General features: G+C 69.7%; 49 protein-coding genes and 3 pseudogenes (1 of these 52 only partly in view). 22 read left to right on the top strand and 30 right to left on the bottom strand.

Annotated features, from left to right (window positions below):
• The 6 genes and pseudogenes from ACZ7L9_RS27600 to ACZ7L9_RS27575 form a co-directional block, all read right to left on the bottom strand.
• A partial coding sequence (locus ACZ7L9_RS27600) for a type I polyketide synthase (protein ID WP_471419244.1) occupies positions 1–1,739 on the bottom strand: 1,739 nt, incomplete at its 3' end.
• Between the two features lie 71 nt (positions 1,740–1,810).
• Positions 1,811–3,616: an acyl-CoA dehydrogenase gene (locus tag ACZ7L9_RS27595; protein ID WP_471419242.1), complete on the bottom strand. Its 1,806-nt coding sequence runs from the start codon at positions 3,614–3,616 to the stop codon at positions 1,811–1,813.
• 255 nt (positions 3,617–3,871) lie between these two features.
• Positions 3,872–4,570, bottom strand: a pseudogene (locus ACZ7L9_RS27590) (IS3 family transposase); the annotation flags it as partial.
• A 209-nt stretch (positions 4,571–4,779) separates the two neighbouring features.
• Positions 4,780–5,085 (bottom strand): transposase, encoded by a 306-nt coding sequence (locus ACZ7L9_RS27585; RefSeq protein WP_471419240.1) that lies wholly within the window; start codon positions 5,083–5,085, stop codon positions 4,780–4,782.
• A 143-nt stretch (positions 5,086–5,228) separates the two neighbouring features.
• Entirely contained in the window at positions 5,229–6,437 is a 1,209-nt protein-coding gene (locus ACZ7L9_RS27580; protein ID WP_471419238.1) for a cytochrome P450 family protein, read from the bottom strand.
• Positions 6,438–6,534: 97 nt separating this feature from the next.
• On the bottom strand, positions 6,535–7,341 hold the full coding sequence (locus tag ACZ7L9_RS27575) for an AfsR/SARP family transcriptional regulator (protein ID WP_471419236.1): 807 nt from the start codon (positions 7,339–7,341) through the stop codon (positions 6,535–6,537).
• A gap of 311 nt (positions 7,342–7,652) precedes the next feature.
• On the opposite strand from ACZ7L9_RS27575, the gene lpdA reads away from it, so the two are divergent.
• Positions 7,653–9,062 (top strand): dihydrolipoyl dehydrogenase, encoded by a 1,410-nt coding sequence (lpdA, locus tag ACZ7L9_RS27570; protein WP_471419234.1) that lies wholly within the window; start codon positions 7,653–7,655, stop codon positions 9,060–9,062.
• 860 nt (positions 9,063–9,922) lie between these two features.
• Here the strand turns inward: lpdA and ACZ7L9_RS27565 are convergent.
• Positions 9,923–10,033: pseudogene (locus tag ACZ7L9_RS27565) on the bottom strand (HipA family kinase); the annotation flags it as partial.
• 360 nt (positions 10,034–10,393) lie between these two features.
• On the bottom strand, positions 10,394–11,359 hold the full coding sequence (locus tag ACZ7L9_RS27560; protein ID WP_471419232.1) for a pirin family protein: 966 nt from the start codon (positions 11,357–11,359) through the stop codon (positions 10,394–10,396).
• 184 nt (positions 11,360–11,543) lie between these two features.
• On the opposite strand from ACZ7L9_RS27560, the gene ACZ7L9_RS27555 reads away from it, so the two are divergent.
• Positions 11,544–11,882 (top strand): tetratricopeptide repeat protein, encoded by a 339-nt coding sequence (locus tag ACZ7L9_RS27555; protein WP_471419230.1) that lies wholly within the window; start codon positions 11,544–11,546, stop codon positions 11,880–11,882.
• A gap of 220 nt (positions 11,883–12,102) precedes the next feature.
• Positions 12,103–12,609 carry a GNAT family N-acetyltransferase gene (locus tag ACZ7L9_RS27550; RefSeq protein ID WP_471419228.1) on the top strand — a complete coding sequence of 169 codons (507 nt, stop codon included), beginning with the start codon at positions 12,103–12,105 and terminating at the stop codon, positions 12,607–12,609.
• Positions 12,610–12,707: 98 nt separating this feature from the next.
• Here ACZ7L9_RS27550 and ACZ7L9_RS27545 read toward each other — a convergent pair whose 3' ends face one another.
• Positions 12,708–14,150: a dihydrolipoyl dehydrogenase family protein gene (locus tag ACZ7L9_RS27545; protein WP_471419226.1), complete on the bottom strand. Its 1,443-nt coding sequence runs from the start codon at positions 14,148–14,150 to the stop codon at positions 12,708–12,710.
• A gap of 115 nt (positions 14,151–14,265) precedes the next feature.
• Here ACZ7L9_RS27545 and trxA point away from each other — a divergent pair, with 115 nt between their 5' ends.
• Positions 14,266–14,637: a thioredoxin gene (gene trxA, locus ACZ7L9_RS27540; RefSeq protein ID WP_471419224.1), complete on the top strand. Its 372-nt coding sequence runs from the start codon at positions 14,266–14,268 to the stop codon at positions 14,635–14,637.
• 162 nt (positions 14,638–14,799) lie between these two features.
• Here the strand turns inward: trxA and ACZ7L9_RS27535 are convergent, their stop codons facing one another.
• Complete coding sequence (locus ACZ7L9_RS27535; RefSeq protein ID WP_471419223.1) at positions 14,800–15,123, bottom strand: hypothetical protein; 324 nt, start codon at positions 15,121–15,123, stop codon at positions 14,800–14,802.
• Positions 15,124–15,194: 71 nt separating this feature from the next.
• Complete coding sequence (locus ACZ7L9_RS27530) at positions 15,195–16,217, bottom strand: LacI family DNA-binding transcriptional regulator (RefSeq protein ID WP_471419250.1); 1,023 nt, start codon at positions 16,215–16,217, stop codon at positions 15,195–15,197.
• A 49-nt stretch (positions 16,218–16,266) separates the two neighbouring features.
• Here ACZ7L9_RS27530 and ACZ7L9_RS27525 point away from each other — a divergent pair, with 49 nt between their 5' ends.
• Positions 16,267–16,425 (top strand): hypothetical protein, encoded by a 159-nt coding sequence (locus ACZ7L9_RS27525; protein WP_471419252.1) that lies wholly within the window; start codon positions 16,267–16,269, stop codon positions 16,423–16,425.
• Between the two features lie 178 nt (positions 16,426–16,603).
• Complete coding sequence (locus tag ACZ7L9_RS27520; RefSeq protein WP_471419221.1) at positions 16,604–17,071, top strand: type II toxin-antitoxin system PemK/MazF family toxin; 468 nt, start codon at positions 16,604–16,606, stop codon at positions 17,069–17,071.
• Here the strand turns inward: ACZ7L9_RS27520 and ACZ7L9_RS27515 are convergent.
• Positions 17,056–17,892, bottom strand: a complete 837-nt coding sequence (locus ACZ7L9_RS27515; protein ID WP_471419219.1) for a TIGR02452 family protein — start codon at positions 17,890–17,892, stop codon at positions 17,056–17,058. The genes ACZ7L9_RS27520 and ACZ7L9_RS27515 overlap by 16 nt on opposite strands.
• A 150-nt stretch (positions 17,893–18,042) precedes the next feature.
• Here ACZ7L9_RS27515 and egtA point away from each other — a divergent pair, with 150 nt between their 5' ends.
• From egtA to egtD, 4 genes are read left to right on the top strand one after another with little or no spacing between them, the layout of a single operon-like run.
• Positions 18,043–19,362: an ergothioneine biosynthesis glutamate--cysteine ligase EgtA gene (gene egtA, locus ACZ7L9_RS27510; RefSeq protein ID WP_471419217.1), complete on the top strand. Its 1,320-nt coding sequence runs from the start codon at positions 18,043–18,045 to the stop codon at positions 19,360–19,362.
• Positions 19,359–20,720 carry an ergothioneine biosynthesis protein EgtB gene (egtB, locus tag ACZ7L9_RS27505; protein WP_471419215.1) on the top strand — a complete coding sequence of 454 codons (1,362 nt, stop codon included), beginning with the start codon at positions 19,359–19,361 and terminating at the stop codon, positions 20,718–20,720. Before egtA ends, egtB begins: the two co-directional genes overlap by 4 nt.
• A complete protein-coding gene (egtC, locus tag ACZ7L9_RS27500; protein WP_471419213.1) occupies positions 20,720–21,475 on the top strand; it encodes an ergothioneine biosynthesis protein EgtC in 756 nt (251 codons plus the stop codon). Before egtB ends, egtC begins: the two co-directional genes overlap by 1 nt.
• Positions 21,472–22,434: an L-histidine N(alpha)-methyltransferase gene (gene egtD, locus ACZ7L9_RS27495; protein ID WP_471419211.1), complete on the top strand. Its 963-nt coding sequence runs from the start codon at positions 21,472–21,474 to the stop codon at positions 22,432–22,434. The genes egtC and egtD overlap by 4 nt, the downstream gene beginning before the upstream one ends.
• Positions 22,435–22,696: 262 nt before the next feature.
• On the opposite strand, the gene ACZ7L9_RS27490 is transcribed toward egtD, so the two are convergent.
• Complete coding sequence (locus ACZ7L9_RS27490) at positions 22,697–23,506, bottom strand: GNAT family N-acetyltransferase (protein ID WP_471419209.1); 810 nt, start codon at positions 23,504–23,506, stop codon at positions 22,697–22,699.
• Positions 23,507–23,710: 204 nt separating this feature from the next.
• On the bottom strand, positions 23,711–24,967 hold the full coding sequence (locus tag ACZ7L9_RS27485) for an extracellular solute-binding protein (RefSeq protein ID WP_471419207.1): 1,257 nt from the start codon (positions 24,965–24,967) through the stop codon (positions 23,711–23,713).
• A 203-nt stretch (positions 24,968–25,170) separates the two neighbouring features.
• On the opposite strand from ACZ7L9_RS27485, the gene ACZ7L9_RS27480 reads away from it, so the two are divergent.
• On the top strand, positions 25,171–25,386 hold the full coding sequence (locus tag ACZ7L9_RS27480) for a dodecin (protein WP_471419205.1): 216 nt from the start codon (positions 25,171–25,173) through the stop codon (positions 25,384–25,386).
• Positions 25,387–25,435: 49 nt separating this feature from the next.
• Here the strand turns inward: ACZ7L9_RS27480 and ACZ7L9_RS27475 are convergent, their stop codons facing one another.
• Both ACZ7L9_RS27475 and ACZ7L9_RS27470 read right to left on the bottom strand, forming a co-directional pair.
• Entirely contained in the window at positions 25,436–25,924 is a 489-nt protein-coding gene (locus ACZ7L9_RS27475) for a phosphatase domain-containing protein (protein ID WP_471419204.1), read from the bottom strand.
• Positions 25,925–25,936: 12 nt separating this feature from the next.
• Entirely contained in the window at positions 25,937–27,016 is a 1,080-nt protein-coding gene (locus tag ACZ7L9_RS27470) for a hypothetical protein (RefSeq protein WP_471419203.1), read from the bottom strand.
• 249 nt (positions 27,017–27,265) lie between these two features.
• Here ACZ7L9_RS27470 and ACZ7L9_RS27465 point away from each other — a divergent pair, with 249 nt between their 5' ends.
• Positions 27,266–28,657: a polysaccharide pyruvyl transferase family protein gene (locus tag ACZ7L9_RS27465; protein ID WP_471419201.1), complete on the top strand. Its 1,392-nt coding sequence runs from the start codon at positions 27,266–27,268 to the stop codon at positions 28,655–28,657.
• A gap of 125 nt (positions 28,658–28,782) precedes the next feature.
• The gene (uvrA, locus tag ACZ7L9_RS27460) at positions 28,783–31,206 is read left to right on the top strand and encodes an excinuclease ABC subunit UvrA (RefSeq protein WP_471419200.1); all 2,424 of its coding nucleotides are present in this window, start codon (positions 28,783–28,785) and stop codon (positions 31,204–31,206) included.
• An 88-nt stretch (positions 31,207–31,294) separates the two neighbouring features.
• Here uvrA and ACZ7L9_RS27455 read toward each other — a convergent pair whose 3' ends face one another.
• The 3 genes from ACZ7L9_RS27455 to ACZ7L9_RS27445 are packed head-to-tail and all read right to left on the bottom strand — an operon-like array spanning position 31,295 to position 34,696.
• Positions 31,295–32,041: a succinate dehydrogenase/fumarate reductase iron-sulfur subunit gene (locus ACZ7L9_RS27455; RefSeq protein ID WP_383754811.1), complete on the bottom strand. Its 747-nt coding sequence runs from the start codon at positions 32,039–32,041 to the stop codon at positions 31,295–31,297.
• Positions 32,038–33,987 carry a fumarate reductase/succinate dehydrogenase flavoprotein subunit gene (locus tag ACZ7L9_RS27450; RefSeq protein ID WP_471419199.1) on the bottom strand — a complete coding sequence of 650 codons (1,950 nt, stop codon included), beginning with the start codon at positions 33,985–33,987 and terminating at the stop codon, positions 32,038–32,040. The genes ACZ7L9_RS27455 and ACZ7L9_RS27450 overlap by 4 nt, the downstream gene beginning before the upstream one ends.
• 1 nt (position 33,988) lies before the next feature.
• Positions 33,989–34,696, bottom strand: a complete 708-nt coding sequence (locus tag ACZ7L9_RS27445) for a succinate dehydrogenase (protein WP_471419198.1) — start codon at positions 34,694–34,696, stop codon at positions 33,989–33,991.
• Between the two features lie 95 nt (positions 34,697–34,791).
• On the opposite strand from ACZ7L9_RS27445, the gene ACZ7L9_RS27440 reads away from it, so the two are divergent.
• On the top strand, positions 34,792–35,688 hold the full coding sequence (locus tag ACZ7L9_RS27440) for a LysR family transcriptional regulator (protein WP_471419197.1): 897 nt from the start codon (positions 34,792–34,794) through the stop codon (positions 35,686–35,688).
• A gap of 127 nt (positions 35,689–35,815) precedes the next feature.
• Here ACZ7L9_RS27440 and ACZ7L9_RS27435 read toward each other — a convergent pair whose 3' ends face one another.
• Positions 35,816–37,990 (bottom strand): putative bifunctional diguanylate cyclase/phosphodiesterase, encoded by a 2,175-nt coding sequence (locus ACZ7L9_RS27435; RefSeq protein WP_471419196.1) that lies wholly within the window; start codon positions 37,988–37,990, stop codon positions 35,816–35,818.
• Positions 37,987–38,805, bottom strand: coding sequence for an SAM-dependent methyltransferase (locus ACZ7L9_RS27430; RefSeq protein WP_471419194.1), 819 nt, complete (start codon positions 38,803–38,805; stop codon positions 37,987–37,989). The genes ACZ7L9_RS27435 and ACZ7L9_RS27430 overlap by 4 nt, the downstream gene beginning before the upstream one ends.
• An 881-nt stretch (positions 38,806–39,686) precedes the next feature.
• Here ACZ7L9_RS27430 and ACZ7L9_RS27425 point away from each other — a divergent pair.
• The 4 genes from ACZ7L9_RS27425 (at position 39,687) to ACZ7L9_RS27410 (ending at position 41,991) form a co-directional block, all read left to right on the top strand.
• The gene (locus ACZ7L9_RS27425; RefSeq protein ID WP_471419193.1) at positions 39,687–39,818 is read left to right on the top strand and encodes a hypothetical protein; all 132 of its coding nucleotides are present in this window, start codon (positions 39,687–39,689) and stop codon (positions 39,816–39,818) included.
• Between the two features lie 15 nt (positions 39,819–39,833).
• Positions 39,834–40,601: a bestrophin-like domain gene (locus tag ACZ7L9_RS27420; RefSeq protein WP_471419191.1), complete on the top strand. Its 768-nt coding sequence runs from the start codon at positions 39,834–39,836 to the stop codon at positions 40,599–40,601.
• Between the two features lie 178 nt (positions 40,602–40,779).
• On the top strand, positions 40,780–41,313 hold the full coding sequence (locus ACZ7L9_RS27415) for a hypothetical protein (protein WP_471419189.1): 534 nt from the start codon (positions 40,780–40,782) through the stop codon (positions 41,311–41,313).
• A 216-nt stretch (positions 41,314–41,529) separates the two neighbouring features.
• Positions 41,530–41,991: a universal stress protein gene (locus tag ACZ7L9_RS27410; protein ID WP_471419187.1), complete on the top strand. Its 462-nt coding sequence runs from the start codon at positions 41,530–41,532 to the stop codon at positions 41,989–41,991.
• Positions 41,992–42,004: 13 nt separating this feature from the next.
• Here the strand turns inward: ACZ7L9_RS27410 and ACZ7L9_RS27405 are convergent, their stop codons facing one another.
• On the bottom strand, positions 42,005–43,171 hold the full coding sequence (locus ACZ7L9_RS27405; RefSeq protein ID WP_471419185.1) for an RNA-guided endonuclease InsQ/TnpB family protein: 1,167 nt from the start codon (positions 43,169–43,171) through the stop codon (positions 42,005–42,007).
• Positions 43,172–43,213: 42 nt separating this feature from the next.
• On the opposite strand from ACZ7L9_RS27405, the pseudogene ACZ7L9_RS27400 reads away from it, so the two are divergent.
• From ACZ7L9_RS27400 to ACZ7L9_RS27390, 3 genes and pseudogenes are all read left to right on the top strand, one after another.
• A pseudogene (locus ACZ7L9_RS27400) lies at positions 43,214–43,312 on the top strand (transposase); the annotation flags it as partial.
• 185 nt (positions 43,313–43,497) lie between these two features.
• Entirely contained in the window at positions 43,498–44,946 is a 1,449-nt protein-coding gene (locus tag ACZ7L9_RS27395; protein ID WP_471419184.1) for an amino acid permease, read from the top strand.
• A gap of 219 nt (positions 44,947–45,165) precedes the next feature.
• Positions 45,166–45,735: a sigma-70 family RNA polymerase sigma factor gene (locus ACZ7L9_RS27390; protein WP_471419181.1), complete on the top strand. Its 570-nt coding sequence runs from the start codon at positions 45,166–45,168 to the stop codon at positions 45,733–45,735.
• On the opposite strand, the gene ACZ7L9_RS27385 is transcribed toward ACZ7L9_RS27390, so the two are convergent.
• Positions 45,669–45,866: a zf-HC2 domain-containing protein gene (locus ACZ7L9_RS27385; protein ID WP_471419180.1), complete on the bottom strand. Its 198-nt coding sequence runs from the start codon at positions 45,864–45,866 to the stop codon at positions 45,669–45,671. The genes ACZ7L9_RS27390 and ACZ7L9_RS27385 overlap by 67 nt on opposite strands.
• 125 nt (positions 45,867–45,991) lie before the next feature.
• Between ACZ7L9_RS27385 and ACZ7L9_RS27380 the strand changes: the two genes are divergently transcribed.
• Positions 45,992–46,510, top strand: a complete 519-nt coding sequence (locus ACZ7L9_RS27380) for a hypothetical protein (protein ID WP_471419178.1) — start codon at positions 45,992–45,994, stop codon at positions 46,508–46,510.
• Positions 46,511–46,529: 19 nt separating this feature from the next.
• On the opposite strand, the gene ACZ7L9_RS27375 is transcribed toward ACZ7L9_RS27380, so the two are convergent.
• The 7 genes from ACZ7L9_RS27375 to ACZ7L9_RS27345 form a co-directional block, all read right to left on the bottom strand.
• Entirely contained in the window at positions 46,530–47,720 is a 1,191-nt protein-coding gene (locus ACZ7L9_RS27375; RefSeq protein WP_471419177.1) for a sensor histidine kinase, read from the bottom strand.
• Between the two features lie 205 nt (positions 47,721–47,925).
• Positions 47,926–49,389, bottom strand: coding sequence for a sodium/solute symporter (locus ACZ7L9_RS27370; RefSeq protein ID WP_471419175.1), 1,464 nt, complete (start codon positions 49,387–49,389; stop codon positions 47,926–47,928).
• Positions 49,386–49,748 (bottom strand): hypothetical protein, encoded by a 363-nt coding sequence (locus ACZ7L9_RS27365; protein WP_471419172.1) that lies wholly within the window; start codon positions 49,746–49,748, stop codon positions 49,386–49,388. Before ACZ7L9_RS27365 ends, ACZ7L9_RS27370 begins: the two co-directional genes overlap by 4 nt.
• A gap of 64 nt (positions 49,749–49,812) precedes the next feature.
• On the bottom strand, positions 49,813–50,565 hold the full coding sequence (locus tag ACZ7L9_RS27360; protein ID WP_471419170.1) for a LytR/AlgR family response regulator transcription factor: 753 nt from the start codon (positions 50,563–50,565) through the stop codon (positions 49,813–49,815).
• A 59-nt stretch (positions 50,566–50,624) separates the two neighbouring features.
• Entirely contained in the window at positions 50,625–51,485 is an 861-nt protein-coding gene (locus tag ACZ7L9_RS27355; RefSeq protein WP_471419169.1) for an Fpg/Nei family DNA glycosylase, read from the bottom strand.
• A 36-nt stretch (positions 51,486–51,521) separates the two neighbouring features.
• Positions 51,522–52,376, bottom strand: a complete 855-nt coding sequence (locus ACZ7L9_RS27350) for an amidohydrolase family protein (RefSeq protein WP_471419167.1) — start codon at positions 52,374–52,376, stop codon at positions 51,522–51,524.
• 1 nt (position 52,377) lies between these two features.
• Positions 52,378–52,622, bottom strand: partial view of an L-rhamnose mutarotase gene (locus ACZ7L9_RS27345; RefSeq protein ID WP_471419165.1) — the 3' portion only. It continues 67 nt past the right edge of the window; only the last 245 of its 312 coding nucleotides appear in the window; its start codon lies beyond the right edge, outside the window; it ends in the stop codon at positions 52,378–52,380.

Raw genomic sequence — 52,622 nt, 5'->3', positions numbered from 1 at the left:
ACCCCGTCGAAAGCCTCCGCGAACACCGGAAACGACTCATACAACTCACGACCCATGCCCAACCGCTGACTGCCCTGACCCGTGAACACCACCGCCAAACAACCACCCCCAGCAGCACCCCGCACCACACCGGGGGCACGGTGCTCCCCGGCAAGGGCTTCCAGGCCCTCCAGCAACTTCGCGCGGTCTTCCGCGACCACCACAGCCCGGTGCTCGAACGCCGTACGGGTGGTGGAGAGCGACCGGCTGAGCGCGGCCGGGTCGATGCCGGGGTTCCCGGTGAGGTGATCGCGGAGCTTCCGCGCCTGCGCGCGCAACGCCGGGGGCGTGTAGGCGGAGACGGTGAAGGGAAGCGCGCCGAGGAACGGCGCGGCCTCGGCCTGCTGCTCCTCCGTCCGCGTGCTCCCGGGTACCTCGGCGAGAACCACGTGGCAGTTGGTTCCCCCCATGCCGAAGGAGCTCACTCCGGCGATCAGCGGGCGGGCAGGGTCGGCCCACGGGCGGGGTTCGGTTACGACGCTCAGCCCCAGGTCGTCCAGTGGAATGCCGAGGTTCGGTGTCTCGAAGTGCAGGCTGGGCGGCAGCTCGCGGCGGCTGAGGGCGTGCACGGTCTTGATCAGCCCGGTGATACCGGCCGCACCTTCGAGGTGGCCGACGTTAGTCTTCACCGAGCCGACGAGCAGAGGCTGCCCGGGGGCGCGTCCCGCACCGAACACCGCTCCGAGGGCCGCCGCCTCGACGGGGTCGCCGAGGCGCGTTCCGGTGCCGTGCAGTTCCACGTACTGGACCTCCGCCGGGGCGATGCGCGCCCGTTCGTAGGCGAGGCGCAGCACGTCCTCCTGGCCGTCGCGGGTCGGCGCCGTGAGGCCGTCGCCGCCGCCGTCGTTGTTGACGGCGCTGCCGCGGATCACGCACAGCGCCCGGTCGCCGTCGGCGACCGCACGGGAGAGCGGCTTGAGAACCACCACACCGCCGCCCTCCCCGCGCACGAACCCATTGGCGCGCGCGTCGAAGGCGAAGCAGCGGCCGTCCGGGGAAAGGCCGCCGAACTTGGCGTCGGCGATGTTGCTCTCGGGGACGATCGTGAGGTTGACTCCGCCGACGACCGCGACGGTGGACTCGCCGCTGCGCAGGCTCTCGCAGGCCATGTGCACGGCCACCAGCGACGACGACTGGCCGGTGTCGACAGTCAGGCTCGGACCGCGCAGGCCGAGGAGGTAGGACAGGCGGTTGGCGATGATGCTGCGGTGGAGGCCGGTGACGGTGTGCCGGCCGATCGCCTCGGGCCCGTAGCGGTGGGTGAGGGTCTCGTAGTCGTTCCACATGGCGCCGACGAAGACCCCGGTGCGTCCGCCGCGCAGCGCGCCGGGGACGATCCCCGCGTTCTCCAGGGCCTCCCAGCCCAGTTCGAGCAGCAGGCGCTGCTGCGGGTCCATCGCCGCGGCCTCGCGCGGGGAGATCCCGAAGAACTCGGCGTCGAACGTGTCGACGCGCTCCAGGAAGCCGCCCCACCTGCTGTTGGTGCGGCCCGGTGCGGCGGGATCGGGGTCGTAGAAAGAGTCCGTGTCCCAGCGGTCCGCCGGGATGGTGGTGACGGCGTCGACGCCGTCCCGCAGCAGTGTCCAGAAGGCGTCCGGGTCGGGCGCCTGCGGCAGTCGGCAGGACAGGCCGACGACGGCTATGGGGTCGTCGGCGGGCAGCGCTCCGTGCCGTGCGGTGCCTCGGGAGTCGTTCGTCATCGGTTTCTCCACCATTCGGGTTCGCCGGTCTGTCCATGGCTGCCTGTGCCGCACACCGCACCGCGCACAGCTCAGTCCGAAAGCGCGCTCACGTAGTCGTCTGCGGCGAGCGGTCCGCCGATGAGGTCGTAGGGGACGTCCAGCGCGTCCGCGAGCTCCAGGGCGTGCGGCGCCAGGCGCTCGCACAGGGTGTCGAGGAGCGTGGGGATCGCCCGGACCTCTTCCTTGTCCAGGAGTCCCTCGGCGAGGTACCAGCCGTCGTGCACGGCGGCCTCCTCCAGCACGTACAGCGCGCACAGGTCGTCGAGGGCCGACCTGGTCTCCGGATCGGCCACGGTGTCGACGGCCCGGGTCACGGTCTCCAGCACGAGGCGCCCGGCGTGCGTTTCGGCGAGCCGTTCGGAGAGATCGAGGAGCCCGTTCCACGCGTCGAAGTCGCCGAGACCGCTTTCCTTGGCCTTGCGCAGCCCATCCAGGAGCTCCTGGTGGAGGGCGCGTTCCCGCACACGGGTCAACTCCAGCCAGATCCGGTGGTCGAGGAGGTCCCGCCCGCCCGCCGCCGCCGGCGGATCGGCCAACTCCGCTACGACCGGCGGCTCGTAGTCGAGTCCGGCGGCGAGCGCGTAGGCCGCGTCGAGGAGCAGCACCTGGTTGTCGGCGGCAGCCGCGTTGAGCGAGTGAGCGAGGACCTGGTAGTCGAGGAAGCGGCTCTCCGCCAGGAAGCCGAGGGCGCCGCTCGCCCTGCGGCAGCGCGCCGTGACCTGCTCGGCGAGCCGGTCGGTAACCACCTTCATCAGGAAGGTGGTGCGCACCCCTCCCGCGGTGAGGGCGGGCGCCTGGGGGGTCGCGACGGACTTCGCCACCATGGCCGCGACGTACGCGCCGGCCAGCGCACCGAAGACGGTCCTTTGCTGATTGCGGTAGCGGATTACGGGAAGGTCGGTCGCGAACCGGCCGTTCGTGCGGCGCCGGTGGGCGTGCCGTACGGCTACCGCGGCGGAGGCCCGTGCGGTGCCCGCGAGCGCGACCACGGCGGCTTCCCAGGCGCACCGGATCAGGCTGAGGGTGCGCCGCGCACGGATCACCGGGCTGCCGAGCGGATCGGTGAACCCGGTCTCCGTCGTGAGGGTGGCGTTGTCCCGCAGCCAGTGGCGGAACGGGACGCGCACGTGGTCGAAGGAGACCACCGCGCAGTCCAGGGGCAGCATGTCGGTGGGCGGCCGGCCCTCGATGCGGACGCCGTCGCACGGCCCGTGCTCGTCACGGAGCGGCACGAGGAAGCAGAACTCGCCGCAGTCGGCGCCGTCGACCTTCAGCTGCGCCAGGACCACGCCGAGCCGGGCCAGGCCCTCGGCGCCGACGCTCGGTGGGAACTTGACCGCCGCGGGTTCCGGGGTGTGCAGGACGAACTCGTCCCGCGCCCGGTCGTACACCGCCTCGGTGCGGACGGCGGCGTTGCTGTTCCCGTGACCGAGCTCGGTCATCAGCAGGGCGCCGATCCAGCCCGTCCCGGCCAGCTTGTCGAGCACGTCGGTGAGATCCTGCCGTCCGTGTCCGAACTCCGCGATCGCACCGACCGTCATGCAGTGGTGAAGGAACACCGCGTAGAAGAGAGGCGGGTCCGCGATCGCCGACCACTCGATCAGCGGGAACAAGCGCTCGCGATGGTGCAGCAGCGGCCCCTGGACATCGAGGCTGTCGTTGATGTGCCGCAGGCGCCGGTACGTCAACGCGAACCGCTCGGCGGAGTCCTGGCTCTGCTGCGGGGTGAAGGCCTCGCCCGAGAACACGGCGCGCAGGTGCGGGCGGTAGGTCTCGTAGAAGTGGTCGTGGATCAGTGCGGACGCGTGGTCACGCATCCGTGGGTGCTTGGTCAACGCGGTCGTCTCCGGCCCTCGCCTGTCAACTGCCTTGCGCAGCTTTGCAGACGGCCGTATTCGCAAAGTACCTCCCATGCATCGTCCCCGTATCACGGCCGTATGGCCGGCCCGGTGGCCCGAGTCCGTGAGGAAGTGGGGCCGACTTCGGCGTCCGCCCTCCGCGAACGGCGTCGGCTCCCAAGACCACACCCAGTCTTGGGAGCCGATGTCACGCGGGGGTGAAGTTCCTCCCTGATCACGGACAGCGGATGTTTACGCTGCGGGGGCGAGGTCTTGGGTCACCAGAGCTCTGGTTTCGAGCGGGGTGACGTAGCCGTACTCCGGGTGCTTGCGCAGGCGGGTGCGGTTGTACTCGACCTCGATGAAGCGGAAGATGTCGGCGCGGGCGGCCTCGTGGGACTCCCAGACGGTGGTCCCGATCTCCGCTTTCAGCAGGCCGAAAAAGCTTTCGGCCGCGGCGTTATCGTAACAGGAGCCCGTTCTTCCCATGCTCTGCCTCAGCTTCAACTCCCTGATCAGGTTGCGGTATTCACCGGACGTGTATGTACTGCCGCGATCGGAGTGCGCGATGCAGCCCTCTTTCAGCGCGCCGCGGCCGGCAGCCATCTTCAGCGCGTCGACCACGGGCTCGGCCCGGTGGTGGTCGGCCATCGCGTACCCGACCACCTCGCGCGTGGCCAGGTCGATGACCGTGGCCAGGTACCACCAGCCGGCGAGCGTGGGCAGGTAGGTGATGTCGGAGACCAGCTTCGTGCCGGCCTCGGTGGCAGTGAAGTCCCGCCCGATGAGGTCCGATGACGGTGCGGCCTTGGTGTCCGCTTTCGTCAGGCTGCGGCGCTTGCGGCGGGTAACCCCGCGGATGTCTCGCTCCCGCGTGATCCGTTCGATCTTCTTTCGGTTGATCCGCCGTCCCTTGCGCCGCAGTGTGGCCGTCACGCGCGGGGCGCCGTAGGCACCCCGGGATCACGTGTGGATCTTCCGGATCTCGTCGGCCGGCTCGTCCTCCTCCGCCTGCCTCGCCTCAGCCGCAGGCTTCGCCGCGAGATAGGCGTAGTACGCCGAGCGCGTGACCTTCAGCACCCGGCATAAGAACGCGACCGGCCGGCCGCCGGGGTTGGCCTCGGACGCCTTCTCCGCATCGATGAACGCGTAGCGCGCGGCTACTTCGTCTTCCGATTCGCGAAGAAGGCGGTCGCTTTTCCCAGCACCTCGATCGTCTGTTCCTGCTCGCGCACCTTCCGGCGTAGCCGGACCAGTTCCTCGCGCTCGGCCGTGGTCAGCGAGCCGACCGGGCCCTCGCCCCGGTCGATCGCGGCCTGCTTCACCCAGCCCCGCAGGCCCTCGGCGCTGACCCCGAGCTCCCGGGCCACCTCCGTCACCGTCCGCCCGGAGGAACGGACCAGGTCGACGGCATCCTTCTTGAACTCGGCCGTGTACCGCTTGCTCTTGTTGCTCTTCTTACTCACTACCTGGACTGCTTCCTCCGGGACCCGTACGTCCCAGTATCAAGCTGTCCTGACCGCGGGGGGAACTTCAGGGGCCCGGAGGGGCAGGCTGCGTCCGCGAGGGTCGCCGGGCCAGAAACGGGCGGGAGAAACGGAGTTGACCGTCAGACAGCGACCGGCAGGGCGAGCGGGACGCGGAAGATGAAGGACGGCCGCCACTGGACGCTCTCGGGCGCCACGGCGAGCTTGAGATCGGGGAAGCGCCGGACAAGCGCGTCGAGGGCGATCTCGATCTCCATCCGGGACAGTTCGGAGCCCGGGCAGTGGTGCGGTCCGCGGCCGAACGCGACATGGTGGGACAGATTGGTCCGGTCCACGTCCAGGACGTCAGGGTCGGCGAAGTGGCGCACGTCCCGGTTGGCCGCGGCAATGGAGAGCAGCACGGTGTCGCCCTTGGGCACGGTCACCCCGCCCACGGTCAAGTCCTCGGTAGTGAACCGGCGTACGCCAGTGTGGGCCGTCCCGTAGTAGCGCAGCAGTTCCTCCACCACGCGGGGCATCAGCTCGGGATCGGCGCGGACGCGGTCGAGCAGATCGGGGTGGGACAGCAGGGCGAGGGCACCGGCACCGATCATGCCGAATGTCGTGTCGTAGCCGCCGAACAGCAGCACGAACGCCATGCCGATGATCTCCTGGTCGGTCATGCCTCCCTCGGCGGTGCCGTCGCCGTCTTCGGCGCCGGTCGTCCAGTACGAGATGAGGCCGTCGTCCGGCTCTTCGCGCCTGCGCGCGACCAACCGGGTCAGGTACGTGACCATGGCGATCCCAGCGTCCCGGGCGGCCTCGGGCCCGCCGCCGAACAGGCCGTCCACCCAGCCCCGGAAGTCCTCCCGGTCCTCCTCCGGGACCCCGAGAATGGCACCGATCATGGTGATCGGCAGAGGCGCAGCGAGAATGGACATCAGGTCGCCCTTGCCGTTGCGCTCCAGCTCGTCGAGCGAGACTTCGACGACCTCCCGCATCCGCGGGCGCAGCGCCTCGACACGCTTGGGCAGAAAAGCGAAGTTCATGAACTTCCGCAGCCGGGTGTGTTCGGGCTGGTCCTCCGTCATCAGATTGCCCGCCCGCATGGGCCCCGGGATCACGTCCTGCTGATAGTCGGGGCCGGCGTGCGACTGGTTACGCGCCAGACGCTTGTCCTTGAGCCCGTCGCGAACCTCCTCATAGCCGGTCAGCAGCCACACGGCCGCACCGCTCGGGGTCGAGATCCGGTGGATCGGCGCCGCCTTGTTGAGCTCCGCGTAGGCCTGGTAGGGATCCGCGTAGAACTCGTCGTTGAACGGCATCGGCAGGCTTACCGGTATTTCGCTCATGACTGCCTCTTTCCTGTGTCCGCAAGCGTGACGCTCCAAGCACGGACAAGTCTGAGCCCTGTGCCGTATCACCGGAGTATTGGCGCCCGCGCAACGGTCACCTCAGGAGCGCCGGCCGGGGCGAGCCCACGCTCCAGGGGCTCAGTGATTCCAGGCGTTCGTTGTGGGCCAGAATCATGTCGTAGAGCAGAGAGAGCCGGTCGCACGGTTCCAGCCCGAGCTCACGTCTCAGCCGGCCGCGGAGTCTTCGGTACACCTCCAGCGCCTCGGCCTGGCGGTCGGAGCGGTACAGCGCGAGCATCAGCTGCGCACACAGGCGCTCCCCGTACGGCTGCTGCTCGTAGTGCTCAAAGAGTTCACCCAGGATCTTCCGGTGCTGCCCCAACTGCAGCTCCAGGTCGAACAGTTCCTCGTAGGCGGCAGCCCGGTCCTCGTTGACCTTCGCCGCGTACATCTGGACCACCCTGCTCTCCAGCCCCGAGGCGGCGGGTCCGCGCCACAGATCGAGCGCCTCCCGGGTGAGCCGCGCCGCGTCCCTGGGTCGATCCTCGGCCGCCGCGGCCCGGCCGCGCGCGAGCAGGTTCTCGAACTCGCAGAGGTCCGAGCCGTTTTCCGCGACACGCAGCCGGTAGCCCGACGGATGCGTCTCGATCGCGTTCTCCGCACCCAGCCGGGCGAATTCACGGCGGAGTCGCGATATGCATATCCGTATCTGGGCGGAAACGGATTCAGGTGGCGATTCGCCCCAGATCGCTTCCCGTAAGGTGTCGACGGGAACGACTACGTTCGCCCTCAGCACCAGCATCGCCAGGAGGGCTCCCTGGCGCACCCCCGAGAAGGCGACGGCGCCCCCGGAATGCACGACTTCCAACGGACCAAGAATGTGAACCTGCACGTCGGGCATCTTCTAGGTACCCCTTCACGTCAGCATGTTTCGGAAGGCTCCCCCGTGAGCCGTCCGGGCGCTGCGACCCTAGCAGAGCTTTGATCATGAAGGCGCTAAAACGGAATGACATTTGGCTTGAACTAGCTTGTAAAGAAAGGTAAATGGTGTTGCGTATTGGTCCGGCGTCTGCGCGACAAGCCGCTCGCGATGAGGTGTGCGCCACCCTGTCTGCCCGATCCGCAGGGGAGATGAGAGCATGCTGGGGTCTGATTGGATGAACAGAGCACCACAGGCCTGGATTTGACGGATACGCCAGACGGGCCGAAGTCATGGGAGGGGAATCAGTGACGGACAATTCCGCAAGCGGCTCGTACGACGTGGTCATCCTCGGAGGTGGCAGTGGAGGGTACTCCTGCGCCCTGCGCGCGACGCAGCTCGGGCTGAAGGTCGTCTTGATCGAGAAGGGCAAGCTGGGCGGCACCTGCCTGCACAACGGTTGCATTCCGGCCAAGGCGCTGCTGCACTCGGCGGAGATCGCCGACCAGACCCGCCAGAGCGAGCGCTTCGGCGTCAGGACCAGCTTCCAGGGGGTCGACATCGCGGGCGTCAACTCCTACAAGGACAAGGTGATCGCGAGCCTGTACAACGGCCTGCAGGGCATGCTCAAGTCCCGCAAGGACCTCACGCTGGTCCAGGGCGAGGGACGTCTGGTCTCGCCGACCGCCGTCGAGGTGGACGGCGTGCGCTACGAGGGCCGCCACGTGGTGCTGGCCACCGGGTCCCTGCCGAAGTCGCTGCCCGGCCTGACCATCGACGGCAACCGGATCATCTCGTCCGACCAGGCGCTCTTCCTCGACCGGCTCCCCCAGTCGGTGGTCGTACTCGGCGGCGGCGTCATCGGCGTCGAGATCGCCTCGGCCTGGAAGTCCTTCGGGGTGGACGTCACGATCGTCGAGGGGCTGCCGCACCTGGTCGCCGCCGAGGACGAAGAGATCTCCAAGGGTCTGGAACGCGCCTTCCGCAGGCGGAAGATCAAGTTCGAGCTGGGGTCGCGCTTCACCAGGGCCGAGTACACCGACACCGGTGTGCGGGTCACACTCGAGAACGGCAAGCAGCTCGACGCCGAAACCCTGCTCGTCGCCGTCGGCCGCGGCCCGGTCTCCACGGGCCTCGGCTACGAGGAGGCAGGCGTCGCCATGGACCGCGGCCACGTCCTGGTCGACGAGTACCTGCAGACCAACGTCCCGACGATCTCCGCGGTCGGCGACCTTGTCCCCACCCTGCAACTGGCGCACGTCGGCTTCGCCGAGGGCATCCTCGTCGCCGAGCGCCTGGCCGGCGAGCGGGTCACCCCCATCGACTACGACGGCGTGGCCCGGGTCACCTACTGCGAGCCCGAGATCGCCTCGGTCGGCCTCACGGAGGCGAAGGCCAAGGAGCAGTACGGCTCCGACAAGGTGGTGATCAGCAAGTTCAACCTGGGCAGCACCGGCAAGAACAAGATCCTCAAGGCCGTCGGCGAAATCAAGCTGGTGCAGGTGCACGACGGTCCGGTCGTCGGCCTCCACATGATCGGCCCGCGCATGAGCGAGCAGATCGGCGAGGCCCAGCTCATCTACAACTGGCAGGCCCTGCCGGCCGAGGTCGCCCAACTCATCCACGCCCACCCCAGCCAGAGCGAGGCCCTGGGCGAAGCCCACCTGGCCCTGGCGGGCAAGCCGCTGCACGTGCACGACTGACCGTCGCGAACGACGTACCCGGCCTTCGGGCGCGCTCCCTCCGGCACCGCCCGGCCGGGTACGTTCGGCACGGGTGGCGCAGGCACGGGGATGTCCATCGGACCCGTGCTGCTCACCGTCATGGGCGCGGCGTACCACTGGATGGACCGCGACCGCGTCGTGACCTTCGGATCCCCGATGTCCGAGCCATTCGGCCATGTCCGTGACAGGCACACCCCTGGCAGGTGGGCGGGTGCAGTCGCAAATCCGGCACCGCTGAGGAGTCACAGATACACGGACCGCACGGCGCTCCGACCGCATCGTGCGCGCCAGCACGTTCGATCTCACAGAAAGGCCGCACCGGAGTGCTCCGGTGCGGCCTCGTCGTCTTACGGATCCGCTCAGAGGTCGCGTCAGGATGGTTCCCGACGGGGCCTCGCCGTATCACCAGCAGTCACACGGCTATCACGAACTGAGCAGACTCTCCCGGACGGGCAGTCTCTGACCTGCATTTCCATACTCACGCTGGACTGACTTAGACGCCCCTGGATGATCCTTACAACCTGTGCCATGCGGGACCGACAACCGCCAGCGTCTGCCCCGCAAACTCAACTCCGTCAGCCTCTGACGGGGGCGGCCACGGCGCGCCGTGATCACTCAACGTGCTGGTTCTACAGCCACACGAATACCCGCCCTCCCCATGTCACAGTGCTCGCGGCACTGGCACCTCCGGGGAGAATCTGGGGAGTATCGAAGGCTTGGGGAGCGCGTGGGGAGAATCGGCTGCATAACGCAGCACGAATCTGAAAGATACCGAAAGACGCATCCACGCAGGTCAGGGGCCGGTAGAATCGCAAATCCGCAGGTCAGCGCCACCAGGCAGAGAACTTCATGACGTACGTACCGAGATCGTCAGCCTGGATCGTGCCGGAGAGCGAGCCGATCTCATACAGGGGCGTGACGTAGCGGGCGTCGTGATTTCTGCGCGCAATCCGCAATGCACAGGGTGCGCCAAGCCGCGGCAAGGCCGCCAAAAGCAAAGCGACTGTAGCGATGCAGCTATTTCGCCTACCACCCGGATTCGCACCGCGCGAGGAACTCCCGGGAGAGCACTGGCCTGGGCAGGGCCGACACCGACGGTCCGATGACTCACCGATCTGATTACGCATCAGTAAGGTCAGCAAAGGGTCAGCAAGTGTTTGATCAGACCTGGTCACAGGTGCCAACACGTGCAACCGCCGGCCGCCCGAGGAACCGACCCACAGCATGCACAACCGCGTCCCCCCGCCGTACCGGCGAGGGGACGCAGCAAGCGCACGCAGCGGGAAGCATTGGGGGCACATCACCCCAGGTCAGCGCACCCGCCCTCGCGGTTTCAGCGCCACCGGCGGCAGTGCGGGAGCGGGGAGCCGGCCGCCGTCGTAGCCGTGCACCTCGCCGAAGCGGGGGCCCTCCATCCAGTCCAGTCGGGCCGCCTCGATTTCCGCATGGGACCGCCCGATGAAGTTCCACCACATGACGATCTCCTCCTCGAAGGGCTCGCCGCCGAGGAGCATGAGGCCCGCGTCGGTGTTCGCCCGCAAGGGGAGTTCGGTGCGGCCGCAGCCGAGGTAGAGCATGGAGCCCGGCAGCATGGGTACGCCGTCGACCTCGGCCTGGCCGGACATCGAGAGCACCGAGTACTCGAAGTCGGGGTCGAGCGGCAGGCGGGCCTCGGCGTCGGCGGAGAGGGTCAGGTCGGCGCCGACGATCGGGGTGTACGCGGTGCCGGGCGAGGTGGCGCCGTCGAGTTCACCCAGGATCACTGTGGCGGTGAGGCCGGCGGCGGTGACGGTCGGCAGTTCGGTGTGGTGCTGAAAGTGCGGTTCGACGTGCCGGTGGGCATCCGGCAGGGCCACCCAGAGCTGGGCGCCGTGCAGAAACCTCGCGCGGGACTTCGGGCTCTCCTCGGAGTGGCTGATGGCCCGGCCGGAGGTCATCAGTCCCAGCTCGCGCGGGCGGATCGTCCGGAGGCTGCCGAGGCTGTCCCGGTGCAGGACCTCGCCGTCGTGCAGCCAGCTGACCGTCTGTAGGCCCATGTGGGGGTGGGGCGGCACTTGCATCCCGGGTTCGCCGGCGATGTCGTCGGGGCCGTAATGATCGACAAAGGCCCATGCGCCGACCATCCGGCGGCCCAGATTGGGCAGCAGCCTGCGGACCTCGGTGGACCCACCCAGCTGGACACGGCGAGGGGTGAGAAGTTCACGCACGGGCTCGGCGACGACGAAGCCCCTTCCTCCGCAGACGGAGAGTGCGGCCTGGCGATCGAGATTGCTCATGACGCTCAACCTATTCCCGTGTGGGTCCGGGGTGCAGGTACCCACGCCGAATATTTAGTGGAATATTCAACCAGTGTGCCATGTTCCGGTGACTGGAGCGTGGCTGAGCACGCAACTGAGTCAGTAACAGGGCGGGTCCCGGAGCGATCCGGGGCGGTCCGCGAACGAGGAGGTCAGAGGTCAAGTGAGCGACACCTATTTCGAGTTCGGTACGGCCGCCGACCGCTGGGACCGTGCGCAGATGTTCTTCGAGGCGAAGGAGTACATGACCGCGGCCCGGATTCTGGAAGGGCTCGTCGAGGAAGTACCCGAGCAGGTCTCCCCGCGGCTGCTGCTGGCGCGGGCCTACTACCACTCGGCTCGGCTCGGCAGGGCCGAGACGGAACTGCGGGCGGTTCTGGAGCGCGACCCGGTGGAGCCGTATGCCCGGCTGATGCTCGGCCGGACGCTTGAGCGTCAGGGGCGGAGCGCGGAGGCGACAGGTCATCTGCGGATGGCGGCGGCGTTCTCCGGCGACTTCTGACGTGGTGAGGTGTCGGCCGGTTCGGGTGGACTGGTGGGTGAGTGCGGCTTTGGGCGACAGCGACGGCAAGATGTGCCCGTCGAGTTGGGTGGCGCCCCGAGTGGCACCGCCCACTGGCCTGCGAGCCCTGAGCACTGAGCCCTGAGTCCTGGGAGTTTCCGGCCCCGCTCGGGCGAATTCCGATGCCGCCTGGCCGCCCCGCGTGATATTCCACTCGGTCATGACCGTTCTTGGGACTCCCCGCCTCCGCCTCCGCCTGATGAGCTCCGCCGACGCCTTGCACGTGATGGCCGGCAAGCCGGAAGACGGTGCCCGCTGGGCGCCCGGATACCCGTCCCCCGGTGAGATGGCCGCGGCCGAGCGCTTCCTCGAAACGTGCGCGACCACAGGTGACCCCAGTCCATTCGGTTCGTACGAGATACGCCGGCTTGACAACGGAGAGGTGATCGGCGGGCTGGGATTCCATGGTGCTCCGGACGAGAACGGGCATGTCACGATCGGCTACAGCCTCGTTCCCTCGGCGCAGGGCATGGGTTACGCCTCCGAGGCACTGCGCGCACTGCTCCGGTTCGCCCGCGACCAGGGTGTGATCTGCGTGCACGGCGACACCGATCTGGACAACCTCGCGTCCCAGCACGTCATGACAGCGGTCGGCATGCGTCTGGTGAAGGAGGACGCGTTGCTGAAGCACTACCGGATCGACTGGGACCGGTCGGCCGGCAAGTAGCCGACCGGCGGCCGTCGTCCCTCCCTGCACGGGCGGGCAGGTCCGGCAGGACGGTGGTACGTCGGTCAGCCGCCCGCCGGGGACGGGCGGGCCGCACCCTATGCGTCGCGGTATGCCTCCAGCAGGCGCAGCCAGATCTCGCTGATCGTCGGGTAGGCGGGGACGGCGTGCCACAGTCGGCCGATGGGTACCTCGCCCGCCACGGCGACCGTCGCCGAGTGCAGCAGTTCGCCGATGCCCGGTCCGACGAAGGTGACACCGAGCAGAATCTCCCGATCGAGGTCCACAATCATGCGGGCGCGGCCGCGGTAGCCGTCCGCGTACAGGCTGGAGCCCGCGACCGCCGCGAGGTCGTAATCGACGGCTCGTACCCGGTGGCCGGCCTGCTCCGCCTCGGCGAGGGTGAGGCCGACCGAAGCGGCCTCGGGGTCGGTGAAGACGACCTGGGGGACGGCCGCGTGGTCGGCGGTGGCCACGTGGGCGCCCCAGCGGTCGGTCTCCAGGAGCGGCACTCCCGCGGCGCGGGCGGCGATCGCGGCGCCCGCGATGCGCGCCTGGTACTTGCCCTGGTGGGTGAGGAGCGCCCGGTGGTTGACGTCGCCGACGGCGTAGAGCCAGGTGGTGCCTTCGACGAGGCAGCTGTCGTCGACGGTTAGCCAGGAGCCGGGTGTGAGGCCCACCGTCTCCAGGCCCACGTCGTCGGTGCGCGGGGCGCGGCCGGTGGCGAAGAGGATCTCGTCGGCCTCGATTCGCTCGCCGTCGTCCAGTTCCGTGACGACCGGCCCGTCCGGGACCGTACGCTGCACGGAGGTCGCCGAGACTCCGGTTCGGATATCGGCGCCCGCCTCGGTCAGCGCCTGCGCGACCAGTTCGCCGGCGAAGGGTTCCATCTTCGGGAGGAGTCCCTTGCCGCGGATCAGCATCGTCACCCGGGCGCCGAGGGCCTGCCAGACGGTGGCCATCTCCGCCCCGACCACGCCGCCTCCGACGATCACGAGCCGGCCGGGCACCTTCTTGGCGCTCGTCGCCTCCCGGCTGGTCCAGGGACGGGCCCCGTCGACGCCGGGCAGGGCGGGGACGACTGCGCGGCTGCCGGTACAGACGGCGACGGCCTGCCGGGCGGTGAGCCGGTGCACCGTGCCGTCGGGAGCGGTGACGGAGACGGCCTTCTCACCGGTGAGTCGGCCCCGGCCGCGGTAGATGTCCGCTCCGACGCCCTCCAGCCAGGCGACCTGTCCGTCGTCCTTCCAGTGCGAGGCGTACGCGTCACGGCGGGCGAGGACCGCTGCCACGTCGAGCGGTCCCTGGACGGCGTCGCTCAGGCCGGGCAGGCGGCGGGCGTCGGCGCGGGCGACGACCGGCCGCAGCAGGGCCTTGCTGGGCATGCAGGCCCAGTAGGAGCACTCGCCGCCGACGAGTTCCGTCTCGACGACCGCCGTGCTCAGCCCGGCGGCACGCGCCCGGTCGGCGACGTTCTCACCCACCGGACCTGCTCCGATGACCACTACGTCGTATTCGGCGTTCAGGGAAGCTTCAGTCATGGGAACAGTCTGATCGCGGGTGTGCGCGGCGGCCACATGGGCAGGCGGAATAGCGCAGGTCCGGGCACCGTTGTGCCGGACAGGTCCGAGCGGGCACAGGAAGAGGTAGCAGAGTATGAGCACCGTTGAGCTCACCAAGGAAAACTTCGATCAGGTCGTCAGTGACAACGAATTCGTCCTGATCGACTTCTGGGCTTCCTGGTGCGGCCCGTGCCGGCAGTTCGCGCCGGTCTACGACGCGGCTTCGGAGCGCCACGACGACCTGGTCTTCGCCAAGGTCGACACGGAGGCGCAGCAGGAGCTGGCGGCGGCCTTCGAGATCCGTTCCATCCCCACCCTGATGATCGTCCGGGACAACGTGGCCGTGTTCGCACAGCCCGGTGCGCTGCCGGAGGCGGCGCTGGAAGATGTCATCGGACAGGCCAGGAAGCTGGACATGGACCAGATCCGCAAGTCCATCGAGAACGAGCAGCAGGAGCAGAAGTAGGCTCCACGCGCGCATGAGCGGGGTGAGGGGTCCGGCCGGACCGCGGACGCGGACCGGCCGGACCCCTTGCCGTGACATCGGTGGCGTCGGTGGCCTTCTCCGGCATTCCGTGTCCTTCGGCGGCCTCCGCCGGCCTTCCGGTCGGAATCGGGCCGGGCGGGCTCAGCCACCGGCACTGCTGTCGGCGTTGCTGCCGGCACCGTTGTCGGCACTGCTGTCATCGTCGGCGTTCTTCTCCTTGATCCGGACCGAGAGGCCGTAGTCCAGTTCGGATCCGTCGACCAGCAGGGCCTCGACCGCGTGCGTCGCCGGGTCGATGTCCGCCACGAGGCCCTCACCCGAATAGCGGGGGTAACCCGATGCTCCCGTCTCCCCGGTCGCCGCCACGACCGCCGAGCGGATGGCGCCACCGCTCCCGGCAGCTTCGGCGGTGTCCTCGACGTGTTCGGGGACCAGCAGGATCTCGTAGCTCTGCGGATGGCTCATGGTCATGACGCTAGGCAAGCGGCGCGCGGTGCGCACGTTGCCGCGCTGTCGCATTGTGCGGACCCGGCGGCTCAGCTGGACTCGCGGTGGACCGTCCTGGCCCGCAGCAGGTCGTGGTGCTCGGGGGCGCCGCCGGGGTGCCGCACCAGCCGGTGGACGAGATCCGCCGGCGGCTGTGCCGCGGCCATCTCCAGCCGTACGCTGCTGAGCCGGGGCCGCAGCAGCCTGCCGAGCATCAGGTCGTCGGCACCGATCACGGCCGTCTCGCGGGGTACCGCGATGCCCGCGTCCTGCAGGGCCCGCATCAGGAGCATCGCGTATGCGTCGTTGTACGCGAAGACGGCGTCGAGGCCCAGGGCGCGCCAGCGGGCGGCCAGCCGGTCGGCCGACTCCTCCTCGTACCGCAGCGGCAGCGGTTCGATGACGGCCCTGTGGCTCTGCGCGGCCTGCCGGGCCCCGGTCAGCCGGGATTCGGCGAACAGGCCGAGACCGCCTTCCTCGGGCATGATCACGCCGATGCGACGCCGGCCGCGCGCCAGCAGATGCCCGATCGCGACGCTGCCGACCTTCCGCTGGTCCACGAGCAACGCGTGGGCGCCGTCAACCGGTCGCGGGCCGAGGGTGATGACGGCCTTGGCTCCGGCTCGTCTGAGTACGGATATGCCCTGCGGGGTGAGGGCGATCGTGCCGGGTGCGATGACGGCGACGGGACGGAGTTCGGCCCAGGCGCGGGGTGCGTCGTCGGCGTCGAGGCCGGTGCTGCCGTACTGGACCACCGTGTAGTCCAGGCGGCGCAGCCCGGTTTCCAGTTCATGGAAGAAGCGTTGGTGGAGCGGGTCTGCAGGGAAGTGCACGGTGGGCAGCACCACCATGCGGGTGTGCCCGGCGCGCAGGCTGCGGGCCGCCGCGTGCGGTACGTACCCCAGCTCTGCGGCAGCCTCCCTGACCCGGCGGCGGGTGGGCTCGCTGATCCGCACGGTCGCGATGTCGTTCAGCACATAGGACACGGTGGCCCGGGAGACCCCGGCGTGCCGTGCCACGTCGGCACTGGTCGGAACGGGGCCTTCGGTGGGCTGATTCGGTAACTGGCTCATGGCGTCGGGCAGTCTTCCAGAGCTGTGCGGCGTGGGTGCGCTCCGGGTCATGGATGACTCCTCGATGGTGGGACTGCTCGGTCGGGTGACCGGAACGGTGGGGCCGGGGCTGGTCGGCGAGGTGATCGTACGGATCCGGGGCGGCGCCGAGCACTTCCTCGCACATCCTGCTTCGGCGAAGGTCCGCATCGAGGTGGGCACGGTGTGAAGGTGATCGAGTTCGCCGGTCATCTGCGGTCCGGCGTGGGCGGTTTGACGGTCGATGACATGATCCGGGACGTTGGGGTTGGGCAGGCTGGGTACGGTGTGGGTGCGGTGCCCGGCCCTGCGGCCCGTTCACCGGACCCGCTCCACGAAATGGACCGTACAGGTCCTACGGTGTGGGGATGAGCATCCAGCACCGTGACCACAGCACCGACAGCCCGGCCGGTTTCCCCGGCCGCACCGGACCCTGCGCGACCTCCGAGGCCGACCCGCGCGACGTGGGCCCGGTCCGCACCGTGTACGCCCCCGACCGGGACGGTGACCCGGACCCCGGCGAGATCGTCTGGACCTGGGTGCCGTTCGAGGAGAACGACGGGCGTGGCAAGGACCGTCCGGTTCTGGTGGTGGCCCGGGAGGCGGTGGGCACGCTGCTCGCCGTGCAGTTGTCGAGCAAGCAGCACGACGGGGACCACGAGTGGGTGGCGCTCGGGGCCGGTCCGTGGGACAGCTCGGGCCGTCCATCGTGGGTCGATCTGGACCGGGTGCTGCGGGTGCACGAGGACGGGATGCGGCGTGAGGCGTGCGCGCTGGACCGTGACCGGTTCGATTCCGTCGTCGGCCGGCTGCGGGAGCGCTACGGCTGGAGCTGACCGCCGAACGTCCGGTCGAAGGCGGACCGGGTGGCGGAATCGGGGCTGCGGTCGAGGATGCCGAAGACGATCTGCTCGAAGTGGCCGGCGAACCTGCCGCCGTCCAGCAGCAGCGCCCGGAACACGCCGGCCACCTGCGCCGGGTCGTTGCGGAACACACCGCAGCCCCAGGCACCCAGCACCAGCCTGCGGTAGCCGCGTACCGCCGCGACCTCCAGCACCCGCTCGGCACGGGACGTGAGCGCGGCGGGGATGCGGTGGGCCTCCTCGGGGGTGCGGCTGCGGATGACTCCGGCATTGGGTGCCGGGGAGGTGAGGAAGCCCGCGGTGTACGGGGTGTCGAGCAGCCGACCCCGGTCATCCCGGAACACCGGCACCCCGGGTGAGTGAATCACCCGGTCGGTGTAGAAGGCGCTGCGTTCCGCGCGGTGGTGGGCGTAGTAGTCGGAAGCGCGCAGCAGCGTGGCGTACAGCGCCGAGCCCCGGCACAGGGCCTCTTCCTGGGCCTGTGCGCCGTTGAGGTATCCGCCGCCGGGATTGCGGGCGGAGGCGTGGTTCAGGACCGCGACCTTGCCGGGACCCTCACCGGTCATCCGGCGTGCCGCCCGCAGGCTGCTCTCGTCGGTGACCTCGATGACCGGTGTGCGGTCGGAGTCGAGTGCGGCGACGGGCACCGGCTCGGGGCCGTACAGCCTGGTGCCCGAGAGTGCGGCTGCCAGCGCACGTTCGATGCTCACCTCGCGCCCTTCCGGCGTACGGTAGCGGCCGGCCTCGACAATGGCCCCGGTCTCTCGCGCGATGCCGCGCAACCGTGCGCTCATCGGTACTCCCCCGTGTGGTGCATACGGGGCATGCTCGGCCCTCCAGCGGCATGGATGCAATCGGATTTCCGACACGCAGGGGCACTCTTGTGCGATCCACCCCTGCGGGTTTGGGTGGTACGGACGAACCGAGCAGAAGGAGGCCCCGGCATGTCGTGCAACACACCCGGCGACCACGGTCCGCCCGGCGAGGCCCCGCCCCTCGGCGAGGGCGAAGCCGAGGATTTACTGCGCTGCATCTGCTTCAAGACCGGGCCGCCCCGCGCGGTCGGCGTCGAACTCGAATGGCTCATTCACCACCGGGATCAGCCCCGTGTCCCGGTCCCCCACCACCGTCTCGACGCGGCCGCCGCCCTCCTCCGGGCCCTGCCCCTGAGCGCGGCGCTCACCTTCGAACCCGGCGGCCAGCTGGAGCTCAGCTCGCGCCCCGCCGACTCCCTGATGGCGTGCATCGATGCCACCGCCGCCGATCTCACCGCCGTACGTGACGCCCTCGACCGGATGGGGCTCGCACCGGCGGGTCTCGGCGTCGATCCGTGGCATCCGCCGCGCCGTCTGCTGCACGAGCCCCGCTACGACGCCATGGAGGTCTCGCTCGACCGGTCGGGACCGGCGGGCCGCGCCATGATGTGCACCACCGCGTCCGTCCAGGTGTGTCTGGACGCCGGAGAGGAGGAACCCGGTCCGCTCGGCTACGGGCGGCGCTGGCAGCTGTCCCATCTGCTGGGCGCCGTGCTGGTCGCGGTCTTCGCCAACTCGCCCTTCCAGTACGGCCGCCCCACACCGTGGCGGTCCACCAGGCAGTCGCTGTGGGCCGGCCTCGATCCGTGGCGGTCCCTGGCGCCGACCGGCCATCTGCCACCCCGCGACGCCTGGGCCACGCATGTTCTGGACACTCCGGTGATGTGCATCCGGGACGACGACGGGCCGTGGGCGGTGCCGGACGGGCTGACCTTCCGCGACTGGATCCGTACCGGCGCGCCCAGACCACCGGTGCGCGCCGATCTCGACTACCACATCAGCACCCTCTTTCCGCCCGTGCGCCCGCGCGGACACCTTGAGCTGCGCATGATCGACGCGCAGCACGGCGCGAACGGGTGGCTGGTGCCGCTCGCCCTCACTACCGCCCTGTTCGACGACCCGGAGGCCGCCGAGACCGTGTACCGCACCGTCAAACCACTGGCCGAGACGGCCGGGCCGGGCCCGGCGCCGCGCAATCCGCTCTGGGTGGGCGCAGCCCGCGACGGCCTGACCGATCCCGAACTGCGGGCGGCGGCAGCCACCTGTTTCGCTCTCGCGTTGGAGGCGCTGCCCCGGATGGGAGCGACCACGGCCGTGCAGGAAGCGGTGGCGGACTTCAACGACCGCTTCGTCGCCCGGGGCCGATGTCCGGCCGACGATCTTCCCGAACTGCTCGCGCTCGATTCGGCCGGCGGTTCGGACCACCACTTCGAGGGGCACCGCTCATGACCGATTCCCCCGCACCCGACGCATCCGGTCCGGGCGGTCCGACCGGGCCCGACGAGACGGACACCGAGGCGCTCCGTCGGCGCGCCCTCGCCGCGCTGCTCACCGCCCGGAAACGCACGACGCTTCTCACCGAGAGTGTGGACGACCACGAACTCACCGCCCAGCACTCGCCGTTGATGTCTCCGCTGGTCTGGGACCTCGCGCACATCGGTAATCAGGAGGAGCTGTGGCTGCTGCGCGGGGTGGCCGGGCGGGAGGCGATGCGCCCGGAGATCGACGGGCTGTACGACGCCTTCGAGCATCCCCGCGCTGCCCGCCCCTCGCTGCCGCTGCTGGCACCCGCCGAGGCCCGGGTCTACGCCGCGGAGGTACGTGACCGGGCGCTGGACGTGCTCGACAGCACGGCATTGCGCGGTGACCGCAGGCTGGTGCGGGACGGGTTCGCCTTCGGCATGATCGCCCAGCACGAACAGCAGCACGACGAAACCATGCTGATCACGCATCAGCTGCGGGCCGGTCCTGCGGTACTGACCGCGCCCGTGCCGCCCGGCCCCACCGACGCGGCGGGTCTGCCCGCCGAAGTCCTGGTCCCCGGCGGTCCGTTCACCATGGGGACGTCCACCGAGCCGTGGGCCCTGGACAACGAGCGTCCCGCGCACGTGCGCGACGTACCGGGCTTCTTCCTCGATACGACCCCGGTCACCTGCGGCGCGTACCAGCGTTTCATCGAGGACGGCGGCTACACCGAGCGGCGCTGGTGGGCCCCCGAGGGATGGGCGATGGTCCGTGAGCACGAGCTGGCCGCTCCGCTGTTCTGGCACCGGGACGCCGGTCAGTGGCTGCGCCGCCGCTTCGGAGTGACCGAGACGGTGCCCGAGAACGAACCGGTGCTCCATGTCAGCTGGTACGAGGCGGACGCGTACGCGCGCTGGGCCGGGCGTCGGCTCCCCTCGGAGGCGGAGTGGGAGAAGGCGGCGCGCCACGACCCGGCGTCGGGCCGTTCGCTGCGCTATCCGTGGGGCGACGAGGACCCGAGCCCCGAGCGGGCCAACCTGGGCCAGCGCCATCTGCGGCCCGCACCTGCGGGAGCGTACGTCGCGGGCCGGTCACCGCTCGGCGTACGGCAGTTGATCGGGGACGTGTGGGAGTGGACGTCGAGCGACTTCGAACCCTATCCGGGCTTCTCGGCGTTCCCGTACCGCGAGTACTCCGAGGTGTTCTTCGGACCGGCCCACAAGGTGCTGCGCGGCGGTTCCTTCGCCGTGGATCCGGTGGTGTGCAGGGGGACGTTCCGCAACTGGGACCTGCCGGTGCGGCGCCAGATCTTCTCCGGCTTCCGAACCGCGAGGGACCTCTGATGTGCCGCCATATCGCTTATCTGGGACCGTCGGTGGCTCTCGGTGAACTGCTGACGCAACCGCCGCACGGTCTGGTGCGCCAGTCCTGGGCGCCGAGACACCAGCGGCACGGGACCGTCAACGCAGACGGTTTCGGCGTCGGCTGGTACGCGGACGGTGACCCGGTGCCGGGACGCTACCGGCGCGAGGGCCCCGTCTGGGGCGACCAGACGTTCGCCGATCTGGCCCGAGTGGTGCGCAGTACGGCGATGCTCGCGGCGGTACGTGATGCCACCGAGGCGGGGGCGGACGGTGAGGCGGCGGCCGCGCCGTTCGCCGCCGGACGGCTGCTGTTCAGTCACAACGGTGCGGTGCGGGGCTGGCCGGATTCCCTGGCCCCGCTCGCCGCCGCGCTGCCTCCGGCCGAGCTGCTGACCCTCACCGCCCGTTGCGACTCGGCCCTGCTCTGGGCCCTCGTACGCCACCGTCTCGCCGACGGTGACGAACTGCCGCAGGCCGTCGCCGACACCGTGCAGGACGTGGCGGTCGCGGCGCCTCGATCGCGGCTGAATCTGCTGCTCGTCGACGGCGCCACGATCGTGGCGACGGCCTGGGGCGACACCCTGTGGTACCTCGCCGAGCCGGGTCTGCGCACGGTCGTGGCCTCGGAGCCGTACGACGACGATCCGCACTGGCACACGGTCCCCGACCGGACATTGTTGACGGCGACCCGCACCGAAGTTCTGCTGACCCCGCTCAAGGAGCCCACGGAGTGAGTCCCTTTCTGCTGACCCGCACCCTGCCGGTGGACGCGACGGACGCGGCGCTGCGCGCCGATGTGCTGCACGGCCTGACCCGGCGTCCGAAGACGCTGCCGCCCAAGTGGTTCTACGACGCACACGGCAGTGAACTGTTCGAGGAGATCACCCGGCTTCCCGAGTACTACCCGACCCGCGCCGAGCGCGAGATCCTGATCGACCGCGCCGAGGAGATCGCAGCGGCGTCCGGGGCGCGGACCCTGATCGAGCTGGGATCGGGGTCGTCGGAGAAGACCCGGCACCTGTTGGACGCGCTGCCCGCGCTGCACAGTTACGTACCGGTCGATGTCAGCGAGAGCGCCCTGCGCGGCGCCGCCGAGGCCCTGCTCGCGGACCGGCCGGATCTCTCCGTCCACGCGCTGATCGCCGACTTCACCGGCGGTCTCGCGCTGCCGGGCACCCCGGGGCCGCGACTGATCGCGTTCCTCGGGGGCACGATCGGCAATCTGCTGCCGGACGAGCGGTCGGTGTTCCTGAAGTCGGTGCGGTCGTTGCTCTCCCCCGGCGACGGGCTGCTGCTCGGCACGGATCTGGTGAAGGACGAGGAGGCGCTGGTCGCCGCGTACGACGATGCGGCCGGGGTGACGGCGGAGTTCAACAAGAATGTACTACGGGTCGTCGACCGGGAGTTGGGGGCGGACTTCGACCCGGCCGACTTCGATCACGTGGCGCTGTGGGACCCGGAACGGGAGTGGATCGAGATGCGGCTGCGAGCCCGTGCGGCGCTCACGGTGAAGATCCCGGATCTGGATCTGGTGGTGCCCTTCGAGGCCGGCGAGGAGTTGCGTACGGAGGTGTCGGCCAAGTTCCGCAAGGAGGGAGTCCGGGCCGAACTCGCCGTGGCCGGACTGCGGTTGGATCAGTGGTGGACGGATTCCGGAGACCGGTTCGCGCTGTCGCTGGCGACGGCGGCCTGAGCGGCGACCAGGCCCTGTCCTGCCGATCTTCGCGGGCCCGGAACGCCTGGCACGGCACCTCGCCGCGTTGTCGTCAGTCGCCCGAGTACGTCCAGTACGAGGACGATCCTCCGCCTTGCGATGCACCGCACCAGACGCCCCGGGCCGATCCACGAAGATCAACAGGACAGGACCAGGGGCACCCCGCGCCGGACACGGCGTTCCGGCCGTTTGTCTGCCGGGATCGGCACGAGGGTGCCTGTCCGGGCAGCTGCCCAGGGATTCACCGCAGTTCGGTGAGCGCGAGGAAGTGGCGCAGATAGCGGGGGTCGGTGCGGCGCAGCGACAGCAGTACGTACAGGTCGGCGACGTTGAAGTCCGGGTCGTACGCGGGTGCTCCGCAGACCTGGGCGCCCAGTCGCAGATAGCCGCGGAGAAGAGGCGGGAGCGTGGCAAGTCCGGTGGGCACGTCTCCTCGCCCTGCGGCGGTGGGCTGCCAGAGGCGGTGGGGAGTGACCCAGCGGTCCTCGGGCGCCAGGTGCTTCGTCCGTACGGTCTCCCATGCCCCGGCCGCGGCGACGCCGCCATCCGCGAGGGGTATCGAGCAGCAGCCCGCCAGCCAGTTGTGTCCGGTGCGTTGCATGTAGCGGGCGAGTCCGGCCCAGATCAGTGCGATCACGGCGCCGTCCCGGTGGGCCGGGTGGACGCAGGACCGGCCGACCTCGACCAGGTCGTCGCGGATCGGGCCGAGCCGCGTGAGGTCGAACTCGCTCTCCGCGTAGAGGCGTCCGGCGATCCTCGCCCGCTCGGGCGGCAGCACACGGTAGGTGGCGACGACATCTCCGGTGGCCTGCTCCCGTACCAGCAGGTGGTCGCAGTACGCGTCGAACGCATCGCTGTCCAGGCCGGGCTCGGCTCCTTCCAGCCGGGCGCCGAGCTCACCCGCGAAGACCAGATGGCGCAGGCGCTGGGCCGCACGCACTTCGTCCTGGTCGACGGCGAGGGACACCCGGTAGCGCGGTGGGTCGGACGGGACGGGCTGCGCGGGTACAACGGGGGCGGCGGCGAGTGAGGTGACGGGCAGCGCGTTCATGACGGTCTCCGGGGACGGATCGGCAAGGGCGGCCGCCGGGCCGTCGCACTGCCGCGAAAGCCCGGCCCCTTACTTCTTCCGTGACCGGCTGGATTCGACATGACCGCATGGGGGAGCCGGGATGTGCGAAGGCTGAATCCCGGGTGTGCCCCGGCACGGGCCGGAGCTGCCGCCGCGCCTCGGTACCGCTCGGTGCCGCCCGGTTCAGCTGCCCGCGAGCAGTTCGGTGATCTTCTCCGAGGCGGCCTTCGCCTCTTTCTGCGGGTCGCCGCCCTCAAGGACTGCCGTCATGTACGGCTTGATCGGGTTGTCGGCCTCGACACTCGCCCACTGCGGCGAGTTGGGCGTCGCGCGCCCCTTCGTGGCGCCCCGGGCCATCGCGGCCGTGCCCTCCTGGCCCACGACTGCACGCGCGAGGTCGGGCTTGTTGGGCACGTAGCTCATGGCCTTGGCGAGTTCTTCCTGCCACTTCCGGCCGGCCAGTGCCTTGATCACATCGATGCCCGCGGCGCGCTGTCCCGCCTTCTCGGGAACGATCAGATCGGATCCGCCGGTGAAAACGGAGCCGGGGGTCGTCGCGGTCTTTCCGGGGATCGGGAAGTAGCCCAGTTTTCCCTTGAGTTCGGGGTTCAGTTGCTCGATCTGCGCGGCGGTGCCGGGCACCGAAATGATCTGTGCGACATCGCCCCTGGCAAAGACCTTGGCCTGCGGGGGCCTTTCCTCGTCCGCGTTCTTGGGGCCGTCACCGAGCGCCTGGAGTTCCTTGTAGAAGCTCATGCCGCGGAGTGCGCCGGGGCTGCTCAGGGCGCCTTCCCACTCGCCGCCCCTGTCGTCGGCCAGTTGGCCGCCCTCGTCCCAGATGAATCCGGAGAGGACGTACCAGTTCTGGCCCGCGAGGTAGATGCCCTGGTTGCCGTTGCGGTTCAGCTGTTCGCTGTCCGCGATCCATTCGTCCCGGGTCTTCGGCGGGGTCTTGATTCCGGCCTGTTCGAAGAGGTCCTTGTTGTAGATCACCACTCGATTGGCCGCGTACCACGGGATTCCGTACTGAACGCCGTCGACGTTGCCCGGCTCGGCGAGACCGGGCAGCCAGTCCTCGCTACCGAGGTCGCGCACGGACTCCAGGGTGAGGTCGCGCAGCCCGCCGCTCTCCGCGTACTGGGCGACCTGGGTGTTTCCGACCTCGATGACGTCCGGGGTGTCCTTGCCCTGGAGCGCGTCGGTGACTTTCGGCCCGATGCCGGTCCAGCTCTGGATCTTGAAGTCGAGCCGGACGGCCGGGTGCTCGTCCTCGTACGCCTTCGTGAAGCGCTTGAGGAAATCGGCGGACACGCTGTTCCTCATCAGCCAGATCGTGACCGTCCTGCTGTCGGACGCCCCCGAGCCCGGGACGAATCCGCATCCGCCCAGCGCACAGGTGGAAACGAGCGCGACGGCTCCGACAAGTATGCGGTTCTTCACCAGGTTCACCTTCTGCGAAACGGCACAACGAATTCCAGAACCCGGTGTGGGGGGACTGCGGGCGGTGCTCGCACGGGCGTGGCTGGATTTTGGTATGGACCATTGCTCCGGTCAAGACCCCGTTCGCCACACAATCTGCACACCGACCCCTCGCGCACCCGGACCAGGTGGGGCAACGTGGTAGGGACGAGAGGAGTCATAAGATGACAAATCACACCTATCGAGTCACCGAAATCGTGGGGAGCTCCCATGAAGGCGTCGACGACGCCATCCGCAGAGGCATCGCAAGAGCTTCGGAAACGTTGCACAATCTCGACTGGTTCGAGATCACGCAAGTTCGCGGAGAGATCAAGGATGGCCAAATCGAGCACTTCCAGGTGGGCCTGAAAGTGGGCTTCCGGCTCGACGAGCCGAGCTGATCCGGCACGACCCTGCGCACACCGGGTCGCGACCGGGCCCGCGCCGGATTCAGGTACGGCCCTCGCGCCCCTGCGCGTCCCTGAGCGTGGTCGACGCCTGCGCCCAGCGGGCCCGTACCACGGCGAAACCGGCCAGCTCCGCCGCATCGCAGACGAGTTCGTCGTCATCGACCAGCATCCGCACCTCACGCTCTCGGCCCAGCCGCTCCAGGACTTCCAGCTTGGTGTGCCGGGCCGGCCTGCGGTCGTCGTTGCGACGCATGTACAACCGCCCCTCGGGCAGCCCCTGTTCCACCAGCCAGGCCACGGTGTCCCGGCGGCACCGCTCGGGCCGTCCGGTGAGATACCGGACCTCGCACTCCACGGCGCTGCTCAGCACCAGCCGTACGCCTTCGAGGAGCGGCGGGTCGTCGACGGCGGCGGAGAAGAAGCCGTTCCAGTCACGCCGCCGCCCCTCCAGGAAGTGCTGCCGATGGCCGCTGTCCGCGAGCGTGCCGTCCAAGTCGAATACGGCCAGAGGCCGGTGGTCGCTTCTCACACCACCAGCAAATCAGACGAGCGCCACCGCCAGGAGTACCAGTACGACGACCACGGCCACCACCACCGCCACCCGCAGGGAGCGGCGCCGCGACCAGATCGGCAGGACCTCCGGACCCTCGCGCCCGGGAAAGACGTAGAAGACGTGGTCGGGATCGTCGGGGATCGTGACCGCGGCCAAGGGCATCCAACGGATGTCGACGTGCCGGGCCACCTCGCCCTGTCGTGGCGCGAGGGCCGATTCGACGGCCTTGACGTGTGCCGGGTCCAGACCCTCGGGGAGCGGGTCACCGGCCGAGGCCAGGGTGACCCGCTCCCACGCGTCGGCGCGTCCGGTCTGCTGCCGGACACGCAACGGCGGCGCCGGCTCCGGCAGCTTCAACAGGGCCCGGTCGGGCACCTGTCCGACGGATCCCGCGGTCCACAGCGTGATCAGGCCGGTGCCGTCGCACGGGGCGTGCGCCTCCGTCCTCGCGCCCTCGCAGACCGGGCAGGGCCTGAAGCCCGTGTCGTCGCACCGCGGACACTTCTTGGCACCCCATCCATGACATTCCGGACAAGCGGTGCGGGGCTTACGGCACTTCACGCAGGTGGTCCGCCCGGCATCCGGATCCCCCCGAGCCGGCTCGGCCCCCGTACGGTCCTTGCGGCGCTTGCCCGTGCCGTCACACCAGGTGCAGGGATCGACGCCCTTGCAGGCCGGACATATGGGGCCGATGTCGCAGCGCAGCTTGCCTGTGGCCCGGCACCGCGAGCAGGGCTGCCGTCCGCCGTCACAGCCGCAGGGCACCGTTCGCACCGAGCCGCGGAGCACCAGCTCCACCGTTCGTGACACCGCCGGATCCTTCGGCGGCTCGACGGGGTGGTCGCGCAGATCGCCTTCGTACGTGGGCCGCCCCGACGTGTCGTAGGCGCCGGGCCTGGACTCCTCCCGCGTGGTACGGGTCTCCAGGCTCCGGACGATGTGCAGGTCGAGCATCGGGAGCCGTGCGATGTCGGCGCCGGTCCGCCGCAGTCGGGGCCCCTGTCCCGGCCGGCCGATGTGCCGGGCGATCGCTTCGAGGATGTCCTCATCGGACAGAGCGTCAGCCATGACGGCGCTTCCACCTCCCGGTCGGGCGCGCCCGCGCGCCGGACGCAGCGTACGGGCGGAGCCGTCCGCCGCTCAAGAGTGCGTCGCGCGGGCACCTCACGCGACCGCCCGGGGAGGGCCTCACTTCAACGCGCGCGCCCGCCCGCACGCGCGGATGTGTGATCATGTACCTACGTTCCACGCAGATCGCAAAAGCTTGTACAGGATGTGCGTGGAACCAAAAGCATTCGTAAAGCTATATTCAGCTTTGTGGCATCCAACGTTAACCATGTGAAGCGAATACTCCTGCGTTCAGGGAAGAGCCCCTACGACGTCGTCCCGGTCGAGCGCGCTCTCCACGAGGACGTGTTCGCCACCAACTCGGGGAATCTGATCTTCAGTGACGCCGCTCACAAGATCCTTGAGACGCCACGTTCCGAGGTGGTGTCGAACGGCATCGCCACCAGGGTCGCCGACGCCGACCGCATCAACAGCGAGTACGACGTCTTCGTCATCCCGCTCGCCAACGCCTTCCGGCCGTCCTTCGAACGCCAGTTGGCGCGTCTGACCCAGCTCATCTCGAAGCTGAAGATACCCGTCGTCGTCCCGGGTGTGGGTGCCCAGACGGGCGTCGACTACACCGCGGACCGGCTGCGCCCCATGCAGCCCACGGTCTACGCGTTCGTCTCGGCCGTGCTCGACCACAGCGCCTCCATCGGTGTGCGCGGGGAGTTCACCGAGCGGTATCTGCGGGACATGGGTTTTCGCGACGTGGACGTCATCGGCTGCCCCTCGATGTTCCTCAACGGCAGCAAACTGGACATCCGGGAGAGCGGCCGACCCCTCGGACCCGAGTCGCGGATCGCCGTCAACGGATCGCACGACGCCGTGCGGAAGCACAAGCTCGGGCACATCATCCGCCGTACCCACGCGCACTATCCCCACCTCCGGTTCATCGGCCAGAACCTCTCCGACGCCCGTCAGCTGCACTGGCGCGACCTGTCCCACCAGAACGCCTCGGTCACCGACATCCCCACCCACCCCGACCACCCCATGTACCGGGAGGACAAGGTCCGCGTATACATCGACCCGGTCACCTGGATGGACGACCTGCGGGGATTCGACTTCTCCTTCGGCTCCCGCATCCACGGCAACATCGCGGCACTGCTGGCCGGCACGCCCGCCACCGTGCTCTGCGGCGACTCCCGGACACTCGAGCTGTGCCGCTACTTCGACATCCCGCACCGGATGCTCGCCAAGGTCCCCTCCCACCTGGACCCCGCCGAACTCTACGCCGAGGCGGACTTCGGGCCGCTGACGCGCGGTCACCGGGAACGGTTCGACCGGTTCACGAACTTCCTCGACAAGAACGGCCTGGAGAACGCCTTCACCCACGGCGACGGCGGCGCGGCCTTCGAGGCACGGATGAGCAAACTGGCCTTCCCTGCGGGCATCCGCCCCTGGGTCGGCGCCGATGCCGCCACGATGGGTGACCGCCTCAACTGGCTCCAGTCCCAGCTGACGGAGCTCACCACCCAGAACACCCAGCTCCAGCGGAAGCTCTCGAAAGCCTCTGCGCTGCCCTCCCAGCGCTCCACGTACCAGCGGGCCCGCAGCGTCGTGGGACGCCCCATCAAGCGCGCCCTGCGCCCCTCACGCTAGGAGCTCGGCCGAAGCCGGACCGGGGCCGGGCCGGGCCGACCGGCCTCCGCCGTCCTGGCGCCTAGAATCGGGGTGTTTGTCCCCAGGCCGTCGGCCTGCCCCGATCCGTACGGAGCCCCTCGCGCATGTCCACCCCCCACGACCCATACGTCCGGGTGCGCGGCGCCCGGGAGCACAACCTCCAGGACGTCTCGGTCGACATCCCGCGCGAGACCCTCACAGTGTTCACCGGGGTGTCGGGCTCCGGGAAGTCCTCCCTCGCGTTCGGCACGATCTACGCCGAGGCGCAGCGCCGCTACTTCGAGTCCGTCGCGCCGTACGCCCGTCGGCTGATCCATCAGGTCGGTGCGCCCGCGGTCGGTGAGGTCACCGGGCTGCCGCCCGCCGTCTCGCTGGAGCAGCGCCGCTCGGCGCCCGGTGCCCGTTCGTCCGTAGGAACGGTCACCACGCTCTCCAACTCCCTGCGCATGCTGTTCTCGCGCGCCGGGGACTATCCGGCCGGTGCCGAACGGCTGGACTCCGACGCGTTCTCGCCGAACACCGCCGCCGGGGCGTGTCCGGAGTGCCACGGTCTCGGCCGCATCCACCGCACCACCGAGGAACTACTCGTCCCCGACACCTCGCTGTCCGTCCGGGATGGTGCGATCGCCGCCTGGCCCGGGGCCTGGCAGGGCAAGAACCTGCGCGATGTACTGGACGCGCTGGGCTACGACGTCGATCGTCCGTGGCGTGAACTGGACGCCGGGGACCGGGAGTGGATCCTGTTCACCGATGAGCAGCCGGTGGTGACGGTCCATCCGGTGCGTGAGGCGGGGCGCATCCAACGCCCGTACCAGGGTACTTACATGAGTGCCCGCCGGTATGTCATGCACACCTTCGCGGACTCCAAGAGCCGCACCCTTCGGGCCAAGGCCGAGCGCTTTCTGACCAGTGCCCCCTGCCCGGTCTGCGGCGGCAGCCGGCTGCGTCCGGAGGCGATGGCGGTCACCTTCGCCGGCCGTTCGATCGCCGAACTGGCCGGGCTGCCGCTCACCTCGCTCGCGGAGGTGCTGCGCACGGCGGGCGGCGGTGACACGGCGCGGGTTCTGACGACGGATCTGCTCGCCCGGATCGAGACGGTCACCGAGCTCGGTCTCGGCTATCTCAGCCTCGACCGGACCGCTCCGACGCTGTCCTCCGGCGAGCTGCAACGGCTGCGGCTCGCCACCCAGTTGCGGTCCGGCCTGTTCGGTGTCGTCTATGTGCTGGACGAACCGTCGGCCGGTCTGCACCCGGCGGACACCGAGTCGCTGCTGGGGGTGCTCGGCCGGCTGAAGGAGGCCGGGAACTCGGTCTTCGTCGTGGAGCATCAGATGGATGTCGTGCGCCGGGCGGACTGGCTGGTGGATGTGGGACCGCTGGCGGGTGAGCACGGGGGGCGGGTGCTGCACAGCGGGCCCCCGGCCGGGCTCGCGGAGGTGGCGGAGTCGGCCACCCGGCGCTTCCTCTTCGACGACGGGCCCGCACCGGTGCGCGAGGTGCGTACGCCGTCGGGGTGGCTGAGGCTGAACGGAGTCGATCGCCACAATGTGCGGGGCGTGGACGCCGAGTTCCCGCTCGGGGTGTTCACGGCCGTCACCGGCGTCTCGGGATCTGGGAAGTCGACGCTGGTGAGCCAGGTACTGGCCGGCGTCCTCGCCGACCGGCAGGCGTCCGCCGCCGCCGGTCTGCCCGCGGAGCGTCCTACGCCCGGGTGCACGTCGGCACAGGGGCTGGAGGCGGTGGACCGGCTCGTGCAGGTCGACCAGAAGCCGATCGGCCGTACCCCACGGTCCAATCTGGCCACGTACACCGGGCTCTTCGACGTCGTACGGAAGTTGTTCACCGAGACGGACACGGCAGGTGAGCGCGGTTACAAGGCCGGACGGTTCTCCTTCAATGTGGCGGGCGGACGCTGCGAGACCTGCCAGGGTGAGGGGTTCGTCTCCGTGGAACTGCTCTTCCTGCCCAGTACGTACGCGCCCTGCCCGGACTGCCACGGTGCCCGGTACAACCCGGAGACCCTGGAGGTCACCCTGCGCGGTCTGGACATCGCGCAGGTGCTGGATCTGACGGTGGAGTCGGCGGCCGGGTTCTTCGCCGGAACGCCCGCCGCCGAGCGCAGCCTGCGGACGCTGCTCGATGTCGGGCTCGGCTATCTGCGGCTCGGTCAGCCCGCCACGGAACTGTCGGGTGGCGAGGCCCAGCGGATCAAGCTGGCCGCCGAGCTCCAGCGCACCCGTAGGGGCCACACCCTGTATCTGCTGGACGAGCCGACGACCGGGCTGCATCCCGCCGATGTCGAGGTGCTGATGCGGCAGTTGCACGGTCTGGTCGACGCGGGCAACACCGTAGTGGTCGTCGAGCACGACATGGCAGTGGTGGCGGGCGCCGACCGGGTGATCGACCTGGGGCCGGGTGGTGGCGACCGCGGGGGCCGGATCGTGGCGGCGGGGACACCCGCCGAGGTCGCCCGTGCGGCGGGCAGCCGTACGGCGGCCTACCTCAGGGCGTCCCTCCGTCTCGCCTGAGGATCCGATCAGGCTCGACTCGCCTATGTTCACCGGCGCGCAGGCCGCCACCACCGCCCCCTCCTGGGCCGGGACCTCGGCCGTTCTCTCAGCGGTGCACCTTCCGGGTCGCGCGCAGCCATTCCTTGTTCATGGCCGAGATCGACGGCAACGGAATGCCCTTCGGGCAGGCCGTGGCGCACTCCCCGGTGAGGGTGCAGCCGCCGAAGCCCTCGCTGTCCATCTGTCCGACCATGTCGAGCACCCGGGTCTCGCGCTCCGGGGCACCCTGTGGCAGGACATTGAGGTGGTTGATCTTCGCCGAGGTGAAGAGCATCGCGGAGCCGTTGGGGCAGGCCGCGACGCAGGCGCCGCAGCCGATGCACTCGGCGTGTTCGAAGGCGAAGTCGGCGTCCGGCTTGGGCACCGGCGTGGCGTGCGCCTCGGGGGCGGTGCCGGTGGGTGCGGAGATGTAGCCGCCCGCCTGGATGATCCGGTCGAAGGCCGAGCGGTCCACGACCAGGTCCTTGACGACCGGGAAGGCCGAGGCGCGCCAGGGCTCGATGTCGATGGTGTCGCCGTCCCGGAACGACCGCATGTGGAGCTGGCAGGTGGTGGTGCGTTCGGGGCCGTGGGCGTCGCCGTTGATGACGAGGCTGCACGCGCCGCAGATGCCCTCGCGGCAGTCGTGGTCGAAGGCGACGGGGTCGTCGCCGGCGAGGATGAGTTCCTCGTTGAGGGTGTCGAGCATTTCCAGGAACGACATGTCCTGCGAGATGCCGTCCACTTCGTAGGTGGACATGGCGCCGGGGGCGTCCGCGTTCTTCTGGCGCCAGACGCGCAGGGTGAGCTTCATGCGTAGCTCCGCTGAGTGGGGTGGACGTACTCGAAGACGAGGTCTTCCTTGTGCAGGACGGGGGCCTCGCCGGTGCCGGAGAACTCCCAGGCGGCGGCGTACGAGAACTCCTCGTCCCGGCGGGCGGCTTCGCCGTCCGGGGTCTGTGACTCCTCGCGGAAGTGGCCTCCGCAGGACTCGGCGCGGTGCAGGGCGTCGAGGCACATGAGCTCGGCGAGCTCCAGATAGTCGACGATGCGGTTGGCCTTCTCCAGCGACTGGTTGAACTCGTCGCCGGTGCCGGGCACTTTGATGCGGCGCCAGAACTCCTCGCGGATCTGCGGGATCCGGTCGAGCGCCTTGCGCAGCCCCTCCTCGGTGCGGGCCATGCCGCAGTACTCCCACATGAGTTCACCGATCTCGCGGTGGAAGGAGTCGGGGGTGCGGTCGCCGTCGATGGAGAGCAGCAGGTTCAGCCGGTCCTCGGTGTCGGCGACGACCTCTTCGACGGCGGGGTGCGAGGCGTCGACCTCGTCGTGGTGCGGGTTGCGGGCCAGGTAGTCGTTGATGGTCGACGGCAGGACGAAGTAGCCGTCGGCGAGACCCTGCATCAGCGCGGAGGCGCCGAGCCGGTTGGCCCCGTGGTCGGAGAAGTTGGCCTCGCCGATCGCGAACAGGCCGGGGATCGTGGTCTGGAGGTCGTAGTCGACCCAGAGTCCGCCCATCGTGTAGTGCACGGCCGGGTAGATCCGCATCGGGGTCTCGTACGGGTTCTCCGCGGTGATCCGCGCGTACATGTCGAAGAGGTTGCCGTACTTCTCCTCGACCTTGGCCCGGCCCATCCGCTGGATGGCCTCGGCGAAGTCCAGGTAGACGCCCTGGCCGCCGGGGCCGACGCCGCGTCCCTCGTCGCAGACGTTCTTCGCGGCGCGGGAGGCGATGTCGCGGGGCACGAGGTTGCCGAAGGCGGGGTAGATGCGCTCCAGGTAGTAGTCCCGCTCGTCCTCGGGGATCTCGTTCGCGGGACGGTTGTCGCCCTTGGCCTTCGGGACCCAGATCCGGCCGTCGTTGCGCAGCGACTCGCTCATCAGCGTCAGCTTGGACTGGTGGTCGCCGGTGCGCGGGATGCAGGTGGGGTGGATCTGGGTGAAGCACGGGTTGGCGAAGTACGCCCCGCGCCGGTGGGCGCGCCAGACGGCGGTGGCGTTGGAGTTCATGGCGTTGGTCGACAGGTAGAAGACGTTGCCGTAGCCGCCGCTGGCCAGGACGACCGCGTCGGCGAAGTAGGTGTCGATCTTCCCGGTGATGAGGTCGCGGGCGACGATGCCGCGTGCCTTGCCGTCGACGATGATCAGGTCGAGCATCTCGGTACGGGCGTGCAGTTCGACGTTGCCGGCGGCGATCTGCCTCGACAGTGCCTGGTAGGCGCCGAGGAGGAGTTGCTGTCCCGTCTGGCCGCGGGCGTAGAACGTGCGGGAGACCTGGACGCCGCCGAAGGAGCGGTTGTCGAGGAGGCCGCCGTACTCACGGGCGAAGGGGACGCCCTGGGCGACGCACTGGTCGATGATCTCGACGGAGATCTGGGCGAGCCGGTGGACGTTGGACTCGCGGGCGCGGAAGTCGCCGCCCTTGACCGTGTCGTAGAAGAGCCGGTGGACCGAATCGCCGTCGTTGCGGTAGTTCTTCGCGGCGTTGATGCCGCCCTGGGCGGCGACGGAGTGGGCACGGCGGGGCGAGTCCTGGAAGCAGAACTGGACGACGTGGTAGCCCTGTTCGGCCAGCGTCGCACCCGCCGAGCCGCCGGCGAGTCCGGTGCCGACGACGATGACGGTGTGCTTGCGCCGGTTTGCCGGGTTGACCAGCTTGGCCTGGAAGCGGCGGGTGTCCCAGCGTTCGGCGACGGGGCCTTCGGGGGCCTTGGTGTCGACGACGGGCGCGCCCGTCTCGTAGTGCGAGTAGTCGGTCATGTCAGCTCACGACTCCGGTCATGACGGCGACGGGTACGGAGATGAAGCCCACCGTCAGCACCAGGGCGAGGACGTTGGCGATGGTCTTGAGGACACGGTCACGGGTCGCGTTGCCCGCGCCGAGGGTCTGGGCGGCGCTCCAGAAGCCGTGCTGGACGTGGAGTCCGAGGGCGAGCATGGCGACGATGTAGATCGTGTTGCCGTACCAGGTGGAGAAGGTGTCGACGACGTTCTGGTACGGGTGCCCGGACTGGAATCCGCCGGAGTGCACGGTGCCCGTCGTCAGGTCGAGGATGTGCCAGACGATGAACAGGGCGAGGATGATCCCGCCCCAGCGCATGGTGCGGGTGGCATAGCTGGCGCGCGGCTTCTTGTGCACGTACTTGGCGGGGCGCGCCTTGATGTCGCGCCGGCTCAGCTGGCACGCGGAAGTGGCGTGCAGCACCACGGCGGCGACGAGCACGACGCGGACGATCCACAGGGCCCACTCGTAGTGCAGGAAGGGCTCCCCCATGGTCCGCAGCCAGTGTGCGTAGTGGTTGAACTCGCCGGCCCCGAAGAAGATCTTCAGGTTGCCGATCATGTGGACAACCAAGTAGAGGAGCATGATCAGGCCACTCACGGCCATGATCGTCTTCTTGCCGACGGACGAGTCCCAGAGCGTACGCGTCATGGACGGCCGTCGGTCCGTCCGTGTTGCCAATGCCATGGACACGAAGCTAGGGCCGAAAGACCCAATCAGTCCAAGACATGGTGCGGCTCATATTCATAGGCAGGGACTATCATCGCCGCTATGCTGCGTGTATGCAGTTCCAGCAGCTGACGTACTTCGTGGCCGTGGCCGAGACCCGTCACTTCACCCGCGCCGCCGAGGAGGTGCATGTCTCGCAGCCCTCGCTGTCCCAGCAGATCAGGGCACTGGAGAACGAGCTGGGGGCGGAGCTGTTCAGCCGGGCCCGCGGCAACATCACCCTCACCGACGCGGGCGAGGCCCTGCTGCCGCTGGCCCGCCGCATCCTCGCGGACGCCGACACCGCACGCCACGAGGTGCAGGAGCTGGCTCAGCTGCGCCGGGGCCGGGTCCGGCTCGGCGCGACACCCAGCCTCTGCACCGGCCTGCTCCCCGACGTGCTGCGCGCCTTCCATGACCGGCATCCGGGGATCCAGCTGCTGCTGGAGGAGGGCGGCTCGCTGGACCTCGTACGGGAGCTGGCGCGCGGGGCTCTCGATCTTGCCCTGGTCGTGCTGCCGCTGCCCGCCGCGTCCCCCGCGCTCACCACGGTCGAGCTGCTCCAGGAGGACCTGGTCGTGGTGTCGTCGGTGCGGGCGCCGCGGCCCGGCCGGGGCAGCCGCGTACGGATCGCCGACCTTCAGGAGGAATCCCTCGTGATGTTCCGGCACGGCTACGACCTGCGTGAACTGACCGTGGCCGCCTGCCGGGCGGAGGGCTTCGAGCCGTCGTTCACAGTGGAGGGCGGCGAGATGGACGCGGTGCTCGGCTTCGTCCGGGCGGGGCTCGGGATCGCCGTGGTGCCCAGCATGGTCGCCACCCGGGCCGGCCACGACCTGCGGACCACGCCGCTGGCCCGTCCCGGCCTGCGGCGCACGATCGCGCTCGCGCACCGCACCGATGTGGCGCCGCCGCGCGCGGCCCGCGAGTTGCAGCGAATGCTGCTGGAGAACCGTCCGGAGCGGGTGTAGCGGGTTGCGCGATCTGCGGCCGCGCGGTGTCCTCGATCGCCGGACGGGCTTGGTCTTCCCCGGACCGGCCTTCTTCCGCGGGTAGCCGGACGGGCTCGATCCTCTGCTGATCAAGCCCGTCCGGCCCTCACACCGCGTCGGCCAGCAGCAGTGAGTGGATCCGGTCGGGGGCGCCGGGCCGGGCGTAGTACCACCCTTGGGCCGTGTCGCATCCCAGCTCCCGCAACTGCTCCGCCTGGGCCGCGGTCTCCACGCCTTCCACCGTGACCGCGAGGTCCAGGCTGTGCGCCAGCGAGACGATTCCCTCGACGATCTTCAGATCGACCGGGTCCACCGGATGCCGCTGCATGCCCTGCGTGAAGGAGCGGTCCAGTTTGAGGACGCTCACCGGAAGCCGGCGCAGGTTCGCCAGGTTCGAGTACCCGGTGCCGAAGTCGTCGAGCGCTATGTCGACGCCCATGTCCGCCAGTTGCCGCAGCGGCTTGAGCAGATCATCATCCGCGCCGATGAGGGCGGACTCCGTGACCTCCAGACAGAGCGCCCCGGCTTCGAGCCCCGACCGCTCCAGCACGTCGACCGTCTCGGCGACCAGCCGCGGATGATGCAACTGGGTGGGCGAGAGGTTGACATTGATCCGCAGCGGGCCGCCGTCGCTGTGCCGCTCCTGCCAGAAGTTGGCCTGGCGCACGGACTCCTCCAGCACCCAGCGGCCGAGCGGCACGATCAGCCCGGTGTGCTCGGCGAGCGGGATGAACCGGTCGGGACCGAGCACCCCGTGCTGCGGGTGGCACCAGCGCACCAGCGCCTCCGCACCGTGCACCGTGCCGTCACCGAGGTGCACGAGGGGCTGGTACTCGATGAAGAACTCGCCGCGGTCCAGGGCGGTCGGCAGCGCGGTGGTCAGCCCGTGCCGGGTGATGGCGCGGGCGTCCGCCTCGGCGTCGGCGAGCTCGAAGCGGTTGCCGCCCGCCGACTTGGCCCGGTACATGGTGATGTCGGCGCTGCGCAGCACCTCGGCGGCACTCCGTTCACCGGCCGGCCCTTCGACGATCCCGATGGATCCGCGTACGGTCAGCTCACGGCCGTCCAGCCGGATCGGGGTTCCGAGCACGCCGAGGATGCGGCAGGCCAGCTCGTCGACCTCCCGCTGGGTGTCGTGGCCGGTGGTCAGGGCCACGAACTCGTCGCCGCCGAGCCGCGCCACCATCTCGCCGGGCGCGGTAGCGCAGCTCTGCAGCCGGTCGGCCACCTCGACCAGCAGCCGGTCCCCCGTCGCGTGGCCGAGGCTGTCGTTGATCGCCTTGAAGCCGTCGAGGTCGAGGTAGCACAGGCCGAAGCGGCTGCCGTCGTCGGCGGAGAGCGCCTTTTCCAGCCGTTCGAAGAACAGCGTCCGGTTGGGCAGGCCGGTGAGCGCGTCATGGGTGGCCTCGTACCGCAGCCGCAGGTTGAGCAGGCGGCGTTCCGTGGTGTCCTCCATCAGGGCCAGCTGATACTCCGGCCGACCCTCGGAGTCGCGCAGCAGGGAAACCGTCAGATTGGTCCACAGCACCGTGCCGTCGTTGCGGTAGTACGGCTTCTCGACCCGGTAGTGCTCGCGTTCGCCGCGTACCAGCTCGTTGTAGTACTTCCACACCTGCGGCGAGTCCTCGGGGTGCACCCACTCGTTGACCTTGTGGCTGCGCACATGGTGTTCGAGCCCGCCGAACATCCGGGTGAGGGTGTCGTTGACCTCCAGCACATTGCCGTTCAGATCGGCGATCCCGATGCCGATGGCCGCGTCCTTGAAGACGGCACGGAAGCGCGCCTCGGTGGCGTGCAGGGTCTGCTCCGCGTCCGAGCGGGCGGTGAGCGCGGAGCGGGCGATCGCCTCCTGCTCGGCGAGGGTCCGCTCGCGCAGCGCCTGGGTGAACCCGCCCGCGAGGGCGTGCTGTATCCGGGCGCAGCGGGCCCTGCTGTCCTCGGTCGACAGCACCGTCGCACCGTTGCCGCCGCAATAGAGCACGAGATACGAGTCGATGACGCCGAGCGTGCTGCTGAGCGCGTCCGGGTCCGTGCAGTGCGCGGCGACGAGAGCGGCGCCCACGCCGCTCGCGGGAGCCGCGTCGAAGGGCCGTGCGTGCAGGATGTCGCTGAGCCCTCGGGCCAGCGGCAGCAGATGCTGTTCGAGCTCCGTGCGCGTCATGGAGGTGGCCGTCGAGGGGAAGATGGCCCGGCTCCAGATGGTGGCGAATCTCCGGAGCCGGTCCTGGGGGCCGTCGGGCTCCGTGTCGGGCGCTCCGGACGATTGGGCGGGAATGCTCACGCCTTGCGTCCCACTCCCGCGAAGCCCGAGAAGGCGAATGGGTCCTCGTGCTCCGGTGCCAGGGGGGTGTCGGGGCGCCAGTTCGGCATCGACACGAGTCCGGGCTCGACCATCGCGTACCCCTCGAAGAACCGGGTTACCTCGTCGCGCGTCCGCATGACCAGGGGGTTACGGATGTCCCGGTAGACGCCGACCGCGCCGCCCGCCTCCTCCGGGGCGAGCGGAATCCCCTCGTACGAGGCGTGAGTGATGACGATGAGGCTGCCGGGGGCGAGGGCTTCGCGCAGTTCGGCGACGGCGGTGTGCGGGTCGTCGGAGTCCTCGATGAAGTGGAGTACGGCGACGAGCAGCAGGGCCACCGGACGGTCCAGATCGAGCAGTCCCGCGATCTCCGGGCTCTTCACGATGTCCTGCGGACTACGGAGATCCGCGGCAGCGATCACCGCCCGCTCGTTTCCTTCGAGTACGACCCGGCTGTGTGCGACCGCGACGGGATCGTGATCGACATACGCGACGCGGGCCTCGGGGTCGGCCGCCCGGGCGACTTCGTGCACATTGCCGAAGGTCGGTATTCCGGAGCCGATGTCCAGGAACTGGTTGATGCCCTCGCTCACCGCATAACGCACGGCCCTGCGCATAAAGGCCCGATTCGCCTGCATGATCTTGGGGAGCCCCGGCATGAACTCCATGGCCTTGCGAGCCGCTTCCCGGTCCACCTCGAAATTGTGCGATCCGCCCAGATAGAAGTCGTACATGCGAGACACGCTCGGCACCGAAATGTCTATGCCTTGCGGTGCCCAGGCGGGACGCTCCATCGATGTCTCCAACAAGTCGCCACGGCGATCCGGCCATGTTCATGGTCAGTGTTGACCAGAGGCTACTGATCGTCCGCCAAGAGGGCGAGCTGAAACGGAAATTAGCCGTCCGTTATTGGTCACACACCACTGGCATGTGCAACCGTCCCGTCGCTGCGGGTGACATCGGCCGACGAAACGGTCCCGGAGAGGCGCTGGGGCGTTCTTCGGCGGCACCAATCGGTTCAGCTCCGTGGACGCCACGTACCATGTGCCCCCAAGGGCCCGGGCGTTGGACCTGTCGGCAGTCATTGGCTCGGTTCTTGAGTTTCCTCGGTCCGATCGAAGGTGACAAAGCCCTGGTGGCGGCGCCTTTGACGGCTTTCCTTGCCAATGTGGCGACGGCGGAGCGTAAAACCCCCACCGCTCCGGTCAGTTGTGACCGCTGAATTCCCGGAGCCGCAAACGCCCGGCCCCCCAGGTCCCCACCATCAGGGGAATCCGGACCGTCCCGGGCGTGCCCCGCGACCGGCCGGAACATGCTCCCCGTCGTGTACGGATCACTCATAGGGCGGCTCACTGCAGCCGTCGTACTCCTCTGGCTGCTGACCGCCCCGGCACCCGCCGTGGCGGACGACTGCGCGTATGCCTCCATCGGTGAGGGCGGCGGGAATTCGGCAGTCGCCGTGTCGGGCAACGGCCCCTGTCACGCGGGCCCGGCGCCCGAGCCGACCCGACGGCCCGCGCCACCACCCCGGCACCCCGCGCCACCACCACCGCCTCCGCCGCCTCCCCCGCCGCCCGCACGGCCCCAACCGAAACCGGAGTCCGTGCCGCCGCCCCCCTCGCCCACACCCTCACCCTCGCCGTCCGTACGCCCCACGCCTCCCGCGCCCCGGCCGGTGGCGCTCCCCACCTACCGCAAGCCGCCGCGCCAGGTCCCGCGGCGCGGCACCTCCCTGGTCACCCTCACCCTGCTGATCACGGCGCCCGCGGTGTTCGCCGTCGCCGTGCTGCGCCCCCGCTCCCGATGACCTCCGGAGAAACCCATGTCGGAATGGCTTGTTCTCACCCTCGCGATGGTCGCGGCCAGTGCCGTCGTCCTGACCATCGCCGTACTCAACAACCGCCGGATCGGAGAGGATGACGACCCGTCCGAGACGCCTGACGTAATCGAGTACATGACGATGATGATCGGCGTGGTCTACGCGATCGTGCTGGGTCTCGCCATCGCGGGAGTCTGGGAGGGCCGCAGCGCCGCCCAGGAGTACGTGCGCCAGGAGGCCCAGGCGCTGCACGAGGTGAGTGTTCGCTCCGCCGTCTACCCGACCGAGGTGCGTACGCGCATCCGCGCCGACGTCGACGCCTACGTGCACTACGTCGTCCACGACGAGTGGCGGTCGATGACCGAACACGGCTCCCTCGACGACGAGGGGGCCCGGCTCCTCGGCCGGGTGCGCGCCGATGTCACCGACTACCGGCCGAAGAACGACCACGAAGGGCAGGCGTATCAGCCACTGGTCGATCAGGTCGCCGCCGTCGACGACGCCCGCAGCGCACGCGGGCAGAGCGCCGGTGCGACCATGCCGGGCGTGGTCTGGTTCGGCCTGATCATCGGGGCGCTGGTGACCGTGGGACTGATCTTCACGCTGCAGATCCGCAGAACCTTCCGCGAACTGCTGCTGGCCGGTCTCTTCAGCGTTCTGATCGCCTTTCTGCTCTTTCTGATCTGGGACTTCGACTCCCCCTTCGGCCGGGGCATCTCGGCCACCGCCGCTCCCTTCTTCGATATGTTCCCCGGCGCGGCGGGCGGATAGCGGTCCCGTCGAAGTGCGATCGGAGTGCGCCGCTCGGGGGAAACCGGTGCCCCGGGCGGCGCACTCGGATCGCCGGTGAAATGTGAGACTTCTAGCGTTTGGCGGGTCGAGGTGCATTTCTGACGTTTTGTGGAAAACCGTTCCGCAACTGCTCCTCGGGGAACCGGAGGAATCACCCATGCGCGCAATAGGCGTCGCACCCGTCGCCCTGCTAGGCGCCGCCGCTCTCGCCCTGACCGCTCCGGCCGCGACCGCGTGGGCCGAGACGTCGGGAGGCGCGTCGTCCGCGACCGGATACACCGTCACTCCGTCGGTGATCGCGCCGGGGAGCCAGGTCGGCCTGGCCGCCCGGGGGTGCTCCACAACCGCCACGGCCGGCTCCGGAGTGTTCGACACGGTCACCATCCCCAGGGGCGGCACCGCCGCGGCCACGGTCGACGGGGAGGCCCGGCCCGGCGCCGTCTACGAGGTGACGTTCATCTGCAACACATCGCCCGGTGTCACGGCGAAGGTCGGTCTCACGGTCGGCACGCCATCCGCCACACCCACCGCGAGTGCCCCGGTCGCTCCGGCCGGTGTGCGGGGCGGACTCGGCGGCGACATCGGCCGGATGAACGCCGCGGAGGTCGCCGCCGGAACGGCGCTGGCGGTGGTCACGGCCACCTGCACCATCTATGTGGTGCGTCAGCGCAAGGAGAGCCGCCAGCACTGAGAGCAGGGCAGTGCGGCCCGTTACGCCCGTCGCCCCGGGTCCTGTTGGCAGGACCCGGGGCGACGGGCGTATGGGGCCGGCGCAACACCCGTTCGCCGGTCCGGCCCTGGCACGCAACGGCGCGGGGTCGCCGGGACACCACCGTGATCCAGTAGCCGCCGTGCCCGGGGCGGGGCCGGGACGGGGTCGGCGCGGGGAGCGGATAGCCTCACTGCCGTGACAGACCAGCAGCCCCATCAGTTCGAACGTGGCACGGACGGCCCGAAAGTGATCGTCTCCGGCCTCGACGGGTCCGATTCCTCCATGCGTGCCGCGGCGTACGCGGCGGGGCTCGCCCGTCGGCAGGGAGCGATGCTCGCCCTCGTCTACGTCCAGCCCGTGCTGCCCGCCGGCGCCGCACTCGGAGCTCCTGTCGCCGATACGACCGGCGAGGTCGCGGAGGGGCTGGTGAACGAGATCCGGCAGGCGACGGAGCGGATGAAGGACATATGGGATGTGCGCTGGGAGTTCCACACCTTCCGCGGTGACCCTTACAACGGGCTGGTGACGGCTGCGGACGAGCTGAAAGCCGATGCCGTCGTGGTGGGCGCGTCGGAGTCGGCCGGGCACCGATTCATCGGTTCGGTGGCGATCCGGCTGGTGAAGGCGGGTCGTTGGCCCGTCACGGTAGTCCCTTGACGTGCTCCCTGGCCTAAAGTCCAGGGATTCCGGCCTGGGTCGTCTGACCCTTCCGGGTGCTTCCTGCTTCAACGCGCTGTGCCGGGATTTTCGTCCTGGTCTTACCGGCGCTCTGCGAGGCGTTTAGCGTCTCCGCCCGTCCGGCGGCGACGATACGGCGTCCTTCGAAGAGGACGTTGCGGGCTGCGTTGTGGTCGCGGTCGTGCACGGTGCCGCACGCCCTGCACGTCCACTCCCTCACGTGCAGGGGCTTGGGGCCGTCCCGGAATCCGCAGGCCGAGCAGACCTGAGAGGACGGGAAAGCGCGGTCCACCTTGGCGAAGGTGCGGCCGTGCTTGACCGCCTTGTACTCCAGCATGCCGACGAACGCGGACCATCCCGCGTCGTGCACGGACTTGGCGAGCCGGGTGCGGCCGAGGCCGGACACCGCGAGGTCTTCCACATACACCGCTTGGTTGTCGCGAATGATCTGTGTGGATGCCTTGTGGTGCCAGTCCCGGCGCCGGTCCGCCACCTTGGCGTGCTGGCGTGCGACCTTGATGCGGGCCTTGGCCCGGTTCTTCGATCCCTTGGCCTTGCGGGACAGGTCCCGCTGAAGGCGCTTGAGTTTCTTCTCCGCCCGGCGCAGGAAGCGGGGACTGTCGATCTTCTGGCCGTCGGACAGGACCGCGAAGACGGACAGACCGAGGTCAATACCGGACTCTGTCTGCAGCTCGGGGAGGATGTCCGGCTCGGTGTCCACGACGAAGCTGAGGAAGTACCGGCCGGAACTGTCCTTGGTGACGGTCAGGGACGTGGGCGCGACCGGAAGCCGGCGGGACCACTTGACCTTGAGACTGCCGACCTTGGCCACGTACACCGTGCCGTTGTCCTGGAGGGAGAAGGCGTTGGTGTTGAGGCGGATCGACTGCCGGGTGTCTTTCTTCGATTTGTACCGGGGCGCCCCGACCTTCCGGCCCTGCCGCTTGCCCTTGAGGCTGTCGAAGAAGTTCTGGTAGGCGGTGTCGAGGTCCCGAAGGGACTGTTGCAGAACGACCGCTGACACGCCGGCGAGCCAGGCACGTTCCTCGGTGCGCTTGGCCTGGGTGATGCGAAGCCGGGACAACTCCGCCGACTTCACATACGCCAGCCCCGCCGCGTGCGCTTCCTTGCGGTCGCGCAGGCAGTCGTTCCACACCACGCGGGCGCATCCGAACGCCTGGGCCAGCGCACGGCGCTGGGCGGCACCCTGTGGTCGCCCTCGTACTTCTCGGCATCCTGCGGCGGAGCACCGCTGGCGATCGTCCGTCAGTACATCGAGCAGCAAAAACACCCGCTCTAAAGTGCAGGTCAGAGCAGTCCTGAGATCCATTCATCCCCGGCGTGAACCCCGGGGCTTTCTGCAAGAGTCCTGATAACCGTCGCGGAATCCTCACCTCCGACGGACGGCACGCCGTCTTCCGCACCGGCCGCACCTGCGTCATCATGAGCGCCCGTCAGGGACAGCCGTCAGCGGAGAGGTGACTCATGGCTAGGCTCCGAGTGGGCGAGGGTGTGCTGCGCCGCAAGCCGATCGAGCAGATCGACGAGAAGGGGCCCGCGGGGGACGTCACCACTCAGCTCACCAGAACGCTCGGCTTGTGGCAGCTCACGGCGATCGGCGTGGGCGGGATCATCGGCGCGGGCATCTTCACCCTCGCCGGCACGGTGGCGAACGGCACCGCCGGGCCCGCGGTGCTCATCTCCTTCCTGATCGCGGGTGTGGCGAGCGCGGCGGCCGCGTTCAGCTACGCGGAGTTCGCGGGCCTGATCCCGAAGGCCGGCTCCGCCTACACCTACGGATACGCGGTGCTCGGCGAGCTGGTGGGCTGGTTCATCGGCTGGGACCTGCTGCTGGAGTACACGGCGATCGTCGCCGTTGTCGCGATCGGCATCTCCGGCTACTTCAGCTTCCTGCTCGGGGAGATGGGGCTGGACGTACCGAAGTGGATGCTGGGCGCGCCCGGTACCGGAGACGGCCATCGGGTGGACCTGTTCGCCGCACTGCTCTGTCTGCTCGTGGCGTACTTGCTGACTCTCGGCATCAAGAACGCGGCCCGCTTCGAAACGATCGTGGTCGTCCTGAAGGTCCTGGTCGTCCTGCTGGTCATCGGCGTCGGCGTGTTCCACATCAACACCGCCAACTACCACCCCTTCTTCCCGTTCGGGGTGAGCGGCGCCTTCACCGGTGCCGCCACGGTGTTCTTCGCGGTGTTCGGGTACGACGCCATGTCGACGGCCGCCGAGGAGTCCAAGGACGCGCAGCGTCACATGCCGAAGGCGATCCTGTATTCGCTGGGGATCTCCATGGTGCTGTATGTGGCGGCGTGTCTGGTGCTGACGGGGATGCAGAGCTACAAGGAGATCGACCCCGAGTCCGGCTTCTCCACGGCATTCAAGTCGGTGGGGCTGAACAGGCTCGCCGATGTGATCGCGGTGGGCGCGATCATCGGCATCCTCACCGTGATGTTCACCTTCATGCTCGGTGTGACCCGGGTGTGGTTCTCGATGAGCCGCGACGGGCTGCTGCCGAAGTGGTTCGCGAAGACCCACCCGACCCGGCACGTGCCGACCCGGGTGACCTGGATCGTCGGCGCGGCCTCGGCCGTGATCGCCGGGTTCCTGCCGATCGGCGAGGCCGCCGAGCTGACGAACATCGGCATTCTGCTGGCGTTCGTGGTGGTGTGCATCGCGGTGATCGTGCTGCGTTACAAGCAACCCGATCTGCCGCGTACGTTCCGCACGCCCGGCATGCCGTTCGTGCCGGCTCTGGGGGTGGTGTTCTCGATCTGGCTGATCACCTTCCTGCAGTGGCAGACGTGGGTGCGGTTCGTGGTGTGGTTCCTGGTCGGTCTGGTGATCTATTTCGGCTACTCGTACCGGAAGTCGGAGATGGCGAAGACACCGGAGCCGGACACGGGAGCCGGCACGGGCTGACCCGTCGCCCGTACGGGCACCGCACCGCCCGTCGCCCGTACGGGCACCCGCCCCGGCAACCGCCCGACCGTTCACCGCACCATTCGCCGCACTGTGCGACCGCTCGTCGCACGGAGCCGCCCATCGCCTGTTCCCCGGCGCCCCGATGCGTTCGTATACGGCAGTCGGCAGCGAAGCGGCAGGACAGGGCCAGGGCCTCGGCGGAGAAGGGCGTTCACGATGACCACCACGACGACCGATGAGCGGACCCTCGCGGATCTCCAGCGGGAGCACGGCCCCGCCCTGCTCCACTTCCTGCTCGGGCTGACCTTCGGCGACCGGCAGCGGGCCGAGGATCTGCTCCAGGAGACGCTGGTGCGGGCCTGGCAGCATCCGGAGGCCTTCGACGCTCCGTACGAGTCGATGCGGCCCTGGCTCTTCACCGTCGCGCGGCGTCTCGCCATCGACGCGCGCCGGTCCAGGCAGGCCCGGCCGGCCGAGGTCAGCGACGTCGTGCTGGAGACCGCCGCGGGTGCCCAGGACACCGCGGAGGCCGCGGTCTCGGCCCTCGACGTACGCGATGCGATGCGCTCCCTCAGCCCGGAACACCGTGCCGTCCTCGTCCAGATATATTTTCGCGGGCTGAGCGTGGGCGAGACGGCGCGGGCCCTCGATATTCCGGCGGGCACCGTCAAGTCCCGGTCCTACTACGCGCTGCGCCAGCTCTCCCGCAGCCTGCCGGGCTACTCCAGCAGGTCCTCCTCGCTCAGCAGGGCGAGGGCCGCAACGGCCTCCGCGACCTCCACGTAGTCGGCCGTGCAGCGGTGGCAGGACGGCAGATGGCGGGAGACCGCTCGGATCTCGCGGGCCGTGAGCGCATCGAGCACATAGGCGCCGAGCAACTGCCGCACGTGCGAGCCCTCCTCGGGATCGGCGGTCATCGCATCCTCGTGTCGTGGACGGATCCGGTCGGGACGGATCCTGTCCTTCTGGCCACGCGGGGCGTGCTCCCCCGGTTCAATGCTCCGTGAAGCCCGGTGCCGAGAAGGGAAAGAGGCGAGACGGGATGCACCCGGAACGTGAGGATGGAACCAGTGGGGGCGGGCTGCTGGTCCCGATGGCCTGGATGTACGCCGAGTACATCGCCGACGAGCTGCTGCGGACCGGCGATCTGATGGAGCCGTCCACGCTGGAGTACCGCGCGGGCCGCGACGCGCTCGCGCTCACCATCTTCCTTTCCGACGACGCAGCGGACGCCGCCCTGCCCGCTGCCCGGCTGGACGAGCTGCGGCTGTTGACGGCGTACGGGGCGGCCTGGGCGGGCTGGGTCCGTGACCGGCTCCACGCACCGGCCGCGGCGCCGCGGCCCGAGTCCGGCGCCGCGGATCCGGATCTGGCGCTGGCCCGCGCCGCCTGGCGGTGGCTGGAGGAGACCGAACTGCTCGCGGCCGATCTCGATGCGCTCGACCCGCCGCCCTGGGAGCCGGCGGGCGGCGGGGCGGACGCGGAGGAGGCGGCCCAGGTGTGGACGCCGGCCTGGCAGCTGGGGCTGCCGCTGGGGCATCTGGCGGTCCATCTCCACTGACCGCCGCCGCGACCGCCGGTCAGGAACCGTGCACTCCCGCACGGTACTTGGGCAGCCGTACCGTGATCTTCATCCCGGCGCCGATGCCGGTCTCGATGACGAGCCCGTAGTCGTCCCCGTACACCTGGCGCAGCCGTTCGTCGACGTTCAGCAGTCCGATTCCGGTGGAGTTGCCGCCCTCGCCGCGCAGGATGTGCCGCAGGCGTTCCGGGTCCATTCCGGTGCCGTCGTCCTCGATGACGACCTCGGCCTCGGAGCCGGCGTCGAGTGCGCTGATGATGATGCGGCTGCTGGTGACGGCTCCTTCGAGGCCGTGTTTGACGGCGTTCTCGACGAGCGGCTGGAGGCAGAGGAACGGCAGGGCGACGGGCAGCACTTCGGGGGCGACCTGGAGGGTGACGGCGAGCCGTTCGCCGAAGCGGGCCCGCACCAGTGCCAGGTACTGGTCGATGGAGTGGAGTTCATCGGCGAGGGTGGTGAAGTCGCCGTGGCTCCGGAACGAGTAGCGGGTGAAGTCGGCGAATTCCAAGAGGAGTTCGCGGGCCTGCTCGGGGTCGGTGCGGACGAACGAGGCTATGGCGGCGAGTGAGTTGAAGATGAAGTGCGGGGAGATCTGGGCCCGCAGCGCCCTGATCTCGGCCTCGATGAGCTGGGTGCGGGAGCGGTCGAGTTCGGCGAGTTCCAGCTGTACGCAGACCCAGCGGGCCACTTCTCCGGCCGCTCGCGCGAGCACCGCGGATTCGCGCGGGGCGTAGGCGATGAGGGTGCCGAGGACCCGGTGGTCGACGGTGAGCGGCACGGCCACGGCCCAGCGCAGCGGGCAGTCGAGGTCGTCGCAGTCGCTGGCGAAGGCGGTGTCGCGGCCACTGGAGAGGAGACCCCGCACCTGGTCCATGACGTGCCGGCCGTGGTGTTCGCCCGCGCCGTCCCAGACGAGCACCCGGTCGCGGTCGGTGAGGCAGAGGGCGTCGGTGCCGAGCAGGGAGCGGAGTCCGCGGGCGGATTTGCGGGCGCTCTCCTCGGTGAGCCCGGCGCGCAGCGGGGGCGCGGCGAGCGAGGCGGTGTGCAGGGTCTCGAAGGTGGCATGCTCGACGGGGGTTCCGACGTCGCTGGTGCGGACCGGGCGGGCGGTGCGGCGGCCGAGCAGGAAGCCCGCGCCGAGCAGCAGAAGGACGAGCAGGACGACTACGGCGTATCCGGCCCCGGTCATCGGTGTCTCCCCGAGGTCAGGAGGGCCCGCTGCCGGGCCCTCACAGCGAGGGCCCGGCAGCGGGCAGCGCGGGTGAAGGAGCGGGGCTGGGGTACGTGCATCGCAAGGCGGAGGATTGAGGCAACGCGGAGCGTTGGTGATTGACGACAACGCCGCGAGGTGCGTACCCCAGCCCCGCGACGCCGCGAAGCCCGCTGCCGGGCCCTCACAGCGCTTCCGGAAGGTGGAAGCGGGTCATGGCGGCGTTGGTACCGGGAGGTATCCGGCCGGGCGTGGCGAGGGACACCAGGACCATGGCGAGGAAGCCGACCGGCACCGACCACACGGCGGGCCAGGCGAGCAGGGCGTGCGGCCAGCCGGGCGGGCGTACCGCGCCGCTGACGGTGATGGCGACGGACAGGAACGCGGAGCCGCCGCCGAGCAGCAGTCCGGCGATCGCGCCGGGCGGGGTGAGCCGCCGCCACCAGATGCCGAGGACCAGCAGCGGGCAGAAGGAGGACGCGGAGACGGCGAACGCCATCCCCACCGAGTCGGCCACCGGTACCCGGCTGACCAGCAGCGAACCGGCCAGCGGTACGCACATGGCGAGGACGGTGGCGAGCCGGAAGTGCCGTACCCCGCGTGACGGGAGCACATCCTGGGTGATGACGCCCGCGACGGCCATCGTGAGGCCGGAGGCGGTCGACAGGAACGCGGCGAAGGCGCCGCCCGCGATGAGCGCGCCGAGCAGATCCCCGCCGAGCCCGTCGATGACCCGGCCGGGCAGCAGCAGTACGGCGGCGTCCGCGTCCCCGCCGTGGATCAGTTCGGGGGCGTAAAGCCTGCCCAGTGCGCCGTAGACCGGCGGCAGCAGGTAGAACACGCCGATGAGGGCGAGGACGGCGACCGTCGTGCGGCGGGCGTCGCGGCCGTTGGGGCTGGTGTAGAAGCGGACGACGACATGGGGCAGGCCCATCGTGCCGAGGAACGTCGCGACGATCAGTCCGTAGGTGGCGTACAGCGGATGGTCGGCGCGGAAGACGGAGAGCTGTTCGTCGAAGTGGACGCGGGGCCGCCCGTCGCCCTGCCAGGCGAGTGCCAGGAAGATCGCGGGGACGAGGAGTGCGGTCAGTTTCAGCCAGTACTGGAAGACCTGCACGAAGGTGATGGACCGCATGCCGCCCGCGGCGACGGCGATGACGACGACGGACGCCACGAGCACGTCGCCGAGCCAGCCGGGCGCCCCGGTCAGGATCTTGAGCGTCAGTCCCGCGCCCTGGAGCTGCGGTACGAGATAGAGCCAGCCCGCCGCGACGACGAAAACGCTGACCAACCTGCGCACCTGCCGTGATTCCAGCCGTCCTTCGGCGAAGTCCGGCAGGGTGTACGCCCCCGAGCGGCGCAGCGGTGCGGCGACGAAGACCAGCAGCACCAGATAACCCGCGGTGTATCCGACCGGGTACCAGAGCATGTCCGGGCCGTGCACGAGGACCAGGCCCGCGATGCCGAGGAAGGAAGCTGCGGAGAGGTATTCGCCGCTGATAGCCGCGGCGTTGAGCCGCGGCCGTACGGTGCGCGAGGCGACGTAGAAGTCGGAGGTGGTACGGGAGATGCGCAGCCCGAAGCCGCCGACGAGGACGGTCGCGACCACGACGGAGCCGACGGCCGCCACCGCGTACGCGCGGCTCACGGTGCGGGGCGGCCTTCCACGAGCCGGGCGAAGTCGCGTTCGTTGCGCTCGGCTCTTCGCACGTACCACCAAGCGGTCAGGGTCAGGGGCGGATAGGCGGCGAACCCGAGGACCGCCCAGACGAGCGCGGCGCTGTGCAGGGCCTCGAAGACCAGGGGCATTGTGCCGACGACCACCGCGAGGACGATGAAGGCGGTGAGTCCGGCGCGCAGTTGGCCGCGCATCAGCGAACGGACATACGCGCCGCCCAGTGCGGTCTGCTCGTCGATCTCCGACTGGGTGCGGTAACGCGGCAGCGGGCGCACCCGCCGGGGCTCCCCCGTCACCACTTCACGCCGGGGTGTTGGCTCTGCGGACATGGGCCCGGAGTGTACGCAGCACCGGACCCTCGTGGGAAGGGGTTCGAGTCCGGGTATTCCCTGGTCAGCGGCCGGTCCGGCGCATCAGCAGATCGCGCAGCGCGCGGGCGTGGCGACGACTCACGGCGAGCTCCGCGGTGCCGACGCGCACGCTCATGCTGCCCGCGTCGAGGCGGAGTTCGTCGATCCGGCCCAGCGCGACGAGATGGCGCCGGTGGATGCGTACGAAGCCGCGGGTGCGCCAGCGTTCCTCCAGGGTGGTGAGGGGGACGCGGACGAGGTGGCTGCCGGTGGCGGTGTGCAGCCGGGCATAGTCACCCTGGGCTTCGGCGTAGGCGATGTCGTCGATCGGGATGAACCGGGTCACTCCGCCGAGCTCCACCGGTATCTGGTCATTGGCGGTGTCGAGCACGGGTGCGGAGCGGTCGCCGACCTGTTCGGCCACGCGGCGGACCGCTTCGGCGAGGCGTTCGCGGCGGACCGGCTTGAGGACGTAGTCCACAGCTTTCAGGTCGAAGGCGTGGACGGCGAAACCCTCGTGCGCGGTGACGAAGACGATGAGCGGGGGTGCGGCGAACCCGGCGAGCAGCTGGGCGACGTCGAGCCCGGTGAGGCCCGCCATGTGGATGTCGAGGAAGACGACGTCGATGGCCGACGGGTCGTCGGGACCCGCCTCGACGGCGCTGCCGATGCGGCGCAGTGCCTCGGTGGCCCCGGTGGCGCCCTCGGCACTGCGGATGCGGGGATCGGCGCGCAGGAGGTAGAGGAGTTCCTCCAGGGCGGGTTCTTCGTCGTCGACGGCGAGTACGCGCAGCATGGGCGGAGTGTAGAACGTGCGTGGGGGTACCGGGCCGGAGTGCGGGGCACCCGACCGGACTACTTGAGCAGTCGGGACAGGCGGCGGTCGGCCAGCGGTTTGCCGCCGGTCTGGCAGGTGGGGCAGTACTGGAGGGAGGAGTCGCTGAACGACACCTCCCGGATGGTGTCCCCGCAGACGGGGCACGCCTCGCCGGTGCGTCCGTGGACGCGCATCCCGCTCTTCTTCTCGGCCTTGAGCTCTCCGGCCCGCAGTCCGCTGGAGCGGGCGACCGCGTCGCGGAGTGTGGTGCGCAGGGCGGTGTGCAGCCGGCTGATCTGGTCGGCGGTGAGGTTCGCGGTGAGCAGGTACGGCGACATCCTCGCCGCGTGCAGGATCTCGTCGCTGTAGGCGTTGCCGATGCCCGCGATCAGGGACTGGTCGCGCAGGGCGCCCTTGATCCGGCGGCGTTCCCCGGCGAGCAGCGCGGCGAACGCGTCCCGGTCGAAGGAGTCGTCGAGGGGGTCGGGGCCGAGGCGGGCGATGCCGGGCACCTCGGCCGGGTCGTGCACCAGGTAGACGGCGAGGCGTTTGGCGGTGCCCGCCTCGGTGAGGTCGAAGCCGTCGCCTCCGGTGAGTACGGTGCGCAGCGCCAGGGGTCCTTTGCCGGGGCGCGGCGGTGTGGTGGGGAAGCCGTCCTTCCACCGCAGCCAGCCGGCCCGGGCGAGGTGGGTGATCAGGTGGAGCGGGCCGGCGCCGATGTCCAGGAACTTGCCGTGTCGGGCGATGTCCGTGACCGCGGAGCCGTGCAGCGCGGTGAGGGGCGGGTCGTACGTCTTGAGGACGCTGACGGCGAGCGGCAGGACGCGGTCGATCTCCCTGCCGACGAGGTGGTCGTCGAGGAAGACCCGCAGGGCTTCGACTTCCGGCAGTTCGGGCATGGTTCCAGACTGCCGGAAGCGTCGGCCGGACGCCTGTCAGAGGCCGTACACGCGCTCGGCCGTGGCGGCGAGGACGCGGTGCCGCTCGTCCTCGGTGAGGGCGTCGGTCAGGGTGCGTGCCGTTTCGACGACTTCCGGGTACGTGGCGGCGAGCCGGCACACCGGCCAGTCCGAGCCGAACATCAGCCGGTCGGGCCCGAAGGCGTCGAGGACGGTGTCGGCGTACGGGCGCAGATCGTTCACGGTCCAGGAGTGCACATCGGCCTCGGTGACGAGGCCGGACAGTTTGCACACGGTGTTGGGGCGGGCGGCGAGGGCCCGGAGATCGTCGGCCCAGGGGTGCAGTCCACCGGTGGCGACGGGCGGTTTGCCGGCGTGGTCGAGTACGAAGGTCACCCCGGGCAGCAGGTCGGCGGCCTGGACGGTGGCGGGCAGTTGGCGGGCCTGGACGACGAGGTCGTAGACGAGCCCCGCGTCGGCGACGGCACGCAGTCCGCGCCGGACGTCGGGGCGCAGCAGCCATGCGGGGTCGGGTTCGCCCTGGACCTGGTGGCGGATGCCGACGAGCCGGTCGCCGCCGGGGAGTTCACGCAGCGCGGCCAGGGTGTCGGCGATGTCCGGGGCGGTGAGGTCGCACCAGCCGACGACGCCCGCGACGAGGTCGTTGTCGTGGGCGAGGGCCAGGAACTCGGGGGTTTCCGCGGGGATGGTGACGGTCTGGACGAGGACGGTGGCGTACACCCCGGCGGCGCGTGCCTCGGGCTCCAGGTCGGCGAGGGTGAAGGTGCGCCGGAGCGGGGCGAGTTCGTCGCCGGTGATCCAGTCCTGGTCGCGTACCGACAGGTCCCACACATGGTGGTGGGCGTCGACGATCCGTTGTGGGCCGCTCATGTCACAGCTCCCAGGCGACCGGGAGACCGGCTTCGGCACCGTCGCAGGAGTAGTCGTGCGCGATGTCGAGGAGTTCGGCCATCCTGGCCTGCCAGGCGACGTTGACCGGGAGTTTCTCCAGTTCGGCGAGGAGTGCGGCGTAGTCCTCGCAGTCGATGACGTGGAAGAGGTCGGTGCCGCTGCGCCAGATCGTCCAGGAGGCGCCGCCCGCCGCGCGGATCGCGGTGGTGAGCTCCGCGGGGACTT

The organism is Streptomyces sp. NPDC111516, from assembly GCF_055635345.1.
Note: the sequence above shows the minus strand (reverse complement) of the source record. Positions and strands in the feature narration are given on the sequence as shown.

What these genes read in the sequence shown, in the direction of transcription:
- ACZ7L9_RS27580 (WP_471419238.1), bottom strand. Translation starts at nt 6,437, where the DNA reads ATGAGCGAAATACCGGTAAGCCTGCCGATGCCGTTCAACGACGAGTTC.
- ACZ7L9_RS27575 (WP_471419236.1), bottom strand. Translation starts at nt 7,341, where the DNA reads ATGCCCGACGTGCAGGTTCACATTCTTGGTCCGTTGGAAGTCGTGCAT.
- lpdA (WP_471419234.1), top strand. Translation starts at nt 7,653, where the DNA reads ATGGGAGGGGAATCAGTGACGGACAATTCCGCAAGCGGCTCGTACGAC.
- ACZ7L9_RS27560 (WP_471419232.1), bottom strand. Translation starts at nt 11,359, where the DNA reads ATGAGCAATCTCGATCGCCAGGCCGCACTCTCCGTCTGCGGAGGAAGG.
- ACZ7L9_RS27550 (WP_471419228.1), top strand. Translation starts at nt 12,103, where the DNA reads ATGACCGTTCTTGGGACTCCCCGCCTCCGCCTCCGCCTGATGAGCTCC.
- ACZ7L9_RS27545 (WP_471419226.1), bottom strand. Translation starts at nt 14,150, where the DNA reads ATGACTGAAGCTTCCCTGAACGCCGAATACGACGTAGTGGTCATCGGA.
- trxA (WP_471419224.1), top strand. Translation starts at nt 14,266, where the DNA reads ATGAGCACCGTTGAGCTCACCAAGGAAAACTTCGATCAGGTCGTCAGT.
- ACZ7L9_RS27535 (WP_471419223.1), bottom strand. Translation starts at nt 15,123, where the DNA reads ATGAGCCATCCGCAGAGCTACGAGATCCTGCTGGTCCCCGAACACGTC.
- ACZ7L9_RS27530 (WP_471419250.1), bottom strand. Translation starts at nt 16,217, where the DNA reads ATGAGCCAGTTACCGAATCAGCCCACCGAAGGCCCCGTTCCGACCAGT.
- ACZ7L9_RS27525 (WP_471419252.1), top strand. Translation starts at nt 16,267, where the DNA reads ATGGATGACTCCTCGATGGTGGGACTGCTCGGTCGGGTGACCGGAACG.
- ACZ7L9_RS27520 (WP_471419221.1), top strand. Translation starts at nt 16,604, where the DNA reads ATGAGCATCCAGCACCGTGACCACAGCACCGACAGCCCGGCCGGTTTC.
- ACZ7L9_RS27515 (WP_471419219.1), bottom strand. Translation starts at nt 17,892, where the DNA reads ATGAGCGCACGGTTGCGCGGCATCGCGCGAGAGACCGGGGCCATTGTC.
- egtA (WP_471419217.1), top strand. Translation starts at nt 18,043, where the DNA reads ATGTCGTGCAACACACCCGGCGACCACGGTCCGCCCGGCGAGGCCCCG.
- egtB (WP_471419215.1), top strand. Translation starts at nt 19,359, where the DNA reads ATGACCGATTCCCCCGCACCCGACGCATCCGGTCCGGGCGGTCCGACC.
- egtC (WP_471419213.1), top strand. Translation starts at nt 20,720, where the DNA reads ATGTGCCGCCATATCGCTTATCTGGGACCGTCGGTGGCTCTCGGTGAA.
- ACZ7L9_RS27490 (WP_471419209.1), bottom strand. Translation starts at nt 23,506, where the DNA reads ATGAACGCGCTGCCCGTCACCTCACTCGCCGCCGCCCCCGTTGTACCC.
- ACZ7L9_RS27480 (WP_471419205.1), top strand. Translation starts at nt 25,171, where the DNA reads ATGACAAATCACACCTATCGAGTCACCGAAATCGTGGGGAGCTCCCAT.
- ACZ7L9_RS27470 (WP_471419203.1), bottom strand. Translation starts at nt 27,016, where the DNA reads ATGGCTGACGCTCTGTCCGATGAGGACATCCTCGAAGCGATCGCCCGG.
- uvrA (WP_471419200.1), top strand. Translation starts at nt 28,783, where the DNA reads ATGTCCACCCCCCACGACCCATACGTCCGGGTGCGCGGCGCCCGGGAG.
- ACZ7L9_RS27455 (WP_383754811.1), bottom strand. Translation starts at nt 32,041, where the DNA reads ATGAAGCTCACCCTGCGCGTCTGGCGCCAGAAGAACGCGGACGCCCCC.
- ACZ7L9_RS27450 (WP_471419199.1), bottom strand. Translation starts at nt 33,987, where the DNA reads ATGACCGACTACTCGCACTACGAGACGGGCGCGCCCGTCGTCGACACC.
- ACZ7L9_RS27445 (WP_471419198.1), bottom strand. Translation starts at nt 34,696, where the DNA reads ATGGCATTGGCAACACGGACGGACCGACGGCCGTCCATGACGCGTACG.
- ACZ7L9_RS27440 (WP_471419197.1), top strand. Translation starts at nt 34,792, where the DNA reads ATGCAGTTCCAGCAGCTGACGTACTTCGTGGCCGTGGCCGAGACCCGT.
- ACZ7L9_RS27430 (WP_471419194.1), bottom strand. Translation starts at nt 38,805, where the DNA reads ATGGAGCGTCCCGCCTGGGCACCGCAAGGCATAGACATTTCGGTGCCG.
- ACZ7L9_RS27420 (WP_471419191.1), top strand. Translation starts at nt 39,834, where the DNA reads ATGTCGGAATGGCTTGTTCTCACCCTCGCGATGGTCGCGGCCAGTGCC.
- ACZ7L9_RS27415 (WP_471419189.1), top strand. Translation starts at nt 40,780, where the DNA reads ATGCGCGCAATAGGCGTCGCACCCGTCGCCCTGCTAGGCGCCGCCGCT.
- ACZ7L9_RS27395 (WP_471419184.1), top strand. Translation starts at nt 43,498, where the DNA reads ATGGCTAGGCTCCGAGTGGGCGAGGGTGTGCTGCGCCGCAAGCCGATC.
- ACZ7L9_RS27390 (WP_471419181.1), top strand. Translation starts at nt 45,166, where the DNA reads ATGACCACCACGACGACCGATGAGCGGACCCTCGCGGATCTCCAGCGG.
- ACZ7L9_RS27385 (WP_471419180.1), bottom strand. Translation starts at nt 45,866, where the DNA reads ATGACCGCCGATCCCGAGGAGGGCTCGCACGTGCGGCAGTTGCTCGGC.
- ACZ7L9_RS27380 (WP_471419178.1), top strand. Translation starts at nt 45,992, where the DNA reads ATGCACCCGGAACGTGAGGATGGAACCAGTGGGGGCGGGCTGCTGGTC.
- ACZ7L9_RS27375 (WP_471419177.1), bottom strand. Translation starts at nt 47,720, where the DNA reads ATGACCGGGGCCGGATACGCCGTAGTCGTCCTGCTCGTCCTTCTGCTG.
- ACZ7L9_RS27365 (WP_471419172.1), bottom strand. Translation starts at nt 49,748, where the DNA reads ATGTCCGCAGAGCCAACACCCCGGCGTGAAGTGGTGACGGGGGAGCCC.
- ACZ7L9_RS27360 (WP_471419170.1), bottom strand. Translation starts at nt 50,565, where the DNA reads ATGCTGCGCGTACTCGCCGTCGACGACGAAGAACCCGCCCTGGAGGAA.
- ACZ7L9_RS27355 (WP_471419169.1), bottom strand. Translation starts at nt 51,485, where the DNA reads ATGCCCGAACTGCCGGAAGTCGAAGCCCTGCGGGTCTTCCTCGACGAC.
- ACZ7L9_RS27350 (WP_471419167.1), bottom strand. Translation starts at nt 52,376, where the DNA reads ATGAGCGGCCCACAACGGATCGTCGACGCCCACCACCATGTGTGGGAC.